The organism is Azotosporobacter soli (assembly GCF_030542965.1).
GTDB lineage: Bacteria > Bacillota > Negativicutes > SG130 > SG130 > Azotosporobacter > Azotosporobacter soli.
Genome location: NZ_JAUAOA010000026.1, coordinates 1 through 45,359, shown reverse-complemented (window position 1 = coordinate 45,359; position 45,359 = coordinate 1). Strand labels below are relative to the sequence as shown.

General features: G+C 51.6%; 42 protein-coding genes and 2 other annotated features. Of the genes, 17 read left to right on the top strand and 25 right to left on the bottom strand.

Going from position 1 to position 45,359, the window contains the following annotated elements:
- Positions 1–48 precede the first annotated feature (48 nt).
- On the top strand, positions 49–1,506 hold the full coding sequence (locus QTL79_RS16335) for an IS1182 family transposase (protein WP_346354798.1): 1,458 nt from the start codon (positions 49–51) through the stop codon (positions 1,504–1,506).
- A gap of 64 nt (positions 1,507–1,570) precedes the next feature.
- Here the strand turns inward: QTL79_RS16335 and rlmN are convergent, their stop codons facing one another.
- Positions 1,571–2,623: a dual-specificity RNA methyltransferase RlmN gene (rlmN, locus tag QTL79_RS16330; protein ID WP_346356024.1), complete on the bottom strand. Its 1,053-nt coding sequence runs from the start codon at positions 2,621–2,623 to the stop codon at positions 1,571–1,573.
- A 129-nt stretch (positions 2,624–2,752) separates the two neighbouring features.
- Complete coding sequence (locus QTL79_RS16325) at positions 2,753–4,483, bottom strand: SulP family inorganic anion transporter (RefSeq protein WP_346356023.1); 1,731 nt, start codon at positions 4,481–4,483, stop codon at positions 2,753–2,755.
- Positions 4,484–4,851: 368 nt separating this feature from the next.
- Between QTL79_RS16325 and QTL79_RS16320 the strand changes: the two genes are divergently transcribed.
- Positions 4,852–6,150, top strand: coding sequence for an MFS transporter (locus tag QTL79_RS16320; protein WP_346356022.1), 1,299 nt, complete (start codon positions 4,852–4,854; stop codon positions 6,148–6,150).
- The gene (locus QTL79_RS16315) at positions 6,116–7,291 is read left to right on the top strand and encodes a M20 metallopeptidase family protein (protein WP_346356021.1); all 1,176 of its coding nucleotides are present in this window, start codon (positions 6,116–6,118) and stop codon (positions 7,289–7,291) included. Before QTL79_RS16320 ends, QTL79_RS16315 begins: the two co-directional genes overlap by 35 nt.
- Before the next feature lie 52 nt (positions 7,292–7,343).
- Here QTL79_RS16315 and QTL79_RS16310 read toward each other — a convergent pair whose 3' ends face one another.
- The 13 genes from QTL79_RS16310 to trpD all read right to left on the bottom strand — a co-directional run bounded on the left by QTL79_RS16310 (position 7,344) and on the right by trpD (position 20,841).
- Entirely contained in the window at positions 7,344–8,468 is a 1,125-nt protein-coding gene (locus tag QTL79_RS16310; RefSeq protein ID WP_346356020.1) for a TAT (twin-arginine translocation) pathway signal sequence, read from the bottom strand.
- An 18-nt stretch (positions 8,469–8,486) separates the two neighbouring features.
- Positions 8,487–9,659, bottom strand: a complete 1,173-nt coding sequence (locus QTL79_RS16305) for a YibE/F family protein (protein ID WP_346356019.1) — start codon at positions 9,657–9,659, stop codon at positions 8,487–8,489.
- Positions 9,660–9,724: 65 nt separating this feature from the next.
- Entirely contained in the window at positions 9,725–10,864 is a 1,140-nt protein-coding gene (locus QTL79_RS16300) for a glycerophosphodiester phosphodiesterase (RefSeq protein ID WP_346356018.1), read from the bottom strand.
- A gap of 23 nt (positions 10,865–10,887) precedes the next feature.
- Positions 10,888–12,348 (bottom strand): alkaline phosphatase, encoded by a 1,461-nt coding sequence (locus QTL79_RS16295; protein ID WP_346356017.1) that lies wholly within the window; start codon positions 12,346–12,348, stop codon positions 10,888–10,890.
- A 179-nt stretch (positions 12,349–12,527) separates the two neighbouring features.
- Entirely contained in the window at positions 12,528–13,370 is an 843-nt protein-coding gene (gene aroF, locus QTL79_RS16290; protein ID WP_346356016.1) for a 3-deoxy-7-phosphoheptulonate synthase, read from the bottom strand.
- A 39-nt stretch (positions 13,371–13,409) separates the two neighbouring features.
- Positions 13,410–14,402 carry a tryptophan--tRNA ligase gene (gene trpS, locus QTL79_RS16285; protein ID WP_346356015.1) on the bottom strand — a complete coding sequence of 331 codons (993 nt, stop codon included), beginning with the start codon at positions 14,400–14,402 and terminating at the stop codon, positions 13,410–13,412.
- An 11-nt stretch (positions 14,403–14,413) separates the two neighbouring features.
- On the bottom strand, positions 14,414–14,980 hold the full coding sequence (locus QTL79_RS16280; RefSeq protein WP_346356028.1) for an anthranilate synthase component II: 567 nt from the start codon (positions 14,978–14,980) through the stop codon (positions 14,414–14,416).
- On the bottom strand, positions 14,980–16,443 hold the full coding sequence (gene trpE, locus QTL79_RS16275; protein ID WP_346356014.1) for an anthranilate synthase component I: 1,464 nt from the start codon (positions 16,441–16,443) through the stop codon (positions 14,980–14,982). Before trpE ends, QTL79_RS16280 begins: the two co-directional genes overlap by 1 nt.
- Positions 16,443–17,237 (bottom strand): tryptophan synthase subunit alpha, encoded by a 795-nt coding sequence (gene trpA / locus QTL79_RS16270; protein WP_346356013.1) that lies wholly within the window; start codon positions 17,235–17,237, stop codon positions 16,443–16,445. Before trpA ends, trpE begins: the two co-directional genes overlap by 1 nt.
- Positions 17,238–18,416 (bottom strand): tryptophan synthase subunit beta, encoded by a 1,179-nt coding sequence (trpB, locus tag QTL79_RS16265; protein ID WP_346356012.1) that lies wholly within the window; start codon positions 18,414–18,416, stop codon positions 17,238–17,240. It lies immediately after the preceding gene.
- Entirely contained in the window at positions 18,409–19,203 is a 795-nt protein-coding gene (gene trpC / locus QTL79_RS16260) for an indole-3-glycerol phosphate synthase TrpC (protein WP_346356011.1), read from the bottom strand. Before trpC ends, trpB begins: the two co-directional genes overlap by 8 nt.
- On the bottom strand, positions 19,193–19,825 hold the full coding sequence (locus QTL79_RS16255; protein ID WP_346356010.1) for a phosphoribosylanthranilate isomerase: 633 nt from the start codon (positions 19,823–19,825) through the stop codon (positions 19,193–19,195). Before QTL79_RS16255 ends, trpC begins: the two co-directional genes overlap by 11 nt.
- On the bottom strand, positions 19,822–20,841 hold the full coding sequence (gene trpD, locus QTL79_RS16250; RefSeq protein ID WP_346356009.1) for an anthranilate phosphoribosyltransferase: 1,020 nt from the start codon (positions 20,839–20,841) through the stop codon (positions 19,822–19,824). The genes QTL79_RS16255 and trpD overlap by 4 nt, the downstream gene beginning before the upstream one ends.
- Positions 20,842–20,963: 122 nt before the next feature.
- Positions 20,964–21,223, bottom strand: a binding site (T-box leader).
- 247 nt (positions 21,224–21,470) lie between these two features.
- On the opposite strand from trpD, the gene fliB reads away from it, so the two are divergent.
- From fliB to QTL79_RS16235, 3 genes are read left to right on the top strand one after another with little or no spacing between them, the layout of a single operon-like run.
- Positions 21,471–22,415, top strand: a complete 945-nt coding sequence (gene fliB, locus QTL79_RS16245; RefSeq protein ID WP_346356008.1) for a flagellin lysine-N-methylase — start codon at positions 21,471–21,473, stop codon at positions 22,413–22,415.
- 23 nt (positions 22,416–22,438) lie between these two features.
- Positions 22,439–22,921, top strand: a complete 483-nt coding sequence (locus tag QTL79_RS16240; RefSeq protein ID WP_346356007.1) for a hypothetical protein — start codon at positions 22,439–22,441, stop codon at positions 22,919–22,921.
- Positions 22,921–23,892 (top strand): P1 family peptidase, encoded by a 972-nt coding sequence (locus QTL79_RS16235; RefSeq protein WP_346356027.1) that lies wholly within the window; start codon positions 22,921–22,923, stop codon positions 23,890–23,892. The genes QTL79_RS16240 and QTL79_RS16235 overlap by 1 nt, the downstream gene beginning before the upstream one ends.
- Before the next feature lie 35 nt (positions 23,893–23,927).
- Here the strand turns inward: QTL79_RS16235 and QTL79_RS16230 are convergent, their stop codons facing one another.
- The 5 genes from QTL79_RS16230 to QTL79_RS16210 form a co-directional block, all read right to left on the bottom strand.
- Entirely contained in the window at positions 23,928–24,956 is a 1,029-nt protein-coding gene (locus QTL79_RS16230) for an HD domain-containing phosphohydrolase (RefSeq protein ID WP_346356006.1), read from the bottom strand.
- Positions 24,957–24,987: 31 nt separating this feature from the next.
- Positions 24,988–25,434, bottom strand: coding sequence for a response regulator (locus tag QTL79_RS16225; RefSeq protein WP_346356005.1), 447 nt, complete (start codon positions 25,432–25,434; stop codon positions 24,988–24,990).
- The gene (locus QTL79_RS16220) at positions 25,431–28,154 is read right to left on the bottom strand and encodes a PAS domain S-box protein (RefSeq protein ID WP_346356004.1); all 2,724 of its coding nucleotides are present in this window, start codon (positions 28,152–28,154) and stop codon (positions 25,431–25,433) included. The genes QTL79_RS16225 and QTL79_RS16220 overlap by 4 nt, the downstream gene beginning before the upstream one ends.
- 43 nt (positions 28,155–28,197) lie before the next feature.
- Entirely contained in the window at positions 28,198–29,010 is an 813-nt protein-coding gene (locus tag QTL79_RS16215) for a substrate-binding periplasmic protein (protein WP_346356003.1), read from the bottom strand.
- A gap of 288 nt (positions 29,011–29,298) precedes the next feature.
- A complete protein-coding gene (locus QTL79_RS16210) occupies positions 29,299–29,790 on the bottom strand; it encodes a rubrerythrin family protein (protein ID WP_346356002.1) in 492 nt (163 codons plus the stop codon).
- Between the two features lie 95 nt (positions 29,791–29,885).
- On the opposite strand from QTL79_RS16210, the gene QTL79_RS16205 reads away from it, so the two are divergent.
- The 5 genes from QTL79_RS16205 to QTL79_RS16185 all read left to right on the top strand — a co-directional run bounded on the left by QTL79_RS16205 (position 29,886) and on the right by QTL79_RS16185 (position 34,502).
- Positions 29,886–31,922, top strand: a complete 2,037-nt coding sequence (locus tag QTL79_RS16205; RefSeq protein WP_346356001.1) for a sigma 54-interacting transcriptional regulator — start codon at positions 29,886–29,888, stop codon at positions 31,920–31,922.
- Positions 31,923–32,103: 181 nt separating this feature from the next.
- Positions 32,104–33,102 (top strand): dihydroxyacetone kinase subunit DhaK, encoded by a 999-nt coding sequence (gene dhaK, locus QTL79_RS16200; protein ID WP_346356000.1) that lies wholly within the window; start codon positions 32,104–32,106, stop codon positions 33,100–33,102.
- A 75-nt stretch (positions 33,103–33,177) separates the two neighbouring features.
- On the top strand, positions 33,178–33,810 hold the full coding sequence (gene dhaL / locus QTL79_RS16195; protein WP_346355999.1) for a dihydroxyacetone kinase subunit DhaL: 633 nt from the start codon (positions 33,178–33,180) through the stop codon (positions 33,808–33,810).
- A 15-nt stretch (positions 33,811–33,825) separates the two neighbouring features.
- Positions 33,826–34,218, top strand: coding sequence for a dihydroxyacetone kinase phosphoryl donor subunit DhaM (dhaM, locus tag QTL79_RS16190; RefSeq protein WP_346355998.1), 393 nt, complete (start codon positions 33,826–33,828; stop codon positions 34,216–34,218).
- Between the two features lie 17 nt (positions 34,219–34,235).
- Positions 34,236–34,502 carry an HPr family phosphocarrier protein gene (locus tag QTL79_RS16185; protein WP_346355997.1) on the top strand — a complete coding sequence of 89 codons (267 nt, stop codon included), beginning with the start codon at positions 34,236–34,238 and terminating at the stop codon, positions 34,500–34,502.
- Positions 34,503–34,577: 75 nt separating this feature from the next.
- Here QTL79_RS16185 and QTL79_RS16180 read toward each other — a convergent pair whose 3' ends face one another.
- Genes QTL79_RS16180 through QTL79_RS16160 form a run of 5 tightly spaced genes read right to left on the bottom strand, consistent with a single transcriptional unit; the run spans position 34,578 to position 38,949 of the window.
- Complete coding sequence (locus QTL79_RS16180; protein ID WP_346355996.1) at positions 34,578–35,456, bottom strand: DUF7916 family protein; 879 nt, start codon at positions 35,454–35,456, stop codon at positions 34,578–34,580.
- Entirely contained in the window at positions 35,428–36,192 is a 765-nt protein-coding gene (gene nagB, locus QTL79_RS16175) for a glucosamine-6-phosphate deaminase (RefSeq protein WP_346355995.1), read from the bottom strand. The genes QTL79_RS16180 and nagB overlap by 29 nt, the downstream gene beginning before the upstream one ends.
- A gap of 9 nt (positions 36,193–36,201) precedes the next feature.
- On the bottom strand, positions 36,202–37,344 hold the full coding sequence (gene nagA / locus QTL79_RS16170; protein ID WP_346355994.1) for an N-acetylglucosamine-6-phosphate deacetylase: 1,143 nt from the start codon (positions 37,342–37,344) through the stop codon (positions 36,202–36,204).
- On the bottom strand, positions 37,328–38,206 hold the full coding sequence (locus QTL79_RS16165) for an N-acetylmuramic acid 6-phosphate etherase (RefSeq protein WP_346355993.1): 879 nt from the start codon (positions 38,204–38,206) through the stop codon (positions 37,328–37,330). The genes nagA and QTL79_RS16165 overlap by 17 nt, the downstream gene beginning before the upstream one ends.
- A gap of 11 nt (positions 38,207–38,217) precedes the next feature.
- Positions 38,218–38,949 (bottom strand): GntR family transcriptional regulator, encoded by a 732-nt coding sequence (locus QTL79_RS16160; protein ID WP_346355992.1) that lies wholly within the window; start codon positions 38,947–38,949, stop codon positions 38,218–38,220.
- Between the two features lie 197 nt (positions 38,950–39,146).
- Here QTL79_RS16160 and QTL79_RS16155 point away from each other — a divergent pair, with 197 nt between their 5' ends.
- From QTL79_RS16155 to QTL79_RS16130, 6 genes are all read left to right on the top strand, one after another.
- Positions 39,147–39,938, top strand: a complete 792-nt coding sequence (locus tag QTL79_RS16155) for an acyl-CoA dehydratase activase (RefSeq protein WP_346356026.1) — start codon at positions 39,147–39,149, stop codon at positions 39,936–39,938.
- A gap of 56 nt (positions 39,939–39,994) precedes the next feature.
- Positions 39,995–41,104: a double-cubane-cluster-containing anaerobic reductase gene (locus QTL79_RS16150; RefSeq protein ID WP_346355991.1), complete on the top strand. Its 1,110-nt coding sequence runs from the start codon at positions 39,995–39,997 to the stop codon at positions 41,102–41,104.
- A 197-nt stretch (positions 41,105–41,301) separates the two neighbouring features.
- A complete protein-coding gene (locus QTL79_RS16145) occupies positions 41,302–42,603 on the top strand; it encodes an NCS2 family permease (protein WP_346355990.1) in 1,302 nt (433 codons plus the stop codon).
- A gap of 110 nt (positions 42,604–42,713) precedes the next feature.
- Positions 42,714–42,960, top strand: a binding site (T-box leader).
- Positions 42,961–43,030: 70 nt separating this feature from the next.
- The gene (gene aroF, locus QTL79_RS16140; RefSeq protein ID WP_346355989.1) at positions 43,031–44,047 is read left to right on the top strand and encodes a 3-deoxy-7-phosphoheptulonate synthase; all 1,017 of its coding nucleotides are present in this window, start codon (positions 43,031–43,033) and stop codon (positions 44,045–44,047) included.
- 107 nt (positions 44,048–44,154) lie between these two features.
- Positions 44,155–44,478 (top strand): transposase, encoded by a 324-nt coding sequence (locus QTL79_RS16135; RefSeq protein WP_346355988.1) that lies wholly within the window; start codon positions 44,155–44,157, stop codon positions 44,476–44,478.
- A gap of 2 nt (positions 44,479–44,480) precedes the next feature.
- A complete protein-coding gene (locus QTL79_RS16130) occupies positions 44,481–45,320 on the top strand; it encodes an IS3 family transposase (RefSeq protein ID WP_346356025.1) in 840 nt (279 codons plus the stop codon).
- Positions 45,321–45,359 lie beyond the last annotated feature (39 nt).

Below are 45,359 nucleotides of genomic sequence, written 5' to 3'. Positions count from 1 at the left end.
CTCCACTCCCGCTAATGATATGATAAAATCATTAGCGGGAGTGATTTTATGTACGAGAAAAAAGATCGAAGTCAACAAAGCCAAATTGAATTCTTCTGCTTAGAAGATTTAGTACCGAAAGATCATATATTACGAGACATTGAACGAGCCATCGATTTTCGCTTCATCTACGACGAAGTCGACGGTTTATATAGCGACTCCGAACGAGGCAAACCAGGAATTGATCCGGTGAGTCTGTTTAAGATCGTACTGATTCAATACCTGTTCGGCATTCGTAGCATGCGTCAAACCATGAAAGAAATTGAAGTAAATATGGCTTACCGCTGGTTTATCGGATACGGCCTTACCGAAAAAGTCCCGCACTTTTCAACCTTCGGCAAGAATTATACCCGGCGTTTTCAAGGAAGCGATGTGTTTGAGCGGATCTTTATGCGCATCCTGTACGAAGCAGTAAACTGCGGTTTCATTGATGCAAGTTCCGTATTCATTGACGGAACCCATATCAAAGCACGAGCCAACAAAAAGAAAAGCGCAAAAGTGTTTGTGCCGATTCCGGCCAAGCAATATCAAGATGAACTGAATGCGGAAATTCAAGCCGATCGCGAAAACCATGGCAAGAAACGGTTAAAAGATAAAGACGACGATGAAAATCCGCCGCAAGGTAAAACCATCACGCAAAGTACGACGGATCCGGAAAGCGGCTTGTTTCATAAAGGCGAGCATGAAAAATGCTTTGCCTACGTAACCAACACGGCTTGTGACCGGCATAACTTCATATTAGGATACGAAGTCGCAGCGGGCAATGTTAATGACAGTCGATTGTTTGATGAACTGTATGAACGAGTCGTCAGTTATTTCCCTGAAACCGAAACCGTTGCCGTCGATGCGGGCTACAAAACGCCCTGGATTATGAAACAAATTATCGACAGTGGCCGAATTCCTGTCGTTCCCTACAAGCGTCCTATGACAAAAGAAGGGTTCTTCAAGAAATATGAATACGTATATGATGAATATTATGAATGCATGATTTGCCCTGGCAACCAGGCGCTTGGCTACAGTACGACGAATCGTGAAGGATATCAAGAATATAAAAGCGATGCAAAACAATGCAAAGTGTGTCCGCATTTAGAGCAATGCACGCAGAGCAAAGCGCATCAAAAGCAAGTCCAAAGGCATGTATGGGAATCCTATCTGGAACTTGCTGATGAGTATCGGCACATGCCGATATATCGCGATATTTACAAATTGCGCTCGCAAACAATTGAGCGTGTCTTTGCAGATGCAAAAGAAAAGCATGCAATGCGCTATACGCAACTGCGTGGCCTGCAGAAAGTGAAAATGCAGGTGACGCTTACTTTTGCATGCATGAATCTGAAAAAACTGGCGACCTGGAAGAAACGCAGGGGTATATTACCGCCTGTTTTTCAACGTTTTTTCGAAAAACTGCGTTTTTGCAGTGAAAATTGGATAACTGAAATTGAAAAATGCACCTTACGCTTTGCGTAAAGTGCATTTTGTCGACGGTCTGAAAACAGGGATTGTCTTATATAAAAAGACAATCCCTGTTTTCTTATGCCGTCGGCAAATGTTTGCTGCGCAGTTGGCCGCAGGCGGCAGCGATGTCGACGCCGTGTTCGAGGCGAATGCTGCAATTGAGACCTTGTTTTTTCAATACGTCATAAAAAACAAGACTGGTTTCATGCTCGGTGCGTTGGTATTGGCTATGTTCGTCGACCGGGTTGTAGGGAATCAAATTGACATTTGCATTGCGTGCGCCGATCAGGGCAGCGAGTTCCTGTGCATGTTCCGGGCGATCATTCAAATCCTTGAGCAAAATATATTCAAACGTGATGCGGCGCTTGCTGTGCATCAAATAGTAGTCGATGGCGTCGAGCAACGCTGCAATGGGGAAGACCGTGTTTATTTTCATGATGCGTGAACGCAGCATATCGTTCGGCGCGTGCAGAGAAATGGCAAGGTTGACCTGGAGTTTTGCATCGCTGAAACGGTAAATCGCATCGGCCAAGCCGCTGGTCGACACCGTGATGCGGCGTGCGGCAATTGCCAGTCCGTTATGGTCTTTGATAGTCTGCAAAAAGGAAACCAGGTTGGCGAAGTTATCGAGCGGTTCGCCGATGCCCATTACGACGACGTGGCTGACTTGCTCTGCTTGCTCTCGACGGTCAAGATGGCGTTGGACATGCATAAGCTGTTCAACAATTTCGCCGCTTGACAGATCGCGTTTTTTATTCAGGAGACCGCTGGCGCAAAAACTGCAGCCCATGTTGCAGCCGACTTGCGTGGTGACGCAGACAGACAAACCGAATTTGTGGCGCATCAGTACGGTTTCGATTAGGTTGCCGTCTTGAAGCTGTAGGAGAAATTTGATCGTGCCGTCGCTGGACTCCTGGCGGCACGTTTCGTTTAGCGACTGGATGTAAAAATGCGCATCCAATAAGGAGAGGCAGTCCGAGTTGACGTCAAGCATCGCAGAAAACGTCGCGGCGCGACGGCGATACAGCCAAGCCCAAACTTGGCGAGCGCGGGATTTTTTATGGCCGTGGCTGATAAGCCAGGTTGTCAGTTCTTCTAAGGGCAAGTCATAAATCGATTGTTTATTCACGGTTGAAACCTCTTTTCCAGACTGGAGTGAAATCGTAGCATGATGGACTGTCGTTATTATAGCATAGTTGCTTGCGTCCGGACAGTAAGAAAGAGAGCCGTCAAAAGGCTCTCTTTCTTACTGGCTTAGCTAGCTGATTTGTTCAATTTGTTCTTCTGCCAAACAGTGTTTGGAAAGATCCTTTTGGCAGTTGCGACAGGCCGATTTGTCGATGTGATTGGCGGCGTGCGCAATCGCGTCACAGGTATGCCGGAAATAATGATGCGCACCGATCATATCATAGAGGCCGGTTTTTTTCATCAGACGTTCGGCTTGAATATTGAGACCTGCAATCAGCACCAATGTGCCGCGTTTACGCAAATCCTGGATGATGATGCGCAAGTGCTGTTCGCCAGTCAGGTCGATGAACGGAACCTTGCTCATACGCAGGATGATAACCTTGGGGTAATAATGGATCGTATCCATCAGCGTTTGTGAGAACATTTGCGCCGCGCCGAAAAAGAGCGGCCCCTCAACACTGAAAATGCTGATTTGCGGGCAGTCGTGCGTATCAACAGGTTCTTTTTCATCAGCAACGTTGACCAAGTGGTTTTCCTGGTCGGGTAAGACGCGATTGACGACCAGGATGTCGCTCATGCGTTTGACGAAGATGATCATGGCCAAAAGCAGGCCGAATTCAACCGCGATCGTAAGATCGGTCAGAACGGTGAGCAGGAAGGTGACGACCAGGACGCCTGCACTGTGCGAACGGGTTTTCAAAATGGCGAGGAAAGCATGATGCTCACTCATGTTATAGGCGACGATCATCAGTACCGGTGCCATGCTAGCAAGCGGGATGCTGCCGGCGTAAGACGCCAAAAGCAGCATGGTCGCGAGAACGAAGAATGCCGAAATGAGAACGGAGACGCGGGTGACAGCGCCGGTCTTGATGTTGGTTGCAGTCCGGGCGATAGCGCCGGTTGCGGGAATGCCGCCGAACAGCGGCGTTACGATATTGGCAATCCCCTGACCGATTAGCTCGCGGTTACTGTTGTGATGCGTGCCTGTCATGCCGTCGGCGACAACGGCGGAGAGCAGCGATTCGATCGCGCCAAGAAAAGCGATGGCAAACGCCGGACGCAGCAAGTGCTGAAATGTTTCGGCACTCAAACTTGGCAATTGGAAGAGCGGCAGCGTGCTGGGAAGACCGCCGAAGGTCGAGCTGATCGTGCTTACTTCACCGGGGTAGAAGAACGCGGCGGTCAGCGTCGAGGCCAAGATGCCAAGCAGCGAACCGGGTACTTTGGGGAGAAAACGCGGCGTAAGCAAAATGATGAACAGAGAAAGCGCGGCGGTTGCGGCGCTGTAGATGTTGAACGTTGCCAGATGCGTGATGATTTCATGCAAGTTGTCGATAAAGCCTTCATGTCGCGCCAGACCGCTGAGGCCAAGGAAATTCGGCACCTGGCCGATGAAAATATTGACTGCGATACCAGCGGTGAAACCGATGGTTACCGGACGCGGAATGTATTTAATGAGGGAACCTAATTTCAAAAGGCCCATCAGGACGAGAATAACGCCGGATAATAAGCCGGCAATCAGCAGATTTTCATAACCGTAAGTCAAAACGATGGACAGCAGTACCGGAATGAAAGCGCCGGTCGGGCCGGTGACCTGGTAGCGGCTGCCGCCGAAAATCGTCGCAAGGCAAGCGGCAATGATGGTAGTGTAGATACCGTATTCCGGGTTGACGCCGGAGGCGATAGCGAAGGCCATTGCCAGGGGCAGGGAAATGACGCCGACAGTTAGACCGGCCATCAGATCTTTCTTAAAGGCATTCGTGAAATAACGTTTGAGAACGATACGAAAAGTTCGCGACATATAATACAAGACTCCTTCATCCAAGAAAATATAGACACAAAATACATTATACAAGGATGCAGTGCAGGCGTAAAACGATAGGCGAGGGAGCGAGAAGCATTAAATTGCATCAGTTAAGGGAAAGACTGTCTTTTTTGGAATAAATACCTCTGCAAGGTCAATATTGGTTGTTTTTGAAGTTCGAAGGTAAGAATTTTGTAATCGAGTGATAGATGTATCGGTTGAAGTGATGAAACGACGCTAAAAGATGGCAAGGAATGAAGTTTGTACTTCTTGAAGGGACGTGTATTTGCAAACGCGAAAAAAATATGCCATACTAGGTAAAATGGTAACTAAGGTAAGAGCAGTTGTAAATTTAGGGGGCGTAGATGAAAAAACGCTTTGATTTTGCTCAATATAGGTTTGATCCGCTGCAATGGGTCATCTTGGTCGGTTTGATGCTGTCGCGTATCGGCACATCGATGATGATGCCGTTTTTTGTTATTTTTTTGACGTATGAACTGGGCTTGAGTTTTGCGCTTGCAGGGTTTATTTCCGGCAGTTCGTTCGCAGCCTATTTGGTAGGCGGTTTTTTTGGCGGTTTTCTTTCCGACCGTTATGGCCGGAAAAAGATCTTTATTGTCTCGCTCTTTTCATATGCAGCGAGTTTTTGTCTGTTTGGCCTGGCAGCGGCGCATTTGCGCTTGCCGGGAATGATCGAACCGGTCTTTTTTGCCATAAACCTGCTGGCCGGATTGAACCGCAGCTGCATCGATACGATGGGGCAGGCCATCTTAGCGGATCTTGCCGAGCCGGAGCAAAGAACGGCGCTCTTCAGTTTGCGCTATACGATGGCGAACATCGGCAACGCGATCGGACCCTTATTGGGCGCTGCACTCGGCTTTGCCGGAACGACCAGCGGTTTTTATCTGACTGGCGCTTTTTGTTTTGCTTATTTCTTTTTATTCCTGCTCTTTTCCTGGCGGCGTGATATTCGCGGCAAGATTGCTGAAAACGAAGAGAAGCCTGAATTGCGTGAAGTGATCGCGGTGCTGCGTAAAGACCGCGCGATGGGACTGTTTCTTTTGGGCGGGATGACGGTAACCTTCGTTTTTTCGCAGATGGATTCGACGTTAGGTCTTATCATTTTGGATCGGCTTGGTTCGCCTGCGCTTTTTGCGACAATCATGGCGGTCAATGCGATAACGGTCGTTGTCCTGCAGATGCCGGTGACGGCTTATTTTCTCCGACGCTTCTCTCTCTTGACGACGATGCGAATCGGTTGTATATTTCTTGCACTGGGCTTGGTGGGCAATGCGTTTTCCGGTCAGGAATTTTATCGCTATGTCCTTAGCCAGATCTTATTTACCTTTGGCGAGATCCTGATTTTTCCGATTAGCGCCATGTTCGTCGAATCGATCGCACCGCTTGCGCTGCGCGGCAGTTATTTCGGCGCGATGAGTTTTCTCTTCGTGGGCCGGGCGCTCGGTCCGGCAGCGGGCGGATTTTTGCTGCAGCATCTAGGCGCGCACGCCACACTGTTTTGCTTTGCGGTGTTGGCGCTTGGCGCAACCTGGCTTTATCTGCAGGGCGATCGGGCGGTGACCCAGCGAAAAATGGCAGTCGAGGCTTTAAATGAAAAGGAGAATGATGATGGAGCAGAAAATCGCGGCCGCTGCGGCGGCTAATAAAGACTATGTAATCGAGTTGCGCCGTCATTTTAGAATGCATCCGGAACTGAGCGGCGCAGAATTTGAAACGCAAAAACGAATCAGCCAAGAATTGCAGAAAATGGGCATTGAAGCGAAGGCGATTGCGAAAACAGGCATCATCGCGGAGATTAAGGGCGAGAAACCGGGGCCCTGTGTTGCGCTGCGCGCCGATATCGATGCATTGCCGCTCGCGGATGAAATCAATGCGCCCTATCGCTCACAGCGCCCCGGCGTCTGCCATGCCTGCGGCCATGACGGCCACACGGCGATGCTCTTGGGGGTGGCAAAAGGTCTGGTCACGCTGCGCGAGGAACTGCCGGGCACGATCCGCCTGCTCTTTCAGCCGAGTGAAGAAGCCTTTCCCGGCGGTGCGCAGCAAATGATCGAAGCGGGAGCGCTAGAGGGCGTGGCGGCGATCATCGGCGCGCACTTGTGGCAGGATGTGCCGGCAGGCTGCGTCGGCGTCACGTACGGGGCCATGATGGCTTCGCCGGACGAGTTCAAGATCATCGTGCAGGGGCGCGGTGGTCATGGTTCGATGCCTTACCAGACAGTCGATCCTATTCATGTCGGCGCGCAAATCGTTCTGGCCTTGCGCGGCATTGTCGCCAATGACTTAGGCCCGAAGGAACCGGCGGTTGTCTCGATCGGCCTGTTTCAGGCCGGTGAAGTGTTCAACGTGATACCCGATACCGCGCTCTTGCGTGGCACCGTGCGCAGTTTTTCGCAAACGGTGCGGGAGAAGGTCTTTGCCAGGATCGAGCAGATCTGCGCCGGATTGTGCGCGGCTGCCGGAGCCGGTTATCGTTTGGAACCGATTTACGGCTTTCCGCCGGTGATCAACGACCCGGCGATTGCCGCAGTGCTGGCCGATAGCGCCCGTCAGGTCGTTGCGGCGCAAAAGGTGCTGGAGATCGATCCGGTCATGGGCGGCGAAGATTTTTCCTGCTACCAGGCTATTGTGCCGGGTGCCTTCGTCTTTATCGGCAGTGGCAATCCTGACAAAGGCATTTGCCATCCGCACCATCATCCGAAATTCGAAATTGACGAAGACGTATTGCCCATCGGCGTTGAGGTACTGAGCCGGACTGCGCTGCGTTTGCTGACAAGAAAATAAAGAATGTAAGAAAGCCGCCGGATTCCTGAAAATAGGAACGGCGGCTTTCTTGTCATGGTTTGACGAGTGAGAGGACGGTATCAGTTAATTTTTGCTCGCCGCCCTGAACCCAAATTGTGTACAAGCGTTCAATCGTAGCCTGCGAGAAAACATAGTCGCGAAACGCGTAAAACTTGGCGGAATGCAAATCCTGCTCGCTCATGCCATAATGCGCCTTGGCGATGTTTTGCAGCTGGGCGATTGTCCACTGTGCCATTGGTACGGTCAGGACGAAGTCATGATCGCCAAGATGCGTGACAAAACCTTCAATCCAGCGCGGCTGCGGCAAGGTTTCACCGGATGGTGCCAGATAACCGGCTGCGATGGGGTCTTTGCCGGAGATCAGTGCGGCGGCTTTTAACCAGCTTACCACTTGTGCTTCGTCTTGAGCAGTGCCGGGATGATTATGCGCACAGGCAATCGCAACGACGACTTCTTTGGGGAAATTACGGTACATCGCTTCAGCGATGCTGAGAATATGATGTGAGCCGGTACCGGCAATACTGTATTCTTTCAGACTGGCGGCATCGCTTTGCCATTGGAAGACCCAGGGTTTATGCAGGTCGTGCAGCATTTCGGAGGCGATGATAACGTCTTTATTAAGCGTGATGCCATAGACGTCTTTGTAGGTATTGTAGATGCCAAGGGCGATCTTGACGTTGCTGGCGACATGCGTGGCTAGGCCGCCAGGATAGGCGTGATGACTCATATAGCCACTGCCGGGAGCGGCATAAAACGGCTGCGGCGGATTTGCCGTGTTGCGCATCGGCGGAAGAAACTGATCATAGCTGGCGGAAGCTGAAAGGTAACCGGCGGCGACTAACTGTTGCTTCAGGCTTTCTTTTTCGGCATCGCCCGGAAAGCGCTGCCAAAGGCTGGGCACCGGATTGGCCAGATAGTCGGCTGTTTTTTGTCGCAACTGCGGATCGGAGATTTCCTGACTCGTCTTGAGCAGGTATTGGTAGCTGTTCATGATGTAAGAGGATTGTTCAGCCATTGCGGTCGGCGAAAAATTTTGGCAGTCTGCCAGACTGATCGGTGCGGCAAGTACGGAAGGCGGCAACGCACCCGCCAGCAAGGTGATCGCAGATAGAGTCAATGCCGATTGTTTAAGGGTGCGTGATAAAGAGTGCTTCATGTTAAATCTCCTCTTTTCTTATATTTCCTCTTTTGCTTTATGACCGAAGGGCCAAATGTTTTTGAGCGAAGGGGAAGCAGACGTTTTGTCGGGAATCAGAAGATAGCCGCCGAGCAGCGCAGTGAACGGAACGACCAGAATCAGGCCGATGCTGCCGGTCAGGGTGCGCAAGATTTCTGCCGCGACATAGTTCATGTTCAAAATGCGCAGCAACGTCATGTCCTTGGTCAAAAAGAGAAGCAGCATCAGAATGTAGCCGCCGGAATAAGCCAAAAGCAGCGTCGTAGTCATTGCGCCGATCACGGCGCGGCCGACGTTGAGTCCGCTTTTGACTAATTCATCGCGGCTGATATCCGGACGATGCAGCGTCACTTCCTCCATTGCGGCCGCCACATCGATGGCAACGTCGACCGCTGCGCCGGTAGCGCCGAGAATGATCGCTGCATAGAAGAGTTCCTTGAGACTGATGTTGTAACTGCCGGAGTAGAGAAAGCTTTCGGCAAAAGCGGCGGTGGCGCCGTTAAGGTGGAAGTGCTCGCCAAAATAGAGCGTAAAGACGGTCGTCATTGTCAGACCGGCTAACGTGCCGCCAAAAGCGGTAAAAGCCTTGCGGTTGACGCCAAGGACAAGAAAAATGATCAGCGCGCTGATCAGAGCCAGCGTCAAAAGCGCGAACGGAATCGGAGGATATCCTTTGAGCAGTCCGGGCAGGAAAAATTGCCATAAGATCACCAGACTAAGGACGAAAGAGGCGCAGGCCTTGAGTCCGGTCGTCCCGGCAAACAATAGCAGCGTCAGGACGAAGAGCGCAAACAAAAGATATTCCCAGTAGTGACGATCGTATTCAATGACATAGGCTTGGCTGATGCTGCCGTCCGCAGCAATCTGCACTGCGAATAACGCGCTGTCGCCGGGCTTCATGATATGGTCGAGTTCCAGCTTACCCTGAACATGATTATAACCCTGAAGCGCTTGCCCTTTTAGGGGGCCTTCGGTGATAATCGCGCTGACCAGTTGAGAACCTTCCGAAACCAGACCGAAGGTTTCCAATTGATTGTCGACCGCCGTGACGACAGCGCTCATTTCCTGGTTGCCCTGCAGAGGGCGATTTGATTGTTGCAACCAAGCTGCAAACAGTGCAAAACCCAACAGGGCTGTGAACAAAATGATAATGCTGCGGCGTCTCTTCATATGTTTACCCCCAGAGTGAAAAAGTGGGGCGGATGCCAGGAAGAGCATCCGCCGAATCAGGTGCGTTATTCGGCCGAGTCGCCGCCTTTTTTAGTGACTTTGGTCTCGCCGGTGACGATGGCGGTACCGGTATGGTAAGGGCTCTTCAAGTTTACGCTAGGAGCCGCTACCTTGATGCCGCGTTGGATCAGGACTTCGTGCAACAGCCAAGGCTTGTCGCTGATCATGCCGTCTACGCCCATGTCGAGCAGCATGTTCATCTTCTTCGGATCGTTAACGGTCCAAGGCACGACCTTCATGCCGAGTTCATGCGCTTCGGCAACCATTTCGTTGGACAGTTCTTCCCAGTACGGCGAGACGATGTCTGCGCCGCATTCATTCGCCGCTTTGACGAAATCGCCATTATAGGTGTCAATGTCGATGCCGGCCATCCAAGGCGAGGCGCCCGGTTGGTTTACCTGGCGATAGACGCCGTCCGGACCCCAGGAAGGTTGCTCACAGGTCAAAGCGACCAAAGTGATGCGCGGATTAAGCTTTTTCATTTCTACAAGCGTACGCCAGTCGAAGGACTGCAATGTCACGCGGTCTTCCATATCGTACTTCTTCACGACTTCATTCACCTTAGCTACGAAAGCGGCCGGATCGGGGCTGTTCGCTGCGTTGGCATCAGGCGCGACGTAAGATTTGGTCTCGATATTAAAAATCACTTTCTTATTGCCGTAGGCGTTGGCTAATTCGAACACTTCTTCCAAGGTCGGGATCTTTGTGCCCGGTACGGAAAGCTGTGTTTTGCCGTGGCCGTCGTAATAACCGCCGGCCGCCGGGTTCATCGTGCCGACGTCGAATTGCTTCACTTCGGCAAGCGTCATCGTACGGATGTCATACTTGTCAGCTGCGACATATTTGCCGTCGGGACCTTTGGTCAGATTCGGGCTGAGTACCGGATTATGACTGATGACCAGCTGTCCGTCCTTGGTCATCTGCATATCCATTTCCAAAGTGGTCACGCCCAGTTCCATCGCATAGGCGAAGGAAACCAGCGTGTTTTCCGGACGTGCGTCGCGTCCGCCGCGATGCGCTTCAAAGTCAAACAGTTCGAAGTTGACTTTCGCTTCGGCGGCTTTCATGTCGACGACGTTGAAACCGGCCGTCAAAACCAGTGCGGCTGCACCCGCGGCCAGGGCTTTTTTCCAGTTCTTTTTCATCAATTTGCATGCTCCTTTGCTGCTTATAATTTAACGTTCATCAGATTGGCAAGGTTGCGGCCGACTTCGGTGTTGTCAAGCAGGCGGCCAAAGAGCGTCGAGCCGCTGCCGATCGCGGTCAGCGGTACGGCCGAGCCGGTGTGCGCGTAGGTGGTGAAGCCGACATGGGCGCGGCTGTTTAAGATCTCCGTCAGAGCCGAACCGACCAGAGTCTCGGCTTCGATATTGTCATTCCAAGGTGTCACGCCACTTTTCGTGTCGCTGATCGCCTGCTCGACGCGGGCTTTTTCTTCGCTGCTCAGCGAAGCATAAGAAATGCCGCTGGCGGCGTGGAAATCACTCCAGAGCTGGTCGATGTTCTTATGCTTGTTATACGCCTGACCGATCTTTTCCATGGTACCGTGAACATTGTTCAGCACACTTGGATCGAGGAAATAATCATTCATCGTGCCGAGACCCAGCCCGCCGGTTTCATGGTCGGCAACAACCAGGATCAAGGTTTCTTTCGGATGCTTCAGATAAAAGTTATATGCGACGGTGACGGCGTCGTCAAAGGCCAAAGTGTCTTTGATGATTCCGGCGGCGTCGTGCTGATGCGCAGCATGGTCGATGCGGCCGCCTTCGACCATCAGGAAGAAGCCGTTGTTATTTTCGCTTAAGACGTCGACGGCTTTTTGCGTCAGCTCGGCCAGACTCGGTTCTTTGGCGGGATCGCGGTCGATATCCCAGGTCAGATGGCTGTTGTTGTAAAGACCGATCAGTTTATCGTTGGCCGGGTTGCCGGATGGTTTGAAATTACGCAGTGCGTCAGCCGTATTTAGCACGTTGTAGTTTTTTGCTTTCAACTCATCATATAAGTTGCGCTCGTCTTTTCGCTTGCTGCCTTTTGCGCTTTGCGGCAGAAAGAAACGTTCGCCGCCGCCCAAGAGGACATTGACGCCGCTGTCAACCAATTGCGCAGCGATCTGGTCTTCCTTGTCACGATGATCAATGTGTGCGGCAAACGCGGCCGGAGTCGCATGCGTGATCCGAGTCGTCGTCACGAGGCCGGTCGACCAGCCGTTGTCGCGTGCGCCTTCTAAAACGCTTTTCAGTCGCTTGCCGTCCGGCGTTTGACCGATTGATTTGTTATCGGTTTTGACGCCGCAGGCCAAGGCCGTTCCGGCCGCCGCCGAATCGGTTACCAGTTGGTCATAGGATTGCGTCGTGTTCATGCCGATAACCGGGAAACTATCCATTGTCAATGGTTTAAGTGCCTGCCCTTTTGGAGCGCTGCCAATATTGTTCTTGGCAATGGTTGCGATTGTGCGGTGGCTTTGTCCCATGCCGTCGCCGATCAGATAAAAGACATATTTAGGCCGTTCGGTCACTTCCGCCTGTGCGGTGCTGGCGGCGGACATGTCAGTTTTAAAGTTGACGCCGCAGGCCAGGATGGCGGCAAAAAGCACGAACACCGCCAGTTTCAGACTGAGTTTGTTACGCAAAGCAAATCCCTCCTAAAATTATATTGAACCCACTACGAATAACCCTATCATCTGGCTGGGAGGCAAATGTTATTGCGAGGTAAAGATATGGTAAAGTTTTAACGAGAAAAATAAAAAAACACGAAGCAATGCGTCTTCGTGTTTTCGCTAGAATCATATTCTTACTGCGCGAGAGCGGATTATTCACCGACCGCTTTGGCGCGCTCCGGCAGCTTTGCTAAAAAAGCGTTCATTGCGCGAAGCTGGTGCATGAGTGCGAGGTATTCGGCTGGCGGAAGCGATTGCGGGCCGTCACATAATGCTTCGGCCGGATTGGGATGGACTTCAAGCATCAGGCCGTCTGCGCCGCTGGCCAGCGCGGCTAAGGACATCGGCGAAACCATTTCACGTCGGCCGGTGCCATGGCTGGGGTCGACGATGACCGGCAGATGGCTCAGCGCTTTGATCGCGCTGACAGCACTGAGGTCGAGTGTGTTGCGCGTATAGGATTCGAAGGTGCGGATGCCGCGTTCGCAAAAGATGACTTGTTGATTGCCTTCGCTGAGGATGTATTCTGAGGCTTGCAGCCATTCTTCAATCGTTGCCGATAGGCCGCGCTTGAGCAATACAGGACGGTTGCTGCGTCCCGCCGCTTTTAAGAGGGCGAAGTTTTGCATGTTGCGCGCGCCGATCTGCAGGATGTCGACATACTGTGCGACGAGCGGCACGGCGTCCGGAGCCATGACTTCGCTGATGATACGAAGTCCGGTTGCTTCTCTGGCTTCAGCCATGTACTCCAGACCTTTTTCGGCCAGGCCTTGAAAATCATACGGTGAGGTGCGCGGTTTGAAAGCGCCGCCGCGCAGGATTTGAGCGCCGCCTCGTTTTACGAGGCGCGCCGTGTCGAGCATCTGCCGTCGCGATTCGACGGCGCAGGGACCGGCGATGAATAATTTTTCACAACCGCCGAGCGTGAGTTCGCCCAGACGAATCAGTGTATCGTCTGATTTGCTTTCGCGTGAAGCCAGGGTATAGTGTGCCATAAGAAGACCTCCTTTTTTCCTGGGAGAAAGATAGCGCAATCAGAAATAACTGATTTGCATTGCATCGCGAATTTCGCGCATTGTTTCTTGTGCGATCAAGCGGGCTTTAGCAGTACCGGATTGCAAGATTTCATCAATCTGTCCTGGTTTGGCTGTGAAATGGGCGCGACGTTCACGCATTGGGGCAAGCAGATCTTCAAGAGAAGCGCATAAACGTTTCTTGCAGGCGACGCAGCCGATGCTGCCGTTCTTGCAGCGTTCGGCGAGGTCAGGCTGTTCAGTGGCGTTAAAGACGCTATGATAGGTGTTGACCGTGCAGACGGAAGGCGTTCCTTTATCGCTCGCACGTACGCGGGCCGGATCGGTAAGTGCGGCGTTGACTTTTTCGGCCACGACAGCACTCGGATCGCTAAGATAGATGCCATTGCCCAGACTTTTTCCCATTTTGGCTTTGCCGTCCAGGCCGACCAGGCGGGGACAGTCGCTAAGCAGTGCCTGCGGCTCGGGCAGCACGGGTTTATAGAGGTCGTTAAAGCGGCGGACGATTTTGCGCGTTAATTCCATGTGCGGCAATTGATCCTCGCCGACCGGAACAAGATCGGCTTTACAAAAGGTGATATCGGCGGTTTGGCTGATCGGATAGCCAAGAAAACCGTAGCTAAGATCAGCATAACCGTATTGCTGACTTTCTGCCTTGATGGTCGGATTGTGACGCAGCGTGTTGACGGTGACAAACATGCTGTAAAAAGCGGTTAGCTCGGCAATTTCAGGAATCATGGACTGGATGAAATAGGTTGTTTTTTCCGGATCAAGACCGGCGGCTATGTTATCGAGTGCGACCTGGCGGACGTCTGCGGCCAGGCGGTCGGTTCTTTCAAAATGAGTCGTCAACGCCTGAACATCGGCGACAAAAACAAAAGTGTCGTATTCATCCTGGAGACGGACCCGGTTTTGCAGACTACCGACGTAGTGACCGAGATGCAGTTTGCCGGTGGGACGGTCGCCGGTTAATATTCGTTTTCGTGTCGTCATAATGGAACCTCCTAAATATGGCCCTGTAGAAAATTGTTCATGAGCTGACTTCCGTTCGGCGTCAAGATCGATTCCGGATGAAACTGAAGACCTGCGATCGGTAAGGTACGGTGACGTAAAGCCATGATCAGTCCTTCCGGACTGCGGGCGGTAATCTCCAAACAGGCGGGCAGTGTCTCTTCCTCTACGATCAAGGAGTGATAGCGTCCGGCGGAAAACGGCGCGCTCAAGCCGTTAAAGAGCCCGCAGCCCTGATGCAGAATCTCGGACGTTTTGCCGTGTACCGGCTGCGGCGCACGGATAACTTGGCCGCCGAACGTTTCGCCGATCGCCTGGTGTCCGAGACAGATGCCAAGAATGGGGATACGACCGCTGAAAAAACGCAGAGCTTCCAGCGTAATACCGGATTCGGACGGCGTGCCGGGGCCGGGCGATATGACAAGCGCTTCAAGGTCGGCTTCGATCAGTCGCGTCAGCGGTTCGTCGTTGCGAATGACCAGAACGTCCTGGCCTAATTGGCAGAGCAATTGATATACGTTGTAGGTGAATGAATCATAATTATCCAATAAGCCGATCATCACTCGATCCCCTCCAGTGCCTTGATCATTGCCTGTGATTTATGCCGTACTTCCTGATATTCCATTTCCGGCAACGAGTCGGCGACGATACCGGCTCCGGCGCGCAAAATGATTTCGCCGCTTTCGATCGCCAGCGTGCGGATTGCGATGCAGGTGTCCATGTTGCCGCGAAAGTCAAGATAGCCGACGGCTCCGGCATAAACGCCGCGCTGATCGCCCTCCAGTTCATGGATGATTTCCATTACGCGCGCTTTAGGCGCGCCACTGACCGTACCCGCCGGAAAGCAGGCCTGCAGTGCATCGACTGCGCCGTAGTCGGGACGCATTTTGCCGGTGACTTCAGAGACGAGATGCATCACGTGGGAAAAATGTTCCACCTCCTTAAGACGGGTCACTTGAACGCTGCCGGGCAGGCTGACTTTGCCGATGTCGTTGCGACCCAAGTCGACCAGCATCGCATGTTCGGCCAATTCTTTCGGATCGTTTTTTAATTCGTTGCCCAATCGTTCGTCTTCGGCGGCGTTGGCGCCGCGCGGGCGGGTTCCGGCAATCGGGTGAGTGCTGACCACGCCGTCTTCCAGTTTTACGAGGCGTTCCGGTGAAGCGCCGAGTACCTGATGCTGACCGAAATTGAGATAGAACATGTAAGGAGAAGGGTTTACCCGGCGCAAGCGACGGTAAAGCTGAAACGGATGACAGTCGAGCGGACGCCGGCTTTCTTGCGAGAGTACGATTTGAAAGGCGTCGCCGGCGGCGATATATTCTTTGGCACGCAGGACTTTGGCGCAATAGTCGTCGCTGCTTGCCGTAAGGGGCGCTTGTACGGCGGAAGAAGGAGGCGTTTGCTCCTTTTTAGCCGGTAACGGCTCTTGCAGCGCGGCTGCCATCGCGTGTAAAGCGGCGCTGCCTTTTTGGTAGCTTTCCTTGAGATCGTCGGCCTTAGCATCAGCCAAGTATAAAAATGTTACCGAATGCTCCAAATGGTCGAAGACGGCCAGTTCCCGGCAAAACAACATGTCGGAAAGAACGAGGTCATCGGCGATTGACATGCCGCGTATCCGTTCCCAGGTCGCCGTTGCTTCGTAGGCGACATAACCGACCGCTCCGCCGGAAAACAGAGGCAGCTCGTCCAGATTAGCCAAAGAATGAGCGGCGAGAAATTCTTTCAGTACCTGTAAAGGCGGGCCTTGCTTAGCATTTGTTTGTTCGCGTTCATTGATGATTATGGTCGAGTCACGGTAGCCTGTCAGACGGGCGAAGGGGTGACGACCGAGAAAAGAGTAACGGCCAAAGTTTTTGCCGGGCGTCGCGCTTTCCAGCATAAAGCCGAGCTTGTCGCCGACTAATTTTTGATAGAGGGAAACCGGCGTTTCGGTGTCGACCGGCAGCGTCAGACTTAAGGGAACCAGACTATGTTCGGCGCTGCGCTCGCAGAAAGTGGCATACGCAGGTTGCAGCAGCATTAGAACGCCTCCTTTTGATCCAGCGCCTGACGAATTTCGCCTACCAGACGGGTCACGCCGCCTACTCCATGTTCCATGAGCTGTTGCATCAGTGCGCTGCCGACAATGACGGCGTCACTGTGCCTGGCTGCTTCCTGCGCCGCTGCGCCGCTGCCGATTCCGAAACCAATGGCCAGCGGTAAGTCTGTGTGGCAGCGTGCTTCGGTGATGATACCTGAAATCGGCTGGTAGTCGGTTTTTTGAACGCCGGTAACTCCGTTTACGGCAATGCAATAGATGAAACCGCTGGCAGCGCGGCAGATTCGCTGTGCCCGCTTCGGTCCTGTGGTCGTTGCCAGAAAGGAAATGATATCCAACTGGTTCTGTTGGCAAGGCTCGGCGAGCAGCTGCGCTTCTTCGTCCGGCATGTCAGGAATGATCAGGCCGTCAAGTCCGGCGGCGGAAAATTGTCCGGTAAACTCATCGATACCGTATTGCAGTACGGTGTTCAAATAGCACATGGTCAGGAGCGGCGCATCCGTTTCTTGGCGCAAGCTTTTTACCAAATCGAGCGATTTACGGGTGGTTGCGCCGTTGGCTAAAGCCAGGTTTCCGGCTGTTTGCAGGACGGGTCCGTCGGCCATCGGGTCGGAAAACGGCAGTCCGAGTTCGACGACATCAGCGCCGGCAGCCAAGGCGGCCAGAACGGCTTCTTTTGTCGTGGCATAATCAGGACACCCGGCAGTCAGATATATGATCAGGCTTTTACGACCTTGTTCACGGTTACGGATCAGCGTTGCTTCAATACGTGACATTTATTTTCCCTCCAATACCTGCTGCACCATTTGCACATCTTTGTCGCCGCGTCCCGAGAGACAGACTACGACGGCTTCATCGGCTGCGGCCTGGGGCATCAGTTTTTCTAAATATGCTAAAGCGTGCGAACTTTCCAGAGCGGGAATGATGCCTTCGAGCGCGGTCAAACGCTGGAACGCGGCTAGCGCCTCCTGATCGGTGACGGAGTGATAATCTGCGATGCCGTGATCCATGAAATGAGCGTGTTCCGGACCGACGCCGGGATAATCAAGACCGGCTGAAATAGAGTGGGCGGGTTTGATCTGGCCGTCATCATCCTGCAGCAGATAGCTGTAGGAACCGTGCAGGACGCCGGGGCGGCCGAGCGTCAGCGAGGCGGCGTGCTTGTCGGTGTCGAGGCCGCAACCGGCCGCTTCAATGCCCAACTTTTTGACCTCGGGATCCTGATGAAAGGGATAGAACATGCCCATCGCATTGCTGCCGCCGCCGATGCAGGCGACAACGTAGCGCAGTTTAGCGCCGCGCTCGGCGATCTGGCTTTTGGTTTCGCTGCCGATGACCGATTGAAAGTCCCGTACCATCATGGGATACGGATGCGGGCCAAGTACGGAACCGATAATATAATGCGTGTCTTCGACGTTGGCGACCCAGTCCCGTATCGCTTCGGTGGTGGCATCTTTCAGCGTGCCGCTGCCGCTCGAGACTTCGCAAACCTCGCTGCCCAAGAGTCGCATGCGGAAGACATTAAGCTCCTGGCGTTCCATGTCTTCTTTTCCCATATAGACTCGGCATTTTAACCCGAACAAGGCGGCGACCGTCGCAGTGGAGACGCCGTGCTGTCCGGCGCCGGTCTCGGCGATGATTCTTGTCTTGCCCATGCGCCTAGCTAAGAGGACCTGGCCCAAGGTGTTGTTGATCTTATGCGCGCCAGTATGCAACAGGTCTTCTCTTTTTAGATAAATCGGACCTTTGCCGTAGTGTTTAGTCAGTTTCTCTGCATAGTATAGACGTGTTGGGCGTCCGGCATATTCCTGCAGGTAATAGCGCAGTTCCTTTTGAAAGGCGGGATCAGCGCTGGCCTTACGGTATTCTTTTTCCAGTTCCAATAAAGCGGGCATTACGGTCTCCGGTACGAAACGGCCGCCGTAAGCGCCGAATTTTCCATTCTTATCAGGCATGGTAAGTCCTCCTCGTAGTATATTGATGGCCGGTTGCCATTTCATGGGCCGCCTGGCCCGGATCGGCGGCGGTGACAAGAGCTTCGCCGACCAGGATTCCGTTAACGCCGGAGTCGAAGAGCCGGGCGGCATCGGCGGCGTTTTTGATGCCGCTTTCACTGATGATAAAACCATCTGTGCGGCGATGTTCCAGAAGGCGGAAAGTCTGCTCGATATCGGTCTTGAATGTCGTCAAGTCACGGTTATTGATGCCGATCAGAGGGCAACCAAGTTCTTGCGTGCGGTTGAATTCCGCCAAACTGTGCACTTCGACCAGAGCGTCCATGCCCAGTTCATCGGCAAGTTTGCTTAAAGCGTCTATTTCTGCGTCGTTTAACAGATTGGCGATCAGCAGGATCGCATCGGCGCCTGCGACGCGCGCTTCGATGACCTGGTACGGATCCAAGATGAAGTCCTTGCGGAGCAGCGGCAGGCTGGTCTGTTGACGCATTAGCATCAGGTCGTCAAGCGAACCGGCAAAGTGTTCGTCGGTATGAATGGATAAGGCGCTTGCGCCGTTGGCTTGATAGAGTGCGGCCAGTTCAGGAACCGTATGCCGTTCTGTCAGTCTTCCTTTGGCAGGAGAATGGAGCTTGCATTCGGCGATTAAGAGCCACGCGGAATCTTTTAGTGTCTGGCGCAGTTTAAACGCTGCGGGGACTGCCTGACTTTCCAGTTTGGCAAAGGACAGTGTTTCTTTGCTGTTGGCGATAGTGCGGCGCTTTTTGGCTACGATCTTAGCTAACATGTTCTACCTCCTTAGCGGCCTGGCGTGCCGCGCGAATAAAGCGTTCTAATTTTAGACCGTCTTTGCGTCCTTCTGTTTCGACGCCTCCGGCGACATCGACGCCAAAAGGCTGCAAACTGCGAATGGCGTCTGCGACATTCGCTTCCGTTAATCCGCCTGCGGCTAAAATAGGACGCGCGCTGTTTCGGCAGCGCTCGACCGCTTGCGACCAGGTAAACGGAACGCCTGTGCCGCCGCTTTGTCCTTTGACCGCGGTGTCGAGCAAGATCCAATCGGCGTCAGCCGGCCAGGGCTGGTGCAGCGTTTGGCCATCGGGCGAAAGCGAAAAAACCTTGATATGAGGAAGACCCAATTGACGACGATAGTTCTCATTTTCTTGGCCATGCAACTGAACGATATCAAGTTGGCAGTAAGCGGCAATTTCCTGCACCTGCGCAACCGGGCAGTCGACGAATACGCCTACTTTAGTGCAGCCTGTCAATTGCGCGGTTATGTCGCGCGCGGCTTGCGGTGTTATTTGGCGACGACTCGGGGCGAAGATGAAACCGAGCCAATCTGCACCGCAGTCTTTTGCCAACTGCGCGTCCGTTAGTGTCGTGAGACCGCAGATTTTGATGATCATGAGGCGCACCCGCTGCGGCTAAAGGCCTGCAAGTCGCGAAGCTTGCTTAAGGCTGCGCCGCTGTCAATGCTTTGCTTCGCCAACTGAAGGCCTTCGGAGAAATCAAGTGCTTTACCGCTGACGATAAAACCGGCCGCTGCGTTCAGCAGCACGATATCGCGACATGGGCCTTCTTCCCCTTCGAGAATGCGAACCAGCAAGGCTGCGTTTTCGGCGGCGCTGCCGCCCTGATATTCGGCGGCATCAGGTGAGAAGCCGTAATCGAGCGGATCAATTTCATATTCCATGATCTGCCCTGCTTTTACCTCGACGATATAGCTTGGCGAGCGACTGGAGATTTCGTCCATGCCGTCGTGGCTGTGGATGACCAAGGCGTGTTCGACGCCGAGCGATAAAAGAACTTGGGCCAGTTTTACGGTAAGGCGGCGATCATAGACGCCGAGTAGTTGGCGCGGCGCTCCGGCCGGATTTGTTAGTGGGCCTAAGAGATTAAAGACGGTACGGGTACCCAGTTCGCGGCGCAATTTGGCGACATTGCCCATGGCCGGATGAAAGCGAGGCGCAAAGAGAAAGCCGATGCCGATGCTTTGAATCGCCTGGCTGACCTGTTCAGGCGGCAGATCGATCGCGACGTTTAGTGCGGCAAGTACGTCGGCGCTGCCGCACGGACTCGAGACGCCGCGGTTGCCGTGCTTGGCGACTCTGACGTTTCCGCCGGCCAGAACGAAAGCCGTCGTTGTCGAGACGTTGAACGTCGCTTTTTTATCGCCGCCGGTACCGCAAGTATCCACCAGATCGGTGCCGGAGTAGGGCAGGGTAGTGGCATGGCGGCGCATCGTTTCGGCGAAGCCGGTGATTTCTGCGGCCGTTTCTCCTTTAAGGCGCAAAGCGGCTAAAAAAGCGGCGACCTGCGTTTCTGCCGCCCGGCCGGTAATGATCATTTCCATGGCGTATTCCGCTTCGCGGCGCGACAAGTCTTCTCCGCCAAGTATTGTTTCCAGATAATCTCGCAACATCAAAACTCCTCCTTTTAGATAAAAAAAGACATTTCGCGCCCTTGCTAGGGGCGAAATGTCTTCGCGGTACCACCCTGGTTTGAAAGAATGCGCGTGGGGGAATAAAAAAAACATTCCTCCCGAAAAGGGGCGAAATGTTCGCGTTACCACCCTTGTTGAAAAGCGCTGCCTTTCATCTCTTCAGGTACGGGATAACAAATCCGATACCCTAGCCCTCTAACGGAGGCGACCGGCTCAGCCTACTGGCAAAATGCGTTTGGTGAGCAGCTCACGGGGCCATTCCTGAGGATCGTTAGGTCGGCCATTTCACCTCCGGTTACCCGGTCGCCGACTCGCTGGGCTAAAGAGAAGCCTAAGTACTCGTCCCGCTCAAAGCTATTGTGGTTCGTTATGCTGTTGGATGTAATGATAACGCCAAAAAAGAGATAAGTCAATGAAAAATGTAACATTTTTAAAAAAAAGATGGACGCATGTCAATTTTAGAGGCGCGGAGGCAAAAGAAAATAAAAGTTATGTATAGTAAATAAAGATAAGCGAAAGAACTCTTTTTTTCTTGTAGGCAGGATTTTGCCATGCCAATCCAGTAAAGAAAGGGAGGACAAGAAAAATCAATAGGAATGGAATGGCGCATGTATATATTTTTGGATATTGTAGAAGATTTTCAGTGTGAGATGTGCGGTCGATGCTGCCGTAATGATTGGCTGGTCACTGTCAATGAAGCCAGCTATCTTCGGAACGAACGCTTATTTGCAGAACGCGATGCGCAAAACGAATTTTCAGCGGCTTTTCAGAAAATCAGCGGCGAACGCTGTCCGGGCGAATATGCCTATATCGCTAAAAAAAAAACAGGCGGCTGTTGGTTTCTCGAAGCGGATAATCGCTGCAGTTTGCATCGACAGATAGGGCATCAGCATTTAGATAGTGTATGCCAAACCTTTCCCCGTTATCCGATCAGTTCGACGCGCGGCATGGAATTCACGCTGACATTTAACTGTCCGGCTGTGCAAAAGCGCCTGAACCGCGCGAAGCCGCTTTTGGTGCTGCGTTCGGAACATGCGCCGCTGCAAATTGCCGAAGACAGCATTGTTGCCTATGTGTATCCGGAACAAAAAGGGAAGAACGATCCGCTGCATTATTATTTTGAACTTGAGCAGCATTTCATTGATTTGCTGCAAGTGCGCGGCGTTGATTTGGATTGCCGCCTGTTGCGCATAAAAGAAAGCATCGCCCGACTCAGAAAGAACGGTACAAACAAAGCGATGGGCGAAATGATCCGTGAAACTATTTATGGTAACTATGAATGGCTGGATGAAAATGAAACGATGATGCCAGGCGAAATTCTCACGGCGGATATTTTGCAGGAACATTTTCTCGTGAACCTGGTATTTCAAAAAGTGTTTTATCTCTATGGTCTGGAAGAGGGATTGAAACTGCTGCTTCATTTTCGACAGGTGATGCAAAGAAGTGAAGAAGCTGTGCATCAAGCGGAGGCGAAACTCGAAGCGGTGCGCGCAGCCGTCATGGAACTGTCGTTCCAACACAGTCATAACCGGCAATTATTGCGACAGGAATAGCCGGGCGGAAAGGTTGTAAACGTATGATCTTCTATGTTCGAAAGACGTTGCAGAGCGATCTGACGCCGGAAACGGTAATGGGACTGTTAACGAATAATCTGACGGATTTTTCCTGGCAAAGGGCTGCCTTTTGGGAGGAACAGGGAGCGTTGTTTCACGGCCGTGTGCGCCAGAATCGATTTACGATAACGCGCAGCATAACCGGCAGTCAGACTTTTTCGCCGGTTATCGAGGGTCAGGTCCGGGCGACCGAATCCGGAACGCGGATTGATATTTTGCTGCGCCCGCAGTTTGCGGCAGTCGGCGTTGCCATTTTATTCGTCATCGTCATCGTTTACTCCATCCTGAAAGAATCGCCAAGCGGATTGGCGCAGTGGCTGATGCCGCTCAGCTTTGTTGCAATAATAGCCTGGGCGGGCATCGTATCTTTTAAGCGAGAAGTTCGTCGTGCCGAGCTGATGCTTCAAGATTTGTTTATCCGGAGAAAAGAGGAGGGCGACTTGTGATGAAGGCGGTGAACCTCAGCGAACTAAAGGGGATTGCAATCGGGCATGCGCAAGATCAGGCGGGAGGAACCGGCTGCACGGTGATTCTTTGCGAAAACGGCGCGACTGCCGGGGTCGATGTCAGAGGCGGTGCGCCGGGAACGCGGGAAACCGATCTTTTGGATCCTGTCAATTATGTGGAGCAGATACACGGCATCGTACTGGCTGGAGGCAGTGCGTTCGGGCTTGATGCCGCTGCTGGAGTCATGGCGTATCTCGAAGAGCGCGGATGCGGCTTTGATGTCGGTGTAGCCAAAGTTCCGATTGTTGCTGGAGCCGTACTGTTTGACTTGCATTGCGGCGATCCATATAAAAGACCGGATAAAGAGATGGGATACCAGGCCTGTCTGAATGCGACGCTGCCGCTGACAGAAGGTTCCGTTGGCGCGGGAACGGGAGCTACGGTCGGCAAGTTGCTGGGGATGGAATATGCGATGAAAGGCGGTTTCGGGAGCGCCTGCATCAAGCTGGGCGAGTTGATCGTCGGCGCGGTCGTGGCGGTCAATTGTTTGGGCGATGTTGTCGACCCAAGAAGCGGTGAAATCCTCTCCGGTGCGTTGCAGCGAGAGGAACGGCGATTTCTTAACTGCGAAGAATCCTTGTTGCGTGAGTACCAGAGCGGGCTTGATCCGTTCAAAGGCAATACCACGATCGGCTGCATTCTGTCGAATGCGAAAATGACAAAAGCGCAGGCGAACAAGATCGCAAGCATGGCTCATAACGGGTATGCACGTACGATCTATCCGGCGCATACGCAGTTTGACGGCGATACGATCTTTTCCCTTGCTACGGGGGAAGTAGAAGCAGATACGAATGTGCTCGGCGTGCTAGCGGCGCGGATGATGGCGGATGCTGTTGTAGCCGCTGTCAGAAAGGCGACTTCATTGCATGGCTTTCCGAGCAGAATGGAAATTTTCCCAAAAGAGGACTAAAGAAAAAACGGCGATCTCATTCGAGAAAGCCGTTTTTATTTTGTGCTTGCCAATAGACTGAGAAAACGTTCTACGATTTTGGGGTCAAAGTGCGTGCCGCTATTTTGTGCAATATGTGCCTTGGCTTTTTCGGCGGACCATGCTTTGCGGTAAGGGCGATCAGTGCAAAGCGCCTCCCAGACGTCAACGACTGCGAAGATGCGCGCTGCTAGCGGGATGTCTTCGCCGCGCAGGCCCTGCGGATAGCCTGAACCATCCCAGCGTTCGTGATGCGAATAAGGGATGGCCAGGGCCGGCTGCAAATATTCAATCGATTGCAGCCATTCGTAAGCATAGACGGGATGTTTCTTCATGATGAGCCATTCCTCGTCGTTGAGAGGGCCTTGCTTCAGTAAAATGGCATCAGGGATGCCCAGTTTGCCGATGTCATGCAGCAATGCGCCGCGCTTTAAATGGATCATCTCTTCTGCAGGATAATCAAGCGCGGCAGCCAGTTCAAGCGTCATCGTTGTTACTTGTTGGGAGTGGATGCCGGTGTCCTGGTCACGCAATTGGACGGCGAGCGCCCAGCCGAGCAGCGTACTGTCATAAGCCTCCGCCAAATCGTGATATGCTTTTTGCAGCGCTTGTGCTGCGAGGCGTTCTTGTGAAAGAAAACTTTCTTCTAGTTGGCGGTGGCGGCGGCGGTCGCGGGCTTCACGAATCTCCCGTTCAACCGCTGGCAGAAGGCGGGCTTTATTGCCTTTCATGATATAGTCATTTGCGCCGGATTTCATCGCTTGGACGGCATCGTCTTCGCCGATTGCGCCGGACAAGAGAATGAATGGCAGCGTATCATCATGTTCACGGACGATGCGCAAGGCATCCATACCGTCAAAGGAAGGCATGGAAAAATCAGAGATTACGATATCCCAGTCGCGCGTCAGGGCAGAGCGGAGCGAGGCTTCGTCATCCACCCAGCCGTAATCGACGGCATAGCCGCCCTGGCGCAAAGTGCGCAGCAGCAAAAGCATGTCGTCTTCAAGGTCTTCAATGATTAATATTTGATAGATTTCTTGCGTCATAGCGGCATCCTCCATGATGGCTGAAATTTGCTTAGAGGGAGGGCGGCGGTTCATTGAGAACAAGCCAGTACAATTTTAAATGTCCGACGGCATCGGCGAATTGAGTGAAGTCGACCGGTTTACGGATGAAGCTGTTGGCGCCCAATCCGTAACTGGCGATGAGATCCTGTTCTTCGCTCGAGGAAGTGAGCATGACGACCGGCAACAAACGGGTAAGCGGATTTTCGCGGATCTGGCGTAAAACTTCAAGCCCGTCAAGGCGCGGTAATTTGATGTCGAGCAGGATCAGCTGCGGTTTTTCAGCAGTGTCGCGACCGGCATACTCGCCGCGCCCGAAGAGATAGTCGAGGGCTTCGACGCCGTCACGGGCGACGATTACTTTGTTCAGGACATTGCTGCGCTTTAAGGCGCGTAGGGTGAGAAGCTCATCATCGGAATTGTCTTCTACCAATAAGATGACCTTTTCGCGCTGACTCATAGTAAAACCTCCTTACTTGGCGTGTTGGCGGACGGCAATGTGAAATAGAAACAGGCGCCTTTGCCGGGAGTGCCGGTGGCCCAAATGCGTCCGCCGTGAAGATGGATGATGCGCTGAACCGTGGCAAGCCCAATACCGGTACCGGGGAATTCTGATTCGCGGTGCAGACGCTGGAAAGCGCCGAATAGTTTTGCGGAGTAGGTCATATCAAAACCTGCGCCGTTGTCTTGTAAGCAGTAGGTATTTCGGCCCTGTGCATCCTGTCCGGTCTGGCGCAGTGAGATTTGCGCCGGATTTTGCGCCGCGGTAAATTTCCAAGCGTTGTTCATCAGATTTTCTAATACGATACGCAAGAGTCGTTCGTCGCCAAGTACGGTAAGACCCGGTTCGAGCATAAGGTCTACGGAGCGATCGGGATGCTGTTCACGCAGTTCCTGTCCGACTTCTTCGGCGAGCAAGGTCAGGTCAATAGTTACGGGATGAAGCTCGCAGCGGGTGATGCGTGACAGTTTAAGCATATCGTCAATCAAGGCGCCCATGCGCTGGCTGGCATTGCGCACTCGTTCCAGATAGGATTTCGCCTGCGCGTCAAGTTGTTGCGCGTAATCTTCCAGCAGGGCGAGACTGAAGCCGTCGATGCTGCGCAGCGGTGCGCGCAGATCGTGGGAAACCGAATAACTGAAGGCTTCCAACTCTCGGTTGGCGGATTCCAATTGTGCGGTTCGCTCCGATACGCGGCGTTCGAGATCTTCGTTGGCGCGTTGCAGCCGATCCTGTGCCAGCAGGCGATCCGTTACATCGCGCAAAGCGGCAATGATCAGCGTCTTAGGCGGTAAGAAGATGCGATTCAAGCTGATCTCAACGGTAAAAAGGCTGCCGTCTGCATGCAAATGATTCCAGAGAAAGCATTGCGCTTCGCCGTTCAAGGCAAGCTTAAGATACTCAGTAGCAGCTTCGGCGGAAGAGCGTCCGTCTATCTGCGTCGGCGGCGAAAAATCGAGCGGCGAGGCATGCAATAATTCTTCACGCGTACGACCGAATAAATGGAGCAATTTCTCGTTGCACTCGACAAAACGGTCGTTTTCGATAATTAAGAAAGCGTCATTGGCTCCTTCAAAGAGCGTTCGATATTTACGTTCGCTATTGCGCAGAGCCGTTTCTGCTTCGATGCGCTGTTCTTCCAGTTCATGACGCTGCAGCGCTAATGCCAGAAGGGAACTGACCGAAGCTGCCATAGCCTGATCATCGCTGCTGAAGACTTTTCCCGGTAATGCCGCCAAGTGAAGTGTGCCGATCAGCTGACTGCCCATGAGTAAAGGAAATTCCATATGAATCGGCGTGTCGTCCTTTTCCAGTGGTTGTGCAACGCCTTCTTGGTCATTGATTGCAAGCGGAAGGCCGGCCTGAAGTTTTTCCACCCAGGGATATTTTGCGGCCGGTTGGGAGAGGTTGTCTTGCCAATGAAGGGGAATGGGGCCGCTGGCTGCCAGCAGGCAAACCTGGGGCTTGTTGAGTGGAAAGGAAAAGAGCGCCGCTTCGGAGCAAGGAATGACGCTTGTTAGTTTATTGATGATTTCCAGGGAGATCGTAGAGAGCGGAGCGGCGGATAAAATGAGACTGGCAAGATGGTTTCCGGCCTCCAAACGCTGTGTGTATTGTTGCAGGCGCGTATCCGTCTCCTTGCGTCCGCTGATGTCGAAAATAATCCCGTCCAACCACAAGAGCGTCTGATTTTCATCGTAAATCTCCTGACCGTTTTCATGCATCCAATGGATGGAAGCATCGCGGGCTATGATGCGGTATTCAATGCTGTATGAGCGATGCGACCCGGAAACATCTGAAAGCGATGCCGCAACATAGGCTCGGTCATCGGGATGAATGATGCTTGAAAAGGAACGAACCTGGTTGTTGATAAAATCGCTGGCCGGGTAGCCGCTGATTTCTTCGACGGTATCGCTGATAAACTCCATTGTCCAATTTTCATCAGGCGAACAGCGATAGACGATGCCGGGAATGTTTGCGACAAGAGAGCGAAAACGCGCTTCGTTAATCTGCAATTCGCTTAAATGTTCCTGCAGGTTTCCGGCGATTTGATTGAAGGAAACGGCTAACGCGCCGAGCTCATCGCGCGTGGTAAGGCGGATGCTGCGGCTTAGGTCTCCGGCGGCCATCGTCTGTGCCGAAAGAGTCAGATGGCGAATGTCATTTACGATCGGGCGGGTAATCAACCAGATCGCGAAACCGAGAATGCAGAGAATCAAAGCTAGTTGCTGCGCTTTGCCGAGTGCGTTGGCGTAAACCTGCTGCTGCGCATAGTAGTTGGTGAAGACGATGACGATTTCACCGACCGGGACGTTGTTTTTATAAAGCAGGCGGTCATAACGGTGCAAATACTCATCGGCGGTGCTTGGCCCGCTTTTCACGCGGTAATAGCGTTCAATATTCCGATTGTCAATCAGTTGCACCATGACGATCTCAGGGTTTTGAAAGAGAGAGTCGCCGCTGGCCTCAATATCCACATTGTTGTATTGCCATAACGCATTGGCTGTGGATAATTCAGTAACGTTAAGAATTTGCGCAAATGATTCCTGTTGGCGATGGCTTGTATAGTTCAGCTCCTCGTGCAGCGAAACCAAGGACAAGGTAAAAAACATCGCGATCATTAAAACCAGCAGATGCGTAGAAAAATAGACGGTGAGTCGTCTGAAGCGAAAGGGCATGGACGACACTCCTTTCCACAAGGTGATTGAAAAGAAAAGCGGTCTATTGAGGCTTGTCGATGACCAGCGCGCGACGGAACTGATCGACGACTTCATCCGAAGTCTGCGGGCTGGCGGCTAGATACATGACTAAGTCTAAATCTTTAAGGTAATAGACTTCGCGCAACTCGGACATGGAATGTCCGTGCTTTTGCAGGATATAATCGGCGTAGACGTTATCGGCGATCCAAAGATCATAGCGTCCGCTGAAGAATTTTTCTAGGCTCACTTCGACAGTCGAAGAAGTTTCGAGGTGGCGGCCTTCTTCAAAACCATTGCGCAGCAAGTATTCGCCGTCAAAATAGTTCTTTATGATCCCGGTCCGATAATTTTTCGCGTCGTTGAGACTTGTGATGTTTATATCCTTGCGGCTGGCAAGGCAATAGAGATAGGTACGTGTCGGTGTTATCGGATGGATCCATTTAAATTTGTTGCGTCGCTCCTCGGTAAAGACCAAGGGGTAAATCAAAACGTTGGCTTCCGTTTGCGCCTGCTCGTAGGTACGACTCCAAGGCTGGGATTTGATAGGGAGTTGGACGTTTAAATGTTGCAGGGCGCGGCGAACTTGGGCGGTTGACAAACCGCTGCTTTCGCCCGATTCGTTGGTGTAACTGTAAGGAGGATATTCCTCGGTCACGATCACGACGCTGTTTAACGCGGCGAGGGCGGTCGGTGAGGGCGGGGGAATGCTTGGCTCGGTGGATTTTCTTTCGAGCTGTGAAGGCGAGTTTTCAACAGGCGGTTTACTGCAGCCTCCGGCAAGAAGTAAAACACAGAGGGCGCCGAGAAGCAGCATGCCGAAAGAACGCTTGCTCATAGTTTCTTCCTCCGCGAATTTTTTTGAAAAATGAAAATTATTCTTAGCTTTATGGTATCATATTTGTCGGCTAAGCGGTATAAAATTTGACAAAGGCGTTTTCAGACCGGTTGCGCGGCACTCCTAATACAAATGGGAAGGGAGAAAAAGAAATCGTGCAGCTTTCCGCTACAAATAAAGGCCGCTTTTTCTCTCTTTGGCGGCAGGAACGCATCTCTTTATTGGGGAACATATAATAAAAACCACAGTCCCCATTTGCATGAGAACTGTGGTAAAGGAAAAGAAAACTTAGTCGATTTTTTTGTAAGCCTTGGCGGCTGCCTTGCAGATCGGACAATTATCAGGTGCCGAACCTTCGGCAATGTGTCCGCAGACTGTGCAGAGGTAGTAGTCGAAAGAAGCTTTTTCGCCCAACGTGGACAATGCTTTTTGATATAATTCGGCATGTACTTTCTCTGCGTCATTGGCTAACGTAAAGGAACGCAAGGCTTCTTTGTTTCCTTCGGCTTCTGCTTGGCTGATAAAATCGGGATACATGCTGGTAAATTCATAAGTCTCGCCGTCGATTGCGGCTTGCAGGTTCTCTGAAGTCGATTTGATTTTACCCATGGCTTTAAAATGACTGAGTGCGTGAAGCGTCTCTGCTTCGGCAGCGGCGCGGAATAGTTTGGCGGCCTGTGCATGGCCTTCTGCATCGGCTTGTTGAGCAAATGCCAGATATTTGCGATTGGCCTGTGATTCTCCGGCGAACGCCGCGGCTAAGTTATCCATTGTTTTCATTTGAATACCTCCTGCGATATATTATCTATTAATTATTATTATCCATTAGCGAGTTATTGTCAAGGGGAAAAAGAAATTTTGTTAGGAGAATAACGATGCGGTTTGAAAAAGAGATAATAATACGACACGACAGAGGCATTCATACACGCGTGGCGGCGATGGTCGTGCAAAAATATCATGAGGTTCAGCAGCGTTACGGTGCCGAACTGACGTTTTGCTGTAAGGGAAGAGATCCTTTTTTACCCAATAGCCTAATGCTGCTGGTCGCACTAAAAATAGCCGGCGGCGAATGCCTTACGATAGAAGGACGAGGCGAGTTGGCGAAAGAAGCGGTCACGGAGATGGCTGCGTTTCTGGAAAGTGACTTTCAGCTCGCGGACGAAAGCAGCATCAATGAAATGGACAGGTTGCTGCAAGACAATGCATTCACGGCGGAGCAGATTTTCAACAGCATGGCGAACGGTCTGATTGTAACGGATGAAGCCGACGTGATAACGGTCTTTAATCCGGCGGCGGAAAAATTTCTCGACGTTACGGCTCAAGAAGCTGTCGGGCGCAAGGTGCATGAAATATTGCCTAATTCACGTCTTAACATCATAAACTCCTGCGGCGAAGCGGAAATCGGTTGTCGGATGGAAATTGGAAAATCGGTTACGATCACCAATCGGACGCCGATTCTAATTGATGGAAAAGTTAAGGGTGCAATGGCTATCTTTGAGGATATATCCGCGTTAGAGTCTGTTTCGTGGGAACTGCAGGAGATTAAAGAATTGAAAGAAAGACTGCAGCTGATCTTGGAATCCGTGCATGACGGAATCTGCGTCTTAAACAAAGAAGGGATCATCACTTACGTGAATATGGCCTACCAACAAGTCATGCAGCAGTCGGGGAAAGAAATTTTAGGCCGCGCGGTGACAGAACTGTCGCCGGAGGGAGCCAGATGCCGGGTGCTTGCGACAGGCAAACCGGTTCTCGGGCACATCAGTCGCAAGGCGAATGGGCTGACGCTGGTTGCCGACGTGAATCCAATCATGGTTGATGGCGAGATGACCGGTGTGGTGTCGGTCGTCAGGGATATAAGCGAAGTGGAACGATTAATGGAAAAGTACCACACGGCATCGGCGCGCGTTGATTACTTGGAACAGGAATTGCGACGCACGCGCCAGTCGGGCAAAGGGTTTGAAAAGTTTGTCGGCCGCTGCGGCAAAGTGAGTGATTTACTGGCTATTGCGGCAAAGGCGGCGGCGGGAAATGCTACCGTGCTGATCAGCGGGGAAAGCGGCACAGGTAAGGAATTGGTCGCGGAGGGGATTCATTATGCCAGCAACCGGGCGCAGGGCCCTTTTGTAAGAGTCAATTGCGGCGCGATACCCGGTGCGCTGCTGGAAAGTGAATTGTTTGGACATGAAAAAGGTGCATTCACCGGTGCGGTGCGCCGAAAGATGGGGAAATTTGAACTGGCCGATCAGGGAACGATTTTTCTTGATGAAATAGGCGAATTGGAAAAGAACCTGCAGGTCAAATTGCTGCGCGTCCTGCAAAAAAAAGAGTTCGAACGCTTGGGCGGTGAAGTCACCTTAAAAGGGAATATCCGGATCATTGCCGCGACGAATCGTAATTTGGAAGAAATGGTGGCGCGCGGCGAATTCCGGGAGGACCTTTACTACCGTCTGAACGTTATCCCAATCCTTTTGCCGCCGCTGCGTGAGCGCCAGGAGGATATTCCGCTTTTAGTGGAGCACTTTCTTTTTAAGATGGCCGAAGAAACGGGGCAGGCGGTAAAACGGATTGGCCGCGATGCAATGGCTGATTTTCTGCGCTATCCATGGCCGGGGAATGTGCGTGAGTTGGAAAATGTTTTGGAACGGATCATCACGCTGCATGATGCGGCGCTTATAGTAAGAAGCCATCTGCCTTCCTATCTGGCGAGTGCGGAGGGACAGGAGGCGAAAATAGAAAATAACCAAGAGGACGATGTCGTTTTGCGCTGGGAGGAATATGAACGTCAAATTATTCGCAAAGCGCTAAATCAAGGCGGCAGTTTCAATGCGGCTGGAAAAATATTAGGCCTTACGCATAAGACGGTCGCGGCGAAAGCAAGAAAGTATGGCTTGGAGAAAAAATATGATTGAGACAAAAGTTTCAACTTGATATTTTTTACCAACAAAACAACGAAAGGGTTGATATTTTTTACCAAAGAGACTTTCGTAAAGCGCAAGAAACGTGCTTTGTGCAGTTGGCATAGAAATTGCTTTATTGATGATATGAAATGCCGAAACAGAGTGGCAGGTAAAAAAAGAGGAGAGTGGCGAAATGAAAAAGATCATCAATGTGCCTGAGCAAGTTGTCGAAGAAATGTTGCAAGGGGCCGTCGCAGCCCATCCACAGTATGTGAAGCGGGTCGAAGGCTTTGATGTGTTGGTTCGTGCCAATTCACCCGTAAAAGGAAAAGTCGGTTTGGTAAGCGGCGGCGGCAGCGGACATGAACCTTCTCATGCCGGGTTTGTCGGCAAAGGGATGCTCGACGGTGCAGTTGCAGGAGCCGTATTTACATCCCCGACGCCTGACCAGGTCTATGAGGCGGTAAAGGCGGTTGATGGAGGCAAAGGCGTACTGCTGGTTGTGAAAAACTATACCGGTGACTGCATGAATTTTGAAATGGCCGGCGAACTGGCTGACGCCGATGGCATAAAAGTGGATAAAGTCATCGTTAATGATGACGTTGCCGTAGAGGGCAGTACTTGGACCGTCGGACGCCGCGGCATTGCCGGAACGGTATTTGTGCATAAGATTGCCGGGGCGAAGGCTGAAACCGGTGCGGATTTGCCGGAAGTGAAACGTGTGGCGGAAAAAGTAATTGCCAATGTCCGTTCCATGGGAATGGCACTGGCGCCTTGTACGGTTCCCGCTGCAGGCAAACCTAGTTTTGAGCTGGCGGAAAATGAAATTGAAATCGGCATGGGGATTCACGGCGAACCGGGCACACATCGCGAAACATTGCGCAGCGCCGATGAAATTACCAGCCACATGCTGGGTAAAATATTGGCGGATCTGCCGTATAAAAAAGGCGACGAAGTGGCTGTCATGGTCAATGGATTAGGTGCGACGCCGTTGATGGAACTGTATGTGGTGAACAACAAGGTTGCGAAGATGCTAAGCGAAGCGGGCATTAAAACGGTCAAAACCTACGTCGGCAATTACATGACGTCCTTGGAGATGGCAGGTTTTTCAATCACGCTCCTGAAAGTGGACGCTGAATTGAAAGAGCTGCTCCTGGCTCCGGCTGATACCCCGGCTTTCGTTCAGTTTTAATATCGCTTTCGGTTGCGGCAGGCGTTCGCTCGTCTGTCGCTGCCGAAACAGGTAAACCGATGGGAGGACAAGAGAATGAGCGCAACTGCGTATGAATTATTAAAGGCTGTTGGAGACGTCATTATTGCGAATAAAGAATTCTTGACGGATCTGGATGGGAAAATTGGCGATGGCGATCATGGCATCAACATGGCGCGCGGTTTTGAGGCGGTAGCTGCAAAAACGGCTGCGCTGGGCGAAGATAAGGACATCGCAACGATTTTGAAGACGGTCGGCATGACGTTGGTGACCAGCGTCGGAGGAGCAGCTGGACCGTTATATGGAACCGCTTTTCTGCGCGCGGCGGGACCGGGGCAGGGAAAGCATGAGTTGGATGGAGCAAGCGTTGCGCTTATGTTATCTGCCGCCATTGGCGGGATTAAGGAACGCGGCAAAGCGACCCGTGGCGAAAAAACAATGCTCGACGCATTGGAACCCGCTTATGATGCCTACCAAGCGGCGCAAGAGGCGGGGAAGTCAATTGCAGACAGCTTGGCAAAAGCATGCCAAGCGGCCAGTGAAGGGGTCGAATACACGAAGACAATCATTGCAACCAAGGGCAGAGCCAGTTATCTTGGCGAACGCAGTCTTGGACATCAGGATCCCGGTGCGACATCGTCCTATCTGATGTTAAAAGCGGTTGTGGACTGTTTGCAGCGTGATAAGTGATGGGAGGATAAATGTATGGTTGGAATCGTAGTTGTATCGCATAGCCGCAAGATTGCGGAAGGGATTGTAGAAATGGCAAGGCAGATGTCCCGTCCGGAGCAGGCATTGATTGCCGCTGGAGGCATGGAGGACGGCGGCATCGGCACAGATGCGATGCGCGTTCAGGCTGCTGTTTCGCAGGCTGATAGCGGCGATGGCGTTGTTATTATGGTCGATTTAGGCAGTGCTGTGCTCAGCGCGGAAACAGCACTGGAGTTTTTGCCGGAAGAACTGCAAAAACGCGTGCGTATCGCCGACGCCCCGGTTTTAGAAGGCTCCATTGCAGCGACAGTGGAGGCATCGCTTGGCAGCGATCTGTCAAAAGTTGTCCAAACGGCTGAAGATGCCAGAAACCTTAAGAAGTGTTAGGAGAGGGTGTGACGGCGATGAGTGAAATTAATGTCATCATTACGAATCCGACAGGACTTCATGCTCGTCCTGCGGCGATGTTCGTGCAAAAAGCGGCTTCGTTTAAAAGTAAAGTGCGCGTGCGCGGCAATGGAAAAGAAGCGGATGCGAAAAGTATTCTGGCAATCATGGGCATGGGTTTGGCGAAAGACAGCGAAATTACGCTGGTGGCCGAAGGCGAAGATCATGAAGAATGCCTGACGGCGCTTAAGAATCTGATTGAAACGAATTTTGGCGAAGCCTGAATAGAAAAATGGTTGTGGAAAACTCAAATTGGTTTTCCACAACCGTTTTTTTTGAGGAGAGAGAAATCGCGCTGCTTAGGTGCGCATTGCCATGCGGCGGAATGTGTGGCGACGCCCGCGGATCGCAATCGAATACGCTTGAATGTTTTCCGGCAGAGCGACGCCGAAATAGCCGGCGTCTCCTAAATGATGAATGTCAACGCCGGATTTTTTTGCGTCCAGCGCTAAATGACGTATCGTAGCCAGGTCTGCGCCTTCTTGCGAAGTTCCGATTGCGCTGATGGCCAGCTTGCCCTGGCGGTGGGCCAGGTTTGTCCATTGCCAAACCTGCTCGAGTGTGACGCCGGGGACGGTGCCGGGTGCGGGTAAAAGTAAAATATCTGCTCCTGCTGCGAGGAACGCATTCGCGACGCTATCCGTCATGACCGGTTCGCCAACACCAGAGCCGTGCATTTTGCCCGCTGCAACGACGCGGAGATCGCCGAGCTCCGCTTTGATCTCGGAAAGCGTTTTACAAATCGTGTCATTGTCGACGCCGCTATGAGGGTTGCCGGTAAGCACGATGAAAGATGCGCCCTGGTCAAAGGCAAGACGCGCAGTCTCCCTATTAGCGCGGCGGCTGGGAGGGAAGCCGGGATGATCGTCAGGTACAGGCTCTAAATTGACGCCGATACACCGACCAGTGCGCCGCTTAAGTTCTTCGAGCGGTGAAACGGAATCGATGCCGGCGATGTAAGGCTGATAAACATCGTAAATATTTAGCAATAAGAGATCTGCGCCCATTGCCGCTGCCAACTCGCCGTTACTGATGTCGCCGAGCAGCGGCGGTGCAGTGACGACTGTCTCGCATAAAAGAGTGCGTCCTTCGCTGTTGCGGATGCTGTCGAGAAGAGCGCGGCCGCATAATGACGCCAATTCGGGCGGTTTAAGATCTAAGATTCTGGTTGTTGTCATCTAAGCACCTCCGAATTTTACTGGCAGCTGCCGCATCTAACAAGACAATGACGTCTTGATGGAGTTGCAGGATGGATGCCGGAACCTCGGGCGTGATTCCGCCGTATAGTGTGTTGTAGATCGCATCCGCTTTGTTCTCTCCGCTGGCTAAAAGCAAAACTTTCTTGGCGTGCATGATGGTCTTCATGCCCATGCTGATTGCAAAACGAGGGACTTCTTCGATGGCAGCGAAAAAACGAGCGTTGGCTTCAATCGTTTCTTCGTCAAGTTTTACCTTGTGCGTTGTCGCCTCGAATTTTATATCCGGTTCATTGAAGCCGATGTGGGCATTGGTGCCGATGCCTAAAACTTGAATGTCAATGCCGCCGCTTTGCCAGATTAAGCGGTCATAGTCGAGACATTCTTTCTCGATATCGGCCGGTCGACCGCACGGAATATGAATGTTTTTTTGCGGCAGATTGATATGAGAGAAAAAGTGCTGGTGCATATAGTAGTGATAGCTGTTGGCATCATCAGGCGCAAGTCCCAGGTATTCATCGAGGTTGAAACTGGTAGCTTCGGAAAAATCGAGACCGACTTCTTTGTGCAGTCGAACCAACTCCTGATACATCTGTAGCGGCGTACTGCCGGTGGCAAGGCCAAGTACGCTGTTTGGTTTTAAATAAAGTTGCCCGGCCATGATGCGGGCGGCGCGTGAACTTAAATCGGCATAATCGTCGGCAATAAGAATGCGCATAGCGTTAAATCAACTCCTATATACAGATTTTCCTGCTACAAAAGTAGCTTGAATGGTGAAATCGGATGAAAAAATCGTGATGTCGGCATCTTTGCCAATTTCCAGGCTTCCTTTACTGCCAGCGACGCCGATGCGGCGCGCCGGCGTTAGCGATACGGTGCGAATTAACTCAGGCAAACTGAGTTGCGTGTTTTTTTCCAAGAGGCGAGCGGCCGAGCGCAATGTCGTGACGCTTCCGGCGATGACGCCGCTGGCCAAACGTGCTTCACCGTCGCTTACGATGACATCCTGACCGCCTAGGTCATAATGCCCATTTGCCAGGAGACAGGCGCGCATGGCATCGCTGATGAGGATCACATGATCAGGGCCTTTGAGCTTTAGAAGCATGCGTTGCAGACAGGGGTGGACGTGCACGTCGTCGACAATCAGCTCACAAGTGACGGCAGGCGTATCGAGCGCGGCTCCGATGATGCCGGGCTGTCTGTGGTTGAGAGGCGGCATGGCGTTGAAGGTATGCGTGACATGCTCGGCTCCCGCAGCAAAGGCGGCAAGCGCTTGCTCATAGTTGGCGTTGCTGTGTCCGATGGATACAGTGATTTGCGCGGCGCGGCAACGTTGAATGAAGTCGTGCTTGTCTGCGCCTTCCGGTGCCAGAGTCACGATGCGGATGACGTCGAGGTAATCTTCGATATCAAAAAAGTCTGGCGTCTTGATGAAAGCGGAATCTTGTGCGCCTTTGTACTGTGGACTAAGGTAAGGTCCTTCCAGGTGAGCGCCTAAAATAACGGCGCCATTCCCTTTTGCCTTTTTCGCGGCGCGGATGCGCTGCAAGGCGCTTTGAATGCGCGGCAAATGCATTGTCATAGTGGTTGGCAAGAAAGAAGTGACGCCGACTTGCGGCAGCAGCGCTGCGATTTTTCCTAGCGCTGTCGGGTCTTCGTCCATCGTGTCGTAGCCGCCGCAACCGTGGATGTGAATATCGATGAATCCCGGCGAAACATAATGACCTGCGGCGTCAATGATCTCGAAGTCTTCGCCGGGTTTAAACGCGTCGGCAGCGACGATTTCTCCGATTTGTTCGTCAAAGACCAATACCTTGTTCTCGAGAACTTGGCTGGCGGTGATGATGCGTCCGTTAATGATTGCTTTCATGTGTTTCGCTCCTTATGGCTCGTTTCAGATGACCGTTGTGTCTGCATAACGCTGTTTCAGCTTCGCTTAAAGAAAGCTGACATTTGAGCATGAGAATGGCGAGTTTTGCTTGTCCGTTGCTGCGCGTGAGCGCGGCTTCGGCTGCGTGACTGCTGCAGGCGCAAATCTGGCAAATGATGTCGAGGACGCGCTTCTTCAGTTTCTGATTTAACGGGCGTACGTCCACCATCAGGTTGTCATACACTTTTCCTGCCTTTATCATTGTGCAGGAAGACAACATATTTAAGACCATCTTTTGCGCGCTTCCTGCCTTCAGACGCGTCGAACCGGCGATGATTTCAGGGCCGACGTCGACAGTGATGCAGTGCTTGGCGCTGCGCTCCAATTCGCTGCCCTCTTGGCAGCAAAGGCCGAGCGTCATCGCATTTTGTTCGTTTGCATACTCAATCGCCGACAATGCATAAGGCGTGGCGCCGCTGGCGCTGATTGCGAGCAGCAGGTCGGCCTGGGAAAAGTTAAAAGATGCCAGATCGCTGCGCGCCAGCGTAAAATCGTCCTCTGTTTCTTCACGCCAACCGCTCAGTGCGGTCAAGCCGCCGGAAATGACGGGAATGAAGATGCCGTCATCAATGCCGAAGGTTGGCGGGCATTCCGAGGCATCCGCGAAGGCTGCTTTTCCGCTGCTGCCGCTGCCAAGATAAAAAATCCGTCCGCCGCGCTGCAGGCAGGCAAGAAAGTGTTCTACAGTGAGATTAATCGCCGGAAGAGCTTTTTCCACCGCGGCTGCGACCTGATGATCTGCTTGATTGAAAGCCGCCGTCAATGCCGGCAGCGGTAGTTCGTCTAAAGGAAGAATACTCAAAGGGATACCTCCTATTTGCGCAAGGTGATTTCAAATTTGTAACGGTCACTGCGGTAAATGGCCTTCGTCACTTCCATTGGCGTGCCATCTGCGAGATAAGTCTGGCGGGAAAATAAAAGAGCCAGTGAATTTACTGCGACGCCGAGAAGGCTGCTTTCGTATTCATTAAGCAAAACGGGTTCGATGCTCTGCGAGGCATGATCCATTTCCAAAGAAAAATTGCGCGCCAAGACCTGATAGAGCGAATGATCGGTTAGCAGCTCTTGGCTCAAATCATTGCAGAGGTGGCAGGGAAGGTAGGCTGTTTCCAGTGCGTAGGGTTCGCCGCTAATACAGCGCAGCCGTGTGATGGAAAAAACAGGCTGACCTTTTCGTAGCGCTAAAGCCTGTTGGATTTTTTTTGTCGGCAGCGTGCGTTCAAAAGACAATATCTTTGTATTTACGGCAAGACCACGACGCTGCATTTCCTCGGTAAAACCGAGCAGGCAGGAAAGCTGATGCCTTTCTTTGGGTTTCAGGACGAAAGTACCGCGGCCCCGTTCGCGATAAACGAGCCCGTCATTGACAAGACTCAGGATTGCCTTGTTTACCGTCATGCGGCTAATGCCGTGAAATTCGCAGAGCTCTCGTTCCGTCGGAATCGGATCATCCGGCTGTAAAACGTCATTTTCAATCAGTTCGGCGAGGATTATTTTTAACTGATGATGGAGTGGGAGAGGGGAATGCTTATTGACTTTTTTCATGCGTCACCTCAAAGAAAACAAATTTGTAAAATGCTATATTGTATATACATTATAGCATGAAGATAGCACAGTAAAAGAACTATGGCAAGCAAAAACGACAAGAAAGATTGCGTTAAATGGATAGATATAGAAAATATATTGTTATATAATAAATGCTGTGTATGTGATTTGAAGGAGAAAGGAGACTGGAAGTGACAATGCGTGTCGTTGCAGGCGTCGATGTAGGATCTACGACAATAAAAGTAACGGTGTATGATGGTAGGGCGATGGAACATCGCATGGTCTTGGCTGGTTGGAATCCGCGTGAAGAAGCGAAGGCCTTGCTGACGAAAGTGGTAAAAGAGTGGCAGATTGCTATTGATGATCTGGCTGCAATTGTGGGGACCGGTTATGGCCGTGCGAATCTGCCGTTTGCGGCACGTCCACTGACCGAAATCACCTGCCATGCGCGAGGCGCGGAGTATTTGTCGCCGGGGGTGCGTACGGTCATTGACATTGGCGGTCAGGATGCGAAGGCAATTCGCCTCGCAGCCGGCAGAGTGGAAGAGTTTGTCATGAATGATAAATGCGCCGCCGGAACGGGCCGCTTTGTACAGGTGATGGCGAATGCACTTGGCTTTGACGTGGCAAGCGTGGCGCAGTTGGCGTTGAAGCCGGGTGAAGAAGCCTGTTCGATCAGTGCAATGTGTACGGTGTTTGCCGAATCGGAAGCAGTCGGACTCTTGCATCGCGGGCATTCGCCAAGAGCCATCATGGCTGGAATTTATGCGGCGATTGCCAGCCGGGTCATTGGCATGGCAGATAAGATAGCGCCCTGCGGCCCAGTTGTTTTTACCGGCGGCGTTGCCCGCAACGAAGCGTTGGGGCGTGCATTATCCGAACGCCTTGGGTTGGAATTGGTCGTGCCCTCGAAAGCCCTCTACGCCGGGTCTATCGGCGCGGCCTTGTATGCCTGGGAACAGGGAGAAACAAAAGAGGCTAACGACTAAAAGCCAAAAGCTAATAGCCATTAGCCGAGCGCCACGATAAAAAGGAGGAATTTAATATGTCGGATCCGGTAACTATGTTAAAAGCTGCGAAGGCAGAAGGAAAAAAAGTCGTTGGGTTTTATTGCGTTTATGCACCGCAGGAGTTGGTCCTGGCTGCGGATGCATTAGGGTTTGCTTTATGCGCGACAAAAGAAGAGCCGATTGCAGACGGGGAAAAAGCGCTGCCGCGTAATTTTTGCCCACTCATAAAATCGTCATACGGCTTTGCCGCCACCGATAAATGCCCCTACTTTTTATATTCTGACCTGATTGTCGGAGAGACGACCTGTGATGGCAAGAAAAAAATGTTTGAATTGATGAAGGACTTCAAGGACGTTCATGTGATGAAGCTGCCGCAAAGTAATCTGCAGGAGAATGATCATCAATATTGGCTCTCGGAAGTCAAGTTGTTGAAAGAAGTCTTGGAAGAAAAACTGGGCGTCAGCATTACGGAAGAAAAAATGCGTAATGCGATCAGAGTTCTTAATGAAGAACGGAAAATGATGCAGGAACTATCGTCACTGATGCAAGCAGATCCGGTCCCAATGTCGGGTATGGATATGTTAAAGTTGATGTGGGGACGAAATTTTGTCTTTGACCGCTCTGACTTTGCCCAACAATTGAACGGAATCATTGCTGACTTAAAGGAAAGTGTTGCAGCGGGAGAAGGTGCTTTTCCTAAAGGCGCGAAGCGGATTCTGGTCACCGGCGTTCCGACCGGGGTCGGCGCGGAAAAAGTTTTGAAAATCATTGAAGAATGCGGCGCAGCCGTCGTTTATATTGAAAATTGTTCGGGGATGAAACAGTTTGTCACGCTGGTCGATGAAAATCGGCCGCCGCTCGAAGCGATTGCGGATAAATATCTCGGCATTCCCTGTTCCTGCATGAGCCCGAATCCGAAGCGGATGGAAATGATCAGCAACTTGGTCAATGAGTATAAGATTGACGGCGTGGTTGACGTTATCTGGCAAGGCTGTCATACGTACAACGTAGAAAGCCGAATCTTGGGGAAACATTTGAAAGAAGAGAATGCGACGCCATTTCTGGCGGTGGAAACAGATTATTCGCAAAGCGATGTGGAACAAATCAGAACCAGAGTCCAGGCTTTCTTGGAAATGATGGATTAGCTCTCGCTAAAAAGCAGTCGGCAGACGCCGGCTGCTTTTTAATTTTGAAAGAAATATAAAATATGAATATAAATGATGGAATTATGGTGAAAGTTCGATATGTATTGAACGAAAGTGTATACAAGACGTCTGACGTGTGGTAAAATAGCCGACGGTGCAAAAAACACGACGATTTTACTCACAAGGAGCGGGTGGAGATGTTAGAAAAATGGTTTCATTTGACGGAGCGGAGCAGTGATGCGCCGACAGAAGTGTTGGCCGGTGTTACGACCTTCCTGACGATGCTTTATATTGTAGTGGTCAATCCGGCGATTCTGGGTGCCGCCGGAATGAATTTTGACGGTGTATTTATGGCTACGGTTATTAGCAGTGTGTTGGCGACTTTGATTATGGGGATATTTGCTAATTATCCGATCGTTATCGCACCGGGAATGGGGATGAACGCCTATTTTGCTTACAGCGTGGTGCTAGGCGGCGGACACTCCTGGCAGGCAGCGCTCGGCGCCGTTTTCATTTCCGGAATTTGTTTTGTCCTCCTGTCGCTGACGCGCTTTCGCTATATGTTGATCGATGCGATTCCGGCAAGTTTAAAACACGCGATTACAGCGGGAATCGGACTATTCATTTCATTTATCGGTTTGCAGAATGCGAAAATCATTGTGGCTTCACCGGCGACACTGGTTACGCTTGGGCGGCTTTCGGAACCGATGCCGATGATCGCCGTATTAGGACTGGCAGTCTCCCTGATCCTGATGATTTACAGGGTAAAAGGCTTTCTCTTCTTTGGCATACTGGCAACTGCTATTTTAGCCTATTGCCAAGGGTTGCTTGTCTTGCCTGAAAACTGGCTGGTTTTGCCGAGCGGTTTGGCGAGTACGGCATGGCAAATGGATGTGTCCGGCGTTTGGAATCAAGGGTTATATGCGGTGGTCTTCACATTTCTTTTGGTTACGTTATTCGATACGACTGGCACGATGCTTGGCGTTGCGGAGCAGGCCGGTTTGCTCAACGAGGGGAAGTTTCCTCGCGTACGTGGAGCATTGATGGCAGACGCCCTGGGCACGGCAGCAGGTGCAGCGCTTGGCACAAGTCCGACCTCGGCTTATATTGAGTCGGCGGCCGGCGTTGCAGCTGGCGGGCGAACCGGTTTAAGTGCGGTAACGACGGCAGTCTTGCTCTTGAGCACTTTGTTTTTTTCGCCGGTCGCGAAGATGTTGGCAGGTGTTCCGGCCGTGACTGCGCCGGCGATTATCCTTGTCGGATTTTTTATGATGGATGGTCTTAAAAACATCGAATGGAAAGATACGGAGGAAGCGTTTCCGGCGTTTTTGATCCTAGTGACGATGCCGTTGACGTATAGCATTGCTACCGGTATTGGCGTTGGTTTTATCGCTTATCCGCTGCTTAAGCTTGTCCGCGGATGCGGCCGTGAAGTCAGCCCGATGTTGTACTTTTTTGCGCTCCTGTTCTTTATTCAAATCGGTTTTTTCAGTCATTAAGCAAAAGAAGCCTCTGCAATGGAAGACAATTCCGTTGCAGAGGCTTCTTAAAAAAAGACTTGCAATAGTGTAAATGTAATGATAAAATTCATTAAAAGTTAATAAAAGATGTAAACGCAATGAAAAGGAAAAGTAGCTTTTTGTATTTGCCAAGCGAATCAGGGGCGGTGGGAGCCTGATGCAAAAAGAAAAGTGAAGTTCGCCTTGGAGTGGCATCCTGAAAGCAGCATTTGCCGGTAGGTGATGACGAAGTCCTTCTCCGTTAATAGGAAGGGGGTATCGGTCGATGGACCCGTACTTAAGAGTGGCCTGGACACAGGCAAATAAGGTGGTACCACGGGAACTCCCGTCCTTTTCAGGACAGGGGTTATTTTTTTTGCTGACGTAAAAATTGTTGAAAGAAAAGAAGAAACAGGAGTGATGGAAGATGGTTATTGTGATGAACAGACAGGCGAAATTGGCGGAAATCGAACGTGTGGAGGCTGTCGTTGCTGCAGCAGGCCTTACTTTTTATACGATGGAAGGCATACAGTATTGGGCAATCGGAGTGAAAGGCGAGACGCAGCGTTTGGCGTCTGTCGCGCTGGAGGCGCTGCCGGGGGTCGAAAGAATTGTCAGGATACAGACCGGGTATAAGTTGGTAAGCCGTGAGCTGCAAGATTCGGACAGTATTATCGACGTAGACGGGGTGAAAATCGGCGGCGGGCACTTCGCCGTGATGGCGGGGCCGTGTGCGGTAGAAAGCAGAGAACAGCTATTGGAAGCGGCCGAGATCGTAAAAGCCGGCGGCGCGACCTTTTTGCGCGGCGGCGCCTATAAACCGAGGACCAGTCCGTATGACTTTCAAGGTCTCGAAGAGCAAGGACTTGCCTATCTGGCGGAAGCGAGCGAACGTACCGGTTTAAAGGTTGTTACGGAGGTTACGGAGACGACTGCAGTCGAACGCGTCGCCCATTATGCGGATGTACTGCAAGTCGGCGCAAGAAATATGCAAAACTTTGCGTTGTTAAAAGCGGTAGGACAGTCGGGAAAAGCGGTCCTTTTAAAGCGAGGCATGTCGGCGACGATTAACGAATGGCTGCAAGCGGCGGAATATATCGTGAGCGCCGGCAACCCGCGAGTCATTCTTTGTGAACGCGGCATCCGTACGTTTGAAGAATATACCCGAAATACGCTCGATCTCAGCGCTGTTAGCGCAATCAAACGTTTAAGTCACTTGCCGGTTATTGCCGATCCGAGTCATGGCACCGGAAAGTGGCATTTGGTTAAACCGATGGCGCTCGCGGCGCTCGCGGCCGGCAGCGACGGATTGATGATTGAAGTGCATCCTAATCCGGCCGAAGCCCGTTGTGACGGGCCTCAGTCGCTAAATCCGGAAAACTATCATAAACTGATGCAGGAATTGCAGGCGATGCAAGCGTTTCTCAAGGGACGGCCGGCTTAAATAAAAAAAACAGGTGCGTCGAGTAGTGTGAACCCGTAAAATGGGAAAATGAAAAAGCACCTCTTATGTAGTATAGAAAAACTATACTACATGAGAGGTGTATTTTTGTGGCAAAAAAGGTGCATTATTCACCCGAGGTAAAGTGGGATGCAGTCAATATGAAACTCGCTGGGCGGAGTACCGTTGAGGTTATGAAAGTCTTAGGAATAAAAAGTAAAACACAGATTAAAAGATGGATGAGTTGGTATCGAAATGGTGAAACCCATCGCTTTCAGCAGCCTGTCGGAAAACAGTATACTTATAAAAAAGGGATAGAGGAATTATCAGAGATTGAGTGTCTAAGGCTTAGAATTAAGCAGCTTGAAATGCACAACGAAATACTGGGAAAGTTAAATGGGATCTTAGGAAAACAACAAAGAAGCAACTCGTAGAAATTCTCGAGGCGCTTAAGAGTAAATATCCAATTGGAGAGATGTTAACCTTTCTTGAGATCCCAAAAACTAATTATTACCGATGGCGTAAACAACCAGATGATAGGTTGGAGAATGAACTACTTAAACACATTAGAATAATCTGCAGTAAACACAAGAGGCGCTACGGATATAGGCGCGTTACAGAGGTGCTAAGAACCGAATATCAGCTAAACATCAACCATAAGCGCGTAAGTCGTATTATGGCTGAAAATAATCTTCAAGCACGAATCAGCCGCAAGAGATTCGTTCACTTCAAACCGGACGTGGCTGTTAAAAAAGCGGATTTAATCAAGCGGCAATTTAAAGCAGATGCACCAAATAGGAAGTGGTATACCGATGTTTCAACCATCACTATCGGCGAAACCAACCTGTATCTCTCTGCCATTATTGACGGTTTCAATAATGAAGTAATCAGCAGTGTGATTAGTACATCTCCTAATTTGGAACTCGCCTTTGATACGATAAATCAGGCTATCCAAGGTCGAAATATCGAAAAGGTGATTCTTCATTCTGATCAAGGTGGTTTATATACATCCCCGAGGTTTCAAGAGTTTGTAAAAGAAAAGAACATTATCCAAAGCATGTCCCAGGTGGGAGTATGCTTTGACAATGTTCTAATCGAATCATTCTTCTCACATTTGAAGACAGAGGCCTTCTACTCTCAGGATTTCACCGCTACCAACGAACAAATCATTGAGATCGTGGAAGAATACATCTATTATTATAACAATGATCGGCTACAATTAAAATTGAATAAGCTGCCCCCGATAAAATATCGAGAGCAGCTACATACGGCATAAGGCTCTTTTTAAAACTTCCCGCTTTTGGGGTTCACACTA

What these genes read in the sequence shown, in the direction of transcription:
- QTL79_RS16255 (WP_346356010.1), bottom strand. Translation starts at nt 19,825, where the DNA reads ATGATCATCAAAATCTGCGGTCTCACGACACTAACGGACGCGCAGTTG.
- aroF (WP_346355989.1), top strand. Translation starts at nt 43,031, where the DNA reads ATGGTTATTGTGATGAACAGACAGGCGAAATTGGCGGAAATCGAACGT.
- QTL79_RS16150 (WP_346355991.1), top strand. Translation starts at nt 39,995, where the DNA reads ATGTCGGATCCGGTAACTATGTTAAAAGCTGCGAAGGCAGAAGGAAAA.
- trpD (WP_346356009.1), bottom strand. Translation starts at nt 20,841, where the DNA reads ATGTTGCGAGATTATCTGGAAACAATACTTGGCGGAGAAGACTTGTCG.
- QTL79_RS16215 (WP_346356003.1), bottom strand. Translation starts at nt 29,010, where the DNA reads ATGAGCAAGCGTTCTTTCGGCATGCTGCTTCTCGGCGCCCTCTGTGTT.
- fliB (WP_346356008.1), top strand. Translation starts at nt 21,471, where the DNA reads ATGTATATATTTTTGGATATTGTAGAAGATTTTCAGTGTGAGATGTGC.
- aroF (WP_346356016.1), bottom strand. Translation starts at nt 13,370, where the DNA reads ATGGCACACTATACCCTGGCTTCACGCGAAAGCAAATCAGACGATACA.
- QTL79_RS16210 (WP_346356002.1), bottom strand. Translation starts at nt 29,790, where the DNA reads ATGAAAACAATGGATAACTTAGCCGCGGCGTTCGCCGGAGAATCACAG.
- QTL79_RS16230 (WP_346356006.1), bottom strand. Translation starts at nt 24,956, where the DNA reads ATGACGCAAGAAATCTATCAAATATTAATCATTGAAGACCTTGAAGAC.
- QTL79_RS16155 (WP_346356026.1), top strand. Translation starts at nt 39,147, where the DNA reads ATGCGTGTCGTTGCAGGCGTCGATGTAGGATCTACGACAATAAAAGTA.
- QTL79_RS16320 (WP_346356022.1), top strand. Translation starts at nt 4,852, where the DNA reads ATGAAAAAACGCTTTGATTTTGCTCAATATAGGTTTGATCCGCTGCAA.
- dhaK (WP_346356000.1), top strand. Translation starts at nt 32,104, where the DNA reads ATGAAAAAGATCATCAATGTGCCTGAGCAAGTTGTCGAAGAAATGTTG.
- QTL79_RS16325 (WP_346356023.1), bottom strand. Translation starts at nt 4,483, where the DNA reads ATGTCGCGAACTTTTCGTATCGTTCTCAAACGTTATTTCACGAATGCC.
- QTL79_RS16205 (WP_346356001.1), top strand. Translation starts at nt 29,886, where the DNA reads ATGCGGTTTGAAAAAGAGATAATAATACGACACGACAGAGGCATTCAT.
- QTL79_RS16180 (WP_346355996.1), bottom strand. Translation starts at nt 35,456, where the DNA reads ATGACAACAACCAGAATCTTAGATCTTAAACCGCCCGAATTGGCGTCA.
- QTL79_RS16160 (WP_346355992.1), bottom strand. Translation starts at nt 38,949, where the DNA reads ATGAAAAAAGTCAATAAGCATTCCCCTCTCCCACTCCATCATCAGTTA.
- QTL79_RS16225 (WP_346356005.1), bottom strand. Translation starts at nt 25,434, where the DNA reads ATGAGTCAGCGCGAAAAGGTCATCTTATTGGTAGAAGACAATTCCGAT.
- nagA (WP_346355994.1), bottom strand. Translation starts at nt 37,344, where the DNA reads ATGAAAGCAATCATTAACGGACGCATCATCACCGCCAGCCAAGTTCTC.
- trpB (WP_346356012.1), bottom strand. Translation starts at nt 18,416, where the DNA reads ATGCCTGATAAGAATGGAAAATTCGGCGCTTACGGCGGCCGTTTCGTA.
- dhaL (WP_346355999.1), top strand. Translation starts at nt 33,178, where the DNA reads ATGAGCGCAACTGCGTATGAATTATTAAAGGCTGTTGGAGACGTCATT.
- QTL79_RS16185 (WP_346355997.1), top strand. Translation starts at nt 34,236, where the DNA reads ATGAGTGAAATTAATGTCATCATTACGAATCCGACAGGACTTCATGCT.
- nagB (WP_346355995.1), bottom strand. Translation starts at nt 36,192, where the DNA reads ATGCGCATTCTTATTGCCGACGATTATGCCGATTTAAGTTCACGCGCC.
- QTL79_RS16145 (WP_346355990.1), top strand. Translation starts at nt 41,302, where the DNA reads ATGTTAGAAAAATGGTTTCATTTGACGGAGCGGAGCAGTGATGCGCCG.
- trpC (WP_346356011.1), bottom strand. Translation starts at nt 19,203, where the DNA reads ATGTTAGCTAAGATCGTAGCCAAAAAGCGCCGCACTATCGCCAACAGC.
- QTL79_RS16220 (WP_346356004.1), bottom strand. Translation starts at nt 28,154, where the DNA reads ATGCCCTTTCGCTTCAGACGACTCACCGTCTATTTTTCTACGCATCTG.
- trpS (WP_346356015.1), bottom strand. Translation starts at nt 14,402, where the DNA reads ATGACGACACGAAAACGAATATTAACCGGCGACCGTCCCACCGGCAAA.
- dhaM (WP_346355998.1), top strand. Translation starts at nt 33,826, where the DNA reads ATGGTTGGAATCGTAGTTGTATCGCATAGCCGCAAGATTGCGGAAGGG.
- trpA (WP_346356013.1), bottom strand. Translation starts at nt 17,237, where the DNA reads ATGTCACGTATTGAAGCAACGCTGATCCGTAACCGTGAACAAGGTCGT.
- QTL79_RS16300 (WP_346356018.1), bottom strand. Translation starts at nt 10,864, where the DNA reads ATGAAAAAGAACTGGAAAAAAGCCCTGGCCGCGGGTGCAGCCGCACTG.
- QTL79_RS16240 (WP_346356007.1), top strand. Translation starts at nt 22,439, where the DNA reads ATGATCTTCTATGTTCGAAAGACGTTGCAGAGCGATCTGACGCCGGAA.
- trpE (WP_346356014.1), bottom strand. Translation starts at nt 16,443, where the DNA reads ATGCTGCTGCAACCTGCGTATGCCACTTTCTGCGAGCGCAGCGCCGAA.
- QTL79_RS16315 (WP_346356021.1), top strand. Translation starts at nt 6,116, where the DNA reads ATGGAGCAGAAAATCGCGGCCGCTGCGGCGGCTAATAAAGACTATGTA.
- QTL79_RS16335 (WP_346354798.1), top strand. Translation starts at nt 49, where the DNA reads ATGTACGAGAAAAAAGATCGAAGTCAACAAAGCCAAATTGAATTCTTC.
- QTL79_RS16305 (WP_346356019.1), bottom strand. Translation starts at nt 9,659, where the DNA reads ATGAAGAGACGCCGCAGCATTATCATTTTGTTCACAGCCCTGTTGGGT.
- QTL79_RS16280 (WP_346356028.1), bottom strand. Translation starts at nt 14,980, where the DNA reads ATGATCGGCTTATTGGATAATTATGATTCATTCACCTACAACGTATAT.
- QTL79_RS16235 (WP_346356027.1), top strand. Translation starts at nt 22,921, where the DNA reads ATGAAGGCGGTGAACCTCAGCGAACTAAAGGGGATTGCAATCGGGCAT.
- QTL79_RS16310 (WP_346356020.1), bottom strand. Translation starts at nt 8,468, where the DNA reads ATGAAGCACTCTTTATCACGCACCCTTAAACAATCGGCATTGACTCTA.